Here is a 48812-nt window from a genome sequence, read left to right as displayed (position 1 = left end):
CTTTTTTTCCATTCTTGCTGACATCTTGAAAGAGCCTGCTAAGCACTGAAACAGGATGTTGGAAAGTACAAAAGAGTGCGGTGTGTAATTTTGTGAGATAGATTTGCACCATATAGGCATATTTCAATTCACTTATTTCCTTCCGTTGCTTCTCCCACAAAAGCCTCCGCATCTGGTATGTAGTACTTGCCACCAAACATAAGCGCAAGAGCTGGCCATATAAATGACACTGAAATCGTTCTAACTTCATTGGTTTGATTTCATGAATTTGAAAAATAGATTTCCATGTTTTAAACAGAATTTCCACTTGCCTTATTTGGATGCCCACAGGCATCTTTTTTCATTCTTCAACTCTTCAATTGCTCCAGGATAGGCGGGATTCTTATCAATAGTTATCACACGAGGTTGTGAAACATGAAAAGACCGCAAAGCTTTCTTGAAAAAGCGCTTTGCAGCCTTTGTGTCTCTTGTTTCACTGAGATAAAAATCAATCGTGTTTCCTTTGGAATTCACTGCACGATATAGATACATCCATTGACCTTTTACTTTGATATATGTTTCATCGACTCTCCAGGAGTCATTCGTTTGTTTAAGATAGCGCCGAATTCGTTTATCTAACTCAGGACCATATTGATGTACCCATCGCATAATGGTTGTGTGAGAAATAGATAAGCCTCGTTCTTCCATCATTTCCACTAAATCACGAAAGCTTAGGCTGTATCGTAAGTACCATCTGACTGTTAATATAATCACATCAGGCTGGTAATGTTTCCACTTAAATAAATTTTGCTTTTTCATACTGATCACGTCCTTTTGTAGCTTGATAATATCAGTATGTCCAAGTTTGATAGATTTTTTGCACCAGAACCGTTAAATGAATATTTACGTTATAGAAGAAGTAATGTAAAATATTGTATATATTGAGAATTTTTTATCTATTCTAATATTATTATAGGGGATGTTTGATTGAATAATATGTCATTATTTCTTTATTCTGCACGTATTTTTTGGAAGTCATGTAAAAATCATTTAATATTTTTAGTGTTTATTAGAGTTATAGAAGGTTTCATACCCGTTATTAACATTTTTCTTTTTGAGCGTTTAATAAATGAAGCAGCAAGATTTATAAATCATTCTGGTAACTTAGAACAAGTATTTGTATATTTAGCGTGTCAATTGGCCACCTTTCTACTTCAATATATTTTGGAACATCTCAGCATTATTAATGATAAATATATTAATCAAAAGATTGGTTTGCATATCAAAGAAACCACATTTAATAAAATGGAGAAGCTAGCATACATACATTTTGAAAATCCCGAATTCCAAAATAAACTTCAGATGATTAGTGGTATTGATCAGCGTATCGTAAATAATGTAACAAGTTCTTCTAACCTGTTAAAAGAATGTATAACACTAATCTCTATATTAGTTTATTTAATAAATATTCACTGGGTATTGGTAGTTATATTATTTGTTGGAATCATACCACTATTTATTATCGAAATAAAAAACGGATCATCTAAATATGAATTAATGAGATATTTAACGCCAGTAAATAGAGAAATGTATTACATATCTAATCTGTTATATAGAAGAGAGAGCGTTAAAGAGTTACGTTTATTTCAGATAACAAACTTTCTAATTAAAAAATGGCGTCAAAAATATCAAGAAAATAATCTGGAGGAGATAAATTTATTAAAGAAACAAACTGTTTGGTTATTTGCGTCAGAAATTATACTGGTGTTGGTATATGCGATAACAAGTGTTTTTCTCCTATACTTAATGAAATTAGGAAGAGTGTTAGTAGGATCATTAGTGGCAGTTTTACAAGCTATCCAAAACATCCAAGCCAGTTTAAATAGTCTAATTAGATCTATATCAAATATTTATGAGAATTTATTATATGTTAAGGAGTTCTCATCTTTTATCTCTTTACCTGAAATTGATGAGGCAGAAGATAAAGAAGATATTCATAGTATTCAAGAAATAAGTGTTCAACAACTAAGTTTTACCTATCCTAATCAACATATACAAACATTGAAAGATATTAATTTAAAAATTACGCCTGGTAAAAAGATTGCAATTATTGGAGAAAATGGCTCAGGAAAGACCACTTTAATAAAATGTTTAACAGGTTTATATGAAACAGATTCATCTATGATACATGTGAACGGTACGCCTTTAAATAAGATAGATTTGAACAAATATTTCAAAAAAATTTCCGTTCTATTTCAAGATTTTAATCGTTTTGAATTTACGGTAAGAGAAAATATAGGTTTTGGAAATCTAGAGAGTTTAGCCGATACAGAAAAATTAAAAGAAGTAATAAAAAGGGTTGGGTTAGAAAACTACATTAAAAATCTACCTAATCAATATGATTCAAGATTGGGAAGATTTTTCGATGGAGGAAACGAACTTTCAGGAGGCCAATGGCAAAAGATTGCGATAGCTAGATGTTTATATAGAGAGTGTGATCTTATAGTATTGGATGAACCAACATCTGCCCTTGATCCAAAATCGGAAGTGGAAATTATGGAGGGATTTTTTCAATATTCCAGTGATAAAGCTGTCATATTTATTACTCATCGTCTTGGGGCAGCATGGTTAGCTGATGAAATTATTGTACTGGAACGAGGAAGAATTGCTGAACGAGGGACACATCAGGAACTCTTGCATTTAGAGGGTATATATAAAGAGTTATTTGTTTCTCAATCAAAATGGTATATGGAACATAAAGAATTGGCAAAGAGTAGTCTTTAAATATTTAAAAAGGGGGAGTATGATGTCGATACTTTTAATGTTTATTTGTGTTTGGTTATTACTATTGTGCATTGTATTGGGGCAGATACATTTTTTCAAAAAGGAAATAGATTTACTTCCATTAATAGAGAGTGGGAATTTTAGCTTTAAGGATAATAATCTTATCGGAGTAAATATGAAAAGATATTTCTTAGAAAACCATTTGAATTTTGAAGATATAACTATAGTTGCATTTACGTCAACTACATGTCCTTTTTGTAAACAAGCATTAATAGAAATGATTGAGGAGAATAACGGTATCTATAAAATACCTCTAATAAATATTGAAAAGATATTTGAATTGCCAGATGATAATAAAGGAAACACAGATTATAAAGATATTGTAAAGATACAGGAAAATGAGAGCTTTTTTACTTCCTTAGATATAGACACTTTTCCAACATTCACTCTAATTGATAATAAAGGAACAATAATATATCAAAATTCGTATTATAAGGGAATATTTTCACATTATGAAAAGATAAGAAATATTAAGGAGGATAAAATTATTTAAAAATACGAGGTGAATAAAAATGATTTCTTTGTTTTTTATGATGAAAATTGGACTTGCGACTTTATTTATTAGTACCGGCATTGATAAAATTAAAAAATTTAGTATCCATCAATTGATTATAAAAGAATATCGGATTATTCCTGAGAATCAAATTAGGTTATTTACTATTATAGAAATTTTTGCAGAAATATTTATAAGTATATGTTTGTTTATAGGATTGTTTCATACATTTACTCTAATTTGTGCAGCACTACTACTTCTTGTATACTCTGTTGCTATTTTAGTGAACTTACTTAGAGGAAGAAAGGAAATATCTTGTGGATGTGGTGGTGTATTAGGAAATCATAAATTATCATGGATGTTAGTTGTTAGGAATCTTTGTATTGGTGCTGTTTCAGTAATCTTATTAATGTATCCGTTATCATTAGGGAGCTTAGATCATTTATTAAAAACTAAGCAATTTGTGTTTGATATCTTTAACTTTCAGTACTTTACTTTAGTATTTACTAGTTGGATAGTTATATTAATAGGAATAAATATGATACAACTATATAATATTTCCTTACGAATAGACCGTTTAACAAAAAATTGAGTTAGTTCAAATTATCAGGAGAGGACTTAAAAAATGAGTGAAAAATGGTATGTCGTTTCTAATATCACATTGTGGATTGTTGTTATTTTACAAACTATATTAATACTATATCTGGGTAGGCTAGTTGGAAAATTTTTAAATCGTTTTCGGATTCGCGAGAATAAACAAATAGAAGAAAAATCTTTGGAAGTTGGACAAAAGGTACCGATGTTTCAAAAGAACTCTATGGAAGGCAAAACACTAGTAGTGCCATCAGATGCATATGAATACACTTTGCTTTTATTTGTAAGTAATACATGTTCGAGTTGCAAAGAACTATTTAAGAAGATGCCTGATGTTATAAATAAATATGATATTAATTATATCTTTGTTTCTAGTGAAATATTAGATAGTAACATGATGCAAAGCATTTTAAATGCGCATTTTATAGTTAGTGCAGATATAGTTGAGGATTTCTTTGTGAATACCTCTCCATATATATTATTAATAGACAAGTTAGGGGAAATTAAACATATTGCAGATTTATCAAATTTTAGTGAATTAATAACGAAACTAGATATTGTTTTAGAACAAGAACTGGTTAATGTGTGATATAGAACAAATCTACTAATTTTTTTCTGATTATTCAGAACCATATTGACACTTGCGGAAAATGAATGTATCCTAAAGTTATTATTTGTAATTAAATGTAATAGGAGGGATAAAATGTTAAAGAGATTTCTAGGTATAGCACCATTAAGAGCTATATGCTCTTGTACTGTTGAAAGGTATTCTTGTGAGGGTGGAAGAGAAGTATATCGCTATTATGATTGTTCAGTAAATGAGTTATGTGGGATTACTCGTACAAAATATCCATGCTAATCTGTTAGATAATTGTTTTAATATTTTTTAATGAGAGGATGATTAAAATGTTAAAGAAAATATTAGGAATAAGTAATAAAGCAGCAGGCTGCGCATGTGTAAGGTCTCATTATGAGTGCGATAGTAGAGGACGCGTTTATGATGTATATTTAGATTGCAAAGGTAATGTATGTAAGAGAGTTAGCACTCCGATGATGTGTAATTAATATTTAGAAGTCTAAGTCTATCAACTTAAGGATTTGGACTATTCTTGAAGTTAAAAGCACGTTACCATTCTCTTATATTAATGAGAAAGGATGACGTGCTTTTTACAAGTTATTTAATTCTAAAAAAATCGAATTTAGTTATCTTTCTTATCAAGATCATTAGAAATTTTATTTAAGATTAAAATGTACCCTATAGAATAGACACTTTGAAAAAAAGTCTGTTCTATAGGGTATTTCTGTTTCTGGTAAAGTATTTTTGCACCAGAACCCTTTTTACAAATATTTAACAGTCAATTTTACAAATTACAAAAGGTCATGAACTGAACTTTACTTTTTATAAAGAACATATTGTAACTTTAGAACATAATTTGCGTAGTTTTTAAATGATAAATTGCATATAAATTGGGATTTTGAAGCGAATCTACAAAACTGTTTTACGGAGTTAGATGTATACTGTGATGAATTGGAGCTACAATGGTAAAAGTAACATTTGCTTATACAAAGAATTACATTATAAAATAATAAGAAGAAAAGAAAGACAGGGAGAGGAAACCCATGTCCACAAAATTAGTAAATTTACGAATTGATTTCGCTTTTAAACAGTTATTCGGAACGAAGGGAAATGAAGAAATTTTAACCGGATTTTTGAATGCTATTTTAGAGGAATCTTTAGATGCACCTATTACATCTCTACAATTAGAAGATCCACATCTTCATAAATCTTATGAAGATGATAAGTTATCCATATTAGACTTATTAGCAACATTAGAAAATGGAACGCAAGTGAATATAGAAATCCAACTTCGTAATACTCATGATATGGTGAAACGCTCTTTATATTACTGGAGTAAGCTTTATACATCCCAAATGCAAGAAGGGATGCCGTATCGTTCACTTCGGAAAACAATTACCATTAACTTATTAGATTTTATATTATTTTCCCAAGATGATTCTATTCACACCATAGGACAATTATGGAATAGCAAAAAGCAACAGATACTAAGTGATGATATTGAAATTCATTTTGTGGAAATTCCAAAATTGGTCAAACAATGGCGTGAAGAAAAAGTAAATCCATGGGAAAATGTATTTGTTCGCTGGATGTTATTGCTACCAGCACATGAAGATGAACATTTAACTCAAACATTGGAGGAGATCGCAATGAATCAAGATCCAATTTTGCAAAAGGCAATGAATAAATGGGAAAATATGAGCCATGACTCTTCTTTCCGAACAGCTTATGAAGCTCGTGAAAAGTTACTTCTAGATGAACAAGCTAAGTTAGCTCATGCTCGTGAAGAAGGGAAAATCCAACTAATTCGTGGTATGCACAAAAATGGCATGCCTTTAGAAGACATTGCAAAATTCACAGGTTTCAGTATAGAAGAAATACGAAAATTATTATTATAATTACATGTCATTACAAAAGCTTTGTGGAAAATCTCGCAAAGCTTTTTATATATAATCATCTTGCTTGATATTTTTGTAGAGTTTTTGTAAAAACATAAATTTGTAAGTGGATCCAAAGAGAAGGAATCGTTGCTGTATCTCAATAAAACAAACTATTAGGGGTCACCATACATGCCCATCAACTTAAGAAATTAATTGTTCCCTAAAACGAAATTATCCCTGTATGCAATTTATCATTTAAAAACTACGCAAATTATCTCCTAAAGTTACACTATAAATATCGATTTCTTCTTTTACAGACATCTGTATATTCTGTGTACCTTTACAGATGGAATTGGTGTAATTACCAGTGAGGTGTAGTGTATGAAACATAAAAAATTTGGATATGTACGAGTTTCGAGTAAAGATCAAAATGAAGAACGGCAAATTCAGAATATGAAGGATTTAGGGATAGAAGATCGGGACATTTTCATTGATAAAGAATCTGGGAAAAATATGGAGCGAGAGAATTATCAAATGTTAAAACGCCTTGTTCGTACAGGAGACACGATTGTATTTGACTCCTTAACAAGACTTGGAAGAAATATGAACGATACATTAGAAGAGTTTAGATACTATGAAAAGCACAAAGTGAATTTACAATTTATAAAGGAACCATATATTAACGTCAATTACACCGGAGAAAGTACAAATGACGTCATTCAGAGCGCGATTCAAAAAGCGACACTTACAATATTATCAGCATTTGCAGAAAAAGAGCGCATTGATATTAAACAACGTCAAGCTGAAGGAATTGCTCTTGCCAGGAAGAAAGGTAAACATTTAGGACGTCCACCTGTCGAAATAACAGAAGAATTTATGGATGCTTACAAGGAATGGAAATCTGGTTCAATTACAGCTGTAGGAGCTATGAAAAAGTATGGCATCAAACGTTCTTCTTTTTATAAGCTTGCTAAACAATATGAGGAAAAAATAAAAGGATAGTTTGTCTTATTAACGTTTTCTTAAAAAGAACTTGTAGTGATTGCTACAAGTTCTTTTTGTTAAATTTCATTTTGTTTTCATTCTTAAGTTGATGGGCATGGGGTTTTTATGTCGTTTTTTAAAAATATTTTTGTATATAATTGACAATAAAATGTTAATTTACTATAATTGGCTGTAATTTAACATTTCAAATACGATGAAAAAGCCCAGTAGCAGTTTGTCACTGTTATCGAGAAAGCTAGGGGTTGCTGGAACCTAGCACAAACAAACTTGTGAATTACACTTTGGAGTATCTTAGGTAATGCTAAGCGGAGTGGCAATCGATATTATTGCCAAGAGTGGTATGAATAGTAATGCTATTTATGCAATCTGGGTGGTAACACGGTTAAAGATCGTCCCTATGTCGAGTGTAGACATAGGGACTTTTTTATTGCTAAGAATTTAAAGTAAACAATATTTACAAATTAAAGGAGCTGGAAAGATATGAATATTATTGATGAATTAGAATGGCGCGATGCTATCAATCAGCAAACAGATGCAGAAGGATTGCGTAAACTAGTAGAAGAGAAAAAGATTTCTTTGTACTGTGGTGTAGATCCAACAGGTGATAGCATGCATATTGGACATTTAATTCCGTTTATGATGATGAAGCGCTTCCAATTAGCTGGGCATCATCCAGTTATTTTAATTGGCGGGGCAACGGGGACAATCGGTGATCCAAGTGGACGTCAAACAGAAAGACAGCTTCAAACGTTAGAACAAGTACAGCATAATGTCGAAGCGTTAACAGCGCAAATGCAGAAGCTATTTGATTTTGGTGGGAATAGCGAAGTGAAAATGGTAAATAACTACGATTGGACACATCAAATAAGTATCCTTGAGTTTTTACGCGATTACGGTAAAAACTTCGGCATTAATAGTATGTTGGCAAAAGATATTGTAGCAAGCCGTTTAGATACAGGGATTTCATTTACAGAATTCACATACCAAATTCTCCAAGCGATGGATTTCCATCACTTATACAAAGAGGAAGACGTACAACTGCAAATTGGTGGTAGTGACCAATGGGGAAATATTACTAGTGGTTTAGATTTAATCCGTAAGAAAGAAGGACCGGATGCAAAAGTCTTTGGATTAACCATTCCACTACTCTTAAAATCAGACGGTACGAAATTTGGGAAAACAGCTGGAGGCGCAGTTTGGTTGGATCCTGAAAAGACAACACCATTTGAATTTTACCAGTTCTGGGTGAACACAGATGATCGTGATGTCATTAAATACTTAAAATTCTTCACGTTCTTAACAAAAGATAGAATTGATGAATTAGCAGGTAAAGTTCAAACTGAGCCTCATAAGCGTGAAGCACAAAAAGTATTAGCAGAAGAAATGACGAAATTTGTTCATGGTGAGAACGCATTCTTGCAAGCAGTAAAAATTACAGAAGCATTATTTAGCGGGGATATAAAGTCATTAACTGCGGATGAAATTGAACAAGGCTTTAAAGATATGCCGACTTTCTCCGCTACAAAGGAAACGAAAAATATTGTTGAGTGGTTAGTAGACTTAGGAATTGAACCTTCTAAACGCCAAGCAAGGGAAGATATTAATAACGGGGCTATTTTGATGAATGGAGACAAAGTAACGGATGTAAATACAGATGTTACGGTAGAGAATTCATTCGATGGAAGATTTATTATTATCCGTAAAGGGAAAAAGAAATACAGCTTGGTGAAGTTGGGATAATAGAAAATAAATTCGTTATTGCTAGATTTGGAAAACATAAAAGCCCTTTTCTTTTTCGGTGGGCGAGAGCAAGCCAGTAGTGGTCATGATGTATTCTGTATAGCTGGGATTTATATGATTTTTAAAATAATAATTTAGTACAAGGGGTAGCGCTATATACCTATCAAGCTAATTTCCATATGTGTCCCCTATATGCCTAAAAAACGCTATCCTTTTAGTAGAGTAATTGATAAGGATAGCGTTTTTTTTATGTCTATTTCTGTATCTGATGAATTACAACTATTTGCTCAAGAAATTCAAAGATGCTTATCCCAAAATATCTTACAAGATCTTGCTAGAGATATTGGTTTTGTGCAACGAACCAGTAAGTACCAGGCAAGAGATTTAGTCGCTTTATGTGTATGGATGAGCCAAAATGTTGCTGCTACTTCTTTAACTCAGTTATCTAGCTGTTTAGAAACATCACCAGAAGTGCTCATCAGTCCTGAAGGAATAATGAATAAAGGAGCACGCTCAAATAATTTTTTGGTAAAATATTGATTTTCATATATTTGGATAATACAATTGTAAGAAAAGGAAGTGGAATGGTAAATGAAGTATGAAATGCCTAATATTAACTTAAAAGCATTATTCTTAGGAGATAAAGGAGAAAATGTAGATTTATTTAAAGAGTTATTATTAAAAATGGTAGATGAGCATGTTGGCTGGAGACAAAATTATATGCCTCAAGATTTACCTGTTATTACACCTCAAGATAGAAGTTCGAAAAGTTTCCAGGAAACTGCAGATCATGTTCGCAGTGTGTTTAATGTATTATCTTCTAAATTACGTACAAACTCTTTACCTTGGCATACTGCTGGCCGCTTTTGGGGACACATGAACTCTGAAACATTAATGCCGTCAATCATTGCGTATACAGCTGCAATGTTATGGAATGGGAATAACGTAGCATATGAATCTTCACCAGCTACTTCTCAAATGGAAGAAGAAGTTGGACATGAATTTGCGGCACTGATGAGCTATACACCAGGTGAAAGCTGGGGGCATATTTGTGCAGATGGTTCCATCGCGAACTTAGAAGGCCTATGGTATGCACGTAATATGAAGTCTTTACCACTAGCGATTAAAGAAGTAGCTCCTGAATTCGTTGCAGGTAAGTCTGAATGGGAATTACTGAATATGTCTACAGAAGAAATTTTAGATGTTTTAGATGAAATTCCAGAAAAAATGGATGAAATTAAAGCTCATTCTGCACGTAGCGGTAAACATTTGCAAAAATTAGGTAAATGGTTGATCCCGCAAACGAAGCATTATTCTTGGTTAAAAGCTGCTGATATTATCGGTGTGGGTCTTGATTGTGTAGAGCAGATCGATGTTGATGACAACTATCGTATGGATATTCATAAATTAGAAGAAAAAATTCGTGAACTAGCAGAGAAGCAGATTCCTATTCTTGGTGTTGTTGGGGTTATCGGTACGACAGAAGAAGGACAAATAGATCGTATTGATAAAATGATAGAACTTCGTGAAAAATTAGCAGAAGAAGGTATCTATTTCTATATTCATATAGACGCTGCTTACGGTGGTTATGCTCGCTCTATTTTCTTAGATGAACGTAACGAATTTATCGAATGGGATCAATTAGAAGAGGTGTACGAAAAACACAACATCTTTACTGAAAAGTGTGAATGGTTAACAGAAGAAATCTATCATTCATTTAAAGCAATGAACCAAGCAGAAACGATTACAATTGACCCTCATAAGATGGGATATATTCCTTACTCTGCGGGCGGTATTGTCATTAAAGACACTAGAATGCGTGATGTCATTTCTTACTTTGCAACTTATGTATTTGAAAAAGGTGCAGATATTCCAGCATTACTAGGTGCATATATGTTAGAAGGTTCTAAAGCAGGTGCAACTGCAGCAGCAGTTTGGGCAGCACATAAAGTCTTGCCACTAAATGTAACTGGTTATGGTAAATTAATTGGTGCAAGTATTGAAGGGGCTTATCGTTTCTATGATTACTTAACTGGAAAAGAATTTAAAGTGGGAGATAAAACAATTCGCGTATACCCATTAACAAAACCTGATTTTAATATGGTTGATTACGTATTTAACGAAGAAGGTAACAGAGACTTAGAAAAGATGAACAAATTAAATCACGATTTCTTTGAGCAAGCTTCGTATGTGAAAGGCGGATTATACAATAATGAGTTTATTACATCGCATACCGACTTTGCTGTCCCTGACTATGGGAACAGTCCACTTTCATTTGTGAAGAGTCTCGGATTTAGTGAAGCAGAATGGGATCGTGAAGAGAAAATAACAGTATTACGTGCTTGCGCATTATCTCCATATGCTCATGACAAGGACGTGTTTGAAGAATATGCTTTTAAATTGGAAAAAGCGATTCAAGATAAACTTGAAACAATCTATAAATGTAGTGAAAGAAGTTTAGTAGAAACTCGTTCTTATATATAAATACAAATTGAAAAACTAACATAAAAACCCTTTTCTTTTTCGGTGAGCGAGAACAACTGGCCATGCATAGAGGCGGTCAGTTCCTTTTCCTGCCACGTGCAAAGTTTAAAACAAAGATAGACAGCAAGTAGCGGCCATGTTTTGTTCTGCATAGCAGCGACTTATATGTTAAAAAGTCAACTTGGATTTATATAGTAGGGAGTTGCTGTTTGTATTGATTTTCGTTTCATATCGTGTTTAGATATTTCATGTGCAATTATTCACAAAAAAATATAGTTGTTCTTTAACAATTAACCGAATAAGGAGTTTATTCAAATGAAAAGAGATGTAACACTAAAAGAAAGTGCCTTTCTTTTAGTTGTGTTATTGACGATTATCGGGACTTGTATTATAGGTTTTAATTTACCTCCTCAAGTGCCTATTTTAATCACTATAGGAATTGTTATATTATTTGCCAAAATGAAAGGTTTTTCTTGGGATGCAATTCATAAAGGGATTCAAAATGGAATTTTACCAGGATTAATTCCGATCATTATCTTTATGTTAATCGGAATTTTAATCAGTGTTTGGATAGTGGCAGGAACAATTCCAACCATTATGATTTACGGATTTAAAATTTTATCCGCAAAATTCTTTTTACCCTCTGTTTTTGTTATATGTGCCCTTGTAGGGATCATGGTGGGAAGTTCTTTTACAACGATTTCAACTGTGGGCATTGCATTCTTAGGAATGGGACAAATAATGGGCTTGGATCCAGCGATAGTAGCAGGTGCCATTATATCAGGTGCTTTTTTAGGAAATAACATTTCTCCATTATCTGATACAGCGAATTTAGCGGCTGCGATTGCGGAAGTAGATTTATTTGAACATATTCGTAGTATGATGCGGACAATTATTCCAGCGTCTGTTATAACTCTTATCTTTTTCTTATTTGTCGGACACGGGTCATCGGTATCAGGAGGAAATAAAATTGATGAGTTAGTTCATACTCTCCATTCCTCTTTTACGATTTCAGTTTTTACACTAATCCCAGTATTAGTATTGTTTTTCTGTGCAAGAAAGAAAGTACCAGCGATTCCAACGTTATTACTTAGTATCGCAATTACAATTGTAATTTGTTATATGTACCACCCGCAGACTAGCTTCGGGCAAATTGCTTCTTTTATGCAAGATGGATTTGTTTCTAAAACGGGTGTAAAGAACGTAGATATGCTACTTACTCGCGGCGGAATGCAAAGCATGATGTGGTCTGTTTCTCTTATTCTTCTTGCTTTAGCATTAGGTGGACTATTAGTAGAAGTAAAAATTATTGAAACGCTAATCTCTAAAATTTCAGGCATGGTAAGTACGAAAGGAAATTTAATACTTATGACTGCATTAAGTTCAATTGGTATTAATGTTCTTTTAGGTGAGCAGTATTTATCGGTTATCTTACCAGGTGAAGCATTCAAATCACAATTTGAGGCAATTCATTTAGATCGAAAAAATCTTTCAGGAATTTTAGCGAATGCCGGAGCTGCGGTTAATCCATTGATTCCATGGGGAGTGAGTGGTGTATTTATTACAGGAACACTTGGTGTATCTACGTTGCAATATTTACCGTTTGCTATATTTTGTTTAGTAATTCCAGTCATTCATGTTACTTTAGGATTTATTGGAAATGGGAAACAGCAAGTAAACGAGTATCGAAAAGTTAGTTAGGCGTAAAGGGCATCGCAATTAGTGCGATGTCCTTTATTTCTATTTCGTTGTTTTTCTATTATACTGAAAATTAGAAAGATAAAAGAGAGGGGAAAAACATATGGTACATAACGTAAAAGACACAATGGAGCTTATTAAGCAACTCGTTTCAATCCCAAGTCCATCTGGAAATACGAATACAATTATTCGTTTTATTGAGGACCACGTAAAAGAATGGAATGTAGAAACGAAGCGCAACAATAAAGGCGGCCTCATTATAACGGTGAAAGGGGAAGACGATACGAAACAACGTCTCCTTACTGCTCACGTGGATACGTTAGGCGCAATGGTAAAAGAAATTAAAGCGGACGGACGCCTGCGATTATCGATGATTGGCGGATTTCGTTGGAATGCGGTAGAAGGAGAATATTGCGAAATCGAAACGGCGAGCGGTAAAACGTATACTGGTACAATTTTAATCCATCAAACGTCCGTACACGTATACAAAAATGCTGGAGAAGCAAAGCGTGACGAACAAAACATTGAAATTCGTATTGACGAGCGTGTATCTTCACCAGAAGAAGTACGTGAACTTGGCATCGAAGTAGGGGATTTCGTATCATTTGATCCGCGTGTTCAAATGACAGACAGTGGCTACATCAAATCTCGTCACTTAGATGACAAAGCAAGCGTAGCAATCTTACTGCAATTGATTAAAAGATTACAAGATGAAAATATGAAACTACCATATACAACCCATTTCTTAATCTCTAATAATGAAGAAATCGGTTATGGCGGTAACTCGAATATTCCAGAAGAAACAGTAGAATATCTTGCGGTGGATATGGGGGCACTTGGCGATGGCCAAGCATCAGATGAATACACTGTATCAATCTGTGCGAAAGACGGAAGTGGTCCATACCACTATGCAATGCGCAAACATTTAGTAGAACTTGCGAAAGCAAACAATATTGAATGTAAAGTGGACATCTATCCATTCTACGCCTCTGACGCAACAGCGGCAATCCGCGCCGGAGCAGATGTGAAGCATGGATTAATTGGCCCTGGCATTGATGCGTCTCACGCTTATGAGCGTACACATGAAACATCAATTGCGCATACAGAGGCACTTATTTATGCGTATGTACAATCAGAGTTAGTAGAAGAATAAGGGGTAAAGAAGAGCTGATCCTTTGATGGGGATTGGCTCTTTTTGTTTTAACTTCGCATGGCCAGACGCTCTCGTCCATCTAAAAAGAAAAGGGTTTTTTATGTTAGTTTTTAATTTGTATTTATATATTTAAAAAATTCATTTACTTTTAATAGATTCCTTATATAATAAAGTGAAAGCACTTACATTTATAGGAGGTTTGTGATGAGAAAAGTAAAGAAAGCTAGAAAAGTGCGCTCGATTATGCAAACGATTGCATTATCGACACTTGTTTTAGGAACATCCTTACTGTATACGCCTGGTACATCATCGGCCCATGCTGCTACTACTGATAATAATGTCGAGTGGAATGGTTTATTTCATGATCAAGGTCCTGTTTATGATAGCGCGCCAGAACCGACATCTGTTCAAACTGTGACGCTAAAATTCCGGACGTTTAAAGGGGATACTACTGGTGTTAATATAAAGTACTATGATACTGCTGACGGATCGTTCCGTGTCATTCCGATGTCGTGGGTTTCCGGCGATTCTACAGGAACGTTTGATTATTGGCAAGGAACAATCCCTGCTAGTTCTTCACGAAAATATTATCGTTTTCAAATTACTGATGGTGCTTCTTCTGTTTGGTATAATGCGAACGGTCCTTCTAGATCTGAACCATCATCAGGCGATTTTTATATTATCCCGAATTTTAAAACGCCAGATTGGATGAAGAATGGTGTGATGTATCAGATTTTCCCTGACCGCTTTTATAATGGTGATTCATCGAATGATGTGCAAACGAATGCATACACGTATGACGGCGCATCAACTGAGAAAAAAGCTTGGGGGAGCAGTGTCTATGCTGATCCTGGTCATACGAACAACCTTGTGTTCTTCGGCGGTGATTTGGCGGGAGTCAATCAGAAGCTCGGCTACATTAAGCAAACGCTGGGAGCTAACATTATTTATTTAAATCCGATTTTTAAATCTCCTTCTAACCATAAGTATGATACACAGGATTATAGGACTGTGGACCCTGCATTTGGAACAAACGAAACTTTGCAAACGCTATCATCGAATATTCATAGCACAGCAAACGGGGAAAAAGGATATTTAGTATTAGATGGTGTCTTTAACCATACCGGAGACACTCATCCATGGTTTGATAAGTACAATCAATCTTCCTCTTTAGGAGCTTTTGAGTCTCAATCGAGCCAATGGTCTAATTATTATACATTCCAGTCTTGGCCAAATACATATGCTAGCTTTTTAGGATTCAACAGTTTGCCTAAGCTAGATTATGGAGCGAGTGGGTCACCAGTAAGAAATCAAATCTATAATAATAGTGATTCCATAGCAAAAACGTATTTAAAAGCACCGTATAACATTGATGGTTGGCGATTAGATGCACCTCAATATACAGATGCGGGCGGTGCAGATGCTGGTGGAGGAAATGGTGGTAGTTTGGTGAATCACCAAATTTGGTCTGAGTTCCGAAATGCCGTGAAGTCTGTAAACGAGAATGCAGCAATATTTGGAGAGTACTGGGGAAATGCAAATTCTTGGACAGGTCAAGGGAACCAATGGGATAGTACAACAAACTTTGATGGATTTACACAACCAGTGTCCCAGTGGATCACAGGAAAAGATTTCAGCAACAATGCAGCTTCCATATCTACTTCTCAGTTTGACAGCTGGTTAAAAGGGACGCGCGCGAATTATCCAGCAAACGTGCAGCAAGCGATGAGTAATCACTTATCAAATCACGATATTTCACGCTTTGGCGAACGTGCGGGCGGCGATATTTGGAAGACATATTTAGCACTTATTTTCCAAATGACTTATGTTGGTACGCCAACAATTTATTACGGAGATGAATATGGCATGATGGGCGGTGCTGATCCTGACAACCGCCGTACATTTGACTGGTCACAAGGGACTGCTTCCAATCGTGCTGTAGCTTTAACACAAAAACTCATCAGCATTCGTGATCAATATCCAGCGTTAAGAACAGGTTCGTTCATGACGCTACAAACAGATGATACAAATAAAATCTATTCTTATGGACGTTTTGACACAACAAACAGAATTGCAGTCGCACTTAACAATGATTCTGTCGGTCATAGCGTAACGGTTCCTGTATGGCAGCTCAGCATGCAAAATGGCAGTGTTGTAACAGACAAACTGACTGGTAAAACGTACACAGTACAGAATGGAACTGTTACTCTTACAGTCGATGGACATTACGGTGCGATTTTAGTGCAGTAAATTGTATAACTAACAGGAGCGCTCTGAAATTAGGGCGCTTTTATTTTATTAGCCGATTCTCATCCAACAAACAATCGACCAGTACAGCCAATCAATGAACGATCAATTTCGAAATCTTAAAGTGTTTTTGAAACAAGCAAAGGATTCCTCGGTGAAATCGAGGAACCCTTTGCTATTTTTGTGTAAAATTCATATGGCGAAGAAGTGAATGTATCAATATGCAATTTTGCATATATTCTCGAATCTATCTACATCCTTAAAACTAGATGCTAAGATGATACAGATATGTAGAAAAAAGAAGGAGGAATTCAGATATGTTTGTTAAAAGAAAACTACCTATACTTACGTTCTTATTATTCTTATTTAGTTTGATTGTAACTGTTTTTCCTACAAACTCTGCTTATGCAGCTGAGGACAATCGTATACTTGATATTTATGGAGATCCAGTCACCAAAAATAAAGATTACATCCTAGTAGATAAATATTTGTGGGTGACAGGTATTCCTTTTGAAAAACGAGTGGCACCTGTAGGTCAGAATAGACTTGGAGTAACTTATGAGAAGTTTGCGGGTTGGCATTATGTAATTCAATATAAAAATTCATCTTATTACGGTGATGCTGAAAAGCATAAGGATACAAAAGGTAATGAGTATTACGGTACACCTATCAATTTTGAAGCACCGCCTGGAGTAGAGAGTGATGGATATATAAGAAATAATACGCCAATTACAATGTCAATGTGGATTGGAGGACCAAATGCTGATGCAGGAGGAACAAAAAAATATGTAAATGCGGGCAATCGAAGCTGGATTTATTTTAGTGACCAATCAAAAAGCACGTTAACAGTTAAGAAAAAAAATTCGAAGGAAATAGACTTAGTAACAGGTAAAACGGATTATCTGAGAGATAAACTTGGTAGACCTACCGATTGGTATAATGCAGATCCGCAGCAATCTAGTTATGGAGTTATCACAACTTTCCAGCTAGAAACTTCAGAGCAAGCATTTGCAAATCAAGATAAATTGTGGGGAATATCTGCCCCTGAAGATTACGCTGGCTATGAATTAGTACCTTTACCATAAACGATATGCAACAAACAAAAAAGCGAAGAATAATAAATATTCCTCGCTTTTTTTATAATGAAATTCTAGGTGGAAGCGATGCTATGTATGGAGTAGCATCGCTTTTGCTATTGTAACAAAGTACACTATATATTCTTTGCTACTCAAATTTTAATGAATGCCATATTTATTTCTTTAGTCGATAAAGATATTGTGTATTTCCGTCAATTCTTTATATTATTTGAAGCCTTTGTATTCTTTGTTGGAGCTATTTATTCTATTAGATTATATAGAATAGAATGCAAGTAGTTTACTAGCAAAAAAACAGCAGTACATAAAATCGAGGCCACTGAAAAAGTGGTTACTTTGAAAAAATAACACGTATTTTATCGATATGCTGAAAATAGAAAGGAGCCCATCACCTGTATATAAGTAGGTGACGGGTTCCTTTTTCTTATAAAGTGGAGTTTTTCAGTGCCTTCATAAAATCACTACTGTTTTTTTATTGCCGCCTTAACATTTTTAATCAAACTTTATTTTAAATCTACAACTTCTTCATCTTCTTATATAAATTCGCTGTGATATTCCTATCCTCTCTTTGATCGTTTTGTGTAAAAGAAAGTAGACACCGGCAAACAAATTTGTCGCAAAAAGAATACACTTTTTTGAAAAAGTGTAAAAAAATTTTAACTGAATATGAATTGTATTGTGTGCTTTATGAGTTGGCACGGTATTTGCTAATAAATAAGGAAAGAGAATAAAACATAACGGAGGGCAAGAAATGAATATTAGTAAAACGTACACAACAATTGACGCACATGTAGCGGGGGAACCGCTTCGTATTATTACAGGCGGAGTACCAAGGATTAAAGGGGAAACGCAATTAGAAAGACGAGCATATTGTATGGAGCATTTGGATCATCTTCGCGAAGTTCTGATGTATGAACCGAGAGGACATCACGGTATGTATGGTTGTATCATCACGCCGCCGGCAAGTCCGCATGCTGATTTTGGGGTATTGTTTATGCATAATGAAGGCTGGAGTACAATGTGCGGCCATGGGATTGTTGCGGTAGTTACAGTAGGAATTGAAACGGGTATGTTCGAAGTAACAGGTGAAGCACAAAGATTTATTATTGATAGCCCAGCAGGAGAAGTGATTGCGTATGCAAAATATAATGGGAACCAAGTGGAATCTGTGTCATTTGAAAACGTTCCTTCTTTTGTTTACAAGAAAGATGTTCCTGTACAAATTGATGGCCATGAATTTCAAGTAGACATCGCGTTTGGAGGAGCGTTCTATGCGGTTATCGACAGTAAAGAACTTGGTTTAAAAGTGAACTATAAAGATTTACCTGCTATTCAAACGTGGGGAGGAAAAATTAAACATTACATTGAAAGTCAAATGGAAGTAAAACATCCTCTCGAAGGAGACTTAAAAGGCATATACGGCGTTATCTTTTCCGATGAACCAAATAGGGAAGATGCAACGTTACGCAATGTAACCATTTTTGCTGATGGCCAAGTAGATCGTTCTCCTTGCGGCACAGGTACGTCAGCTAGACTGGCAACTCTTTTTGAAAATGGGGTGCTACAAGAAGGCGGAAGTTTCGTCCATGAATGCATTACTGATGGTCAATTCGGCGGAAGAGTATTGTCATTAACAAAAGTGGGCGAATATAACGCGGTAATCCCAAAAGTAACGGGTCAGGCGTTTATTACAGGGTTCCATCAATTTTTAGTGGACCCAAGAGATCCGTTAAAACAAGGGTTTTTATTAGCATAATGTATGGAGAAGAGTTGTTTTCTTGGTGAAGGGAAAGGACGAGATAACATGTTAGTCATAAATGCAGCTGAACAAAAAAGTTTAGTAGATATGAATGAAGTAATTGAATGTGCAGCAATTGCCCTGCAAGAGTTTTCGGCAGAAAGAACGATTACTCCGATTCGCAACTCACTGCCATTTGCGAATTCACAAAATACAGCATTAATAATGCCTTCCGTAGCGGAAGAACTTGGAGCGCTTGGCTTAAAAGTCGTAACGGTAGCACCGAATAATACGAAAATCGGAAAGAAAACAATTAACGGAGTTGTGATGCTATCTGATTTTCAAACAGGAGAACCGCTCGCTCTTTTAGAAGGATCGTATTTAACAATGATTCGAACAGGTGCCTTATCAGGTGTCGCAACGAAATACTTAGCTCGTGAAAACGCGAAAAACTTATGCATCATCGGGACAGGGGAACAAGCGAAAGGACTTGTCCAGGCTATGCTTACGGTGCGGGACATTGAAAACATTATGCTTTATAACCGGACAGAACAAAAAGCAACCGAATTTGCTGATTATATAAAGGAGAGTTTTAATAAACCTGTCTATGTATACTCTGATGCAAATGAAGCAGTCCGCGAGGCCGATATTGTTGTCACAACAACGAACTCGTTAACACCAGTTTTTTCAGACAAATTAAAACCTGGTGTTCATGTAAATGCTGTCGGTTCATTCAGACCAGCGATGCAAGAACTTCCTACTCATGTCATTTTAGCAGCTGACAAAGTAGTAGTAGAATCAAAAGAAGCAGCGCTAGAAGAAACGGGTGACTTGCGAGTTCCAGTACAAGAAGGAGTTTTCAAAGAAAGCGACATTCACGCAGAACTTGGCCAAATCATAAGCGGAGAAAAAACGGGCCGGGAAAGCGATCAAGAAATTACCGTTTTTAAATCTGTCGGATTTGCTGTTGTGGATATTGTCGTGGCGAAGTATTTTTATGAGAAGGCTATTACAAACGGCATCGGGACGAGGGTTGAGCTGTAAGACCAGTTAGCTTATGGAATATACAAGCTCCATTCGATGCGCTTGAAAATGTTCAAGAGGTTGTTCATAGAATTCGTTTTCTATGAACAACCTCTTTTTGTATGGTGGAATTTGCCGAGTGGTCTTTATTTTATGTCGAAGCGCCGATATCGTTTTATTGATTGATATAAAAGTATATCTATTTGTACTGTAAATTTGTCAGAATATTTGTTATATTTTTGATAAAAACACCTTATATATTCAAAAAAAACCATTTAATTGGTAATATCTAGTTGTATCACAATTACAATCTAAAGGGGCGATATATTATGAAAAAAAGCATGAAAAAAGGTATTGTAGGTGTAATTGCTGCGGGAATGTTAGCTATTCCAATGGCATCAAGTACATTTGCTGCAGAGCAATCTTCAGGGAAATCTGAAATTGTGTATGAAACTGATCAATTAAAGGCTAGTAAAACTTTTGACGAAAGTAGTGTTAAGGGAGTTACATCTGGTGCTAAAGATGGCGGTTATTGGATTAGAGGAAAAAAAGGTAATCAAGTCTATTCATCTTATAAACATTATACGAAGCAAGGATATGCATCAGTAACAAATGGCGAAGGGGATTATAAAGATGGTGGTTGGAAGCCGAAAAATGAATTTAGCACGGCTAGTTTACCTTGGACAAGTGAGGGTACAAATAAAGCAAATTATAATTATAGATAAAAGGAAAACAAGAGAGGTTGTTTAACCTCTCTTGTTTCTAGTTACATATTTTTTTAGATATTATGTAAGCCCCTTATATAGATGCAAATTGAAAAACTAACATAAAAACCCTTTTCTTTTTCGTTGGGCGAGAGCAACTGGCCATGCATAGAATCGGTCAGGGCCTATTTCTGCCACATGCGCAGGTTCTTTTTTTTCATAGTAGCAATCTATATGTAAAAAAATAAATTGGATTTATATATTGACATTTTAGTGAAAAAATTCAGAAATGTATTCCCTATTTAAAATTAAAAATGTAAGATTGATGTATCTATATTACATATTAGTAATTTTTTGGATTATAATTCTTTTTTGGAGGGGGTATTATGAAAAAGATTATTTATGTTTTATTTACTAGTTTACTATTACTTGTCGCAATGTGGGGATCAAATATATTTAAAGACTTAAAAATGAATAAGTTATTATATGAAAACACAACTAGTATTATCGTAAATTTTCAAGAAAGCAAACCTCATTCCAAAGATTATATCGAATATTTTCAAAGATTAGCGAAAGAACAGGATGTAAGCATTTCAAGATATATGTATAGAAGCGGCAATAATCTTGTTGTTTACACAACTGATGTTAGTCTACATAATCAAGTTGATTTGAAAAAAGGAAGATTCCCAAAGGAATATTCTAAAGATTTTATAAGTACTTCTGAGTTTGATGAAAAAAAACAAGTCGGTGTAATGAAACAAATAGATTCTAACAGGGAGATTACCATTCGAAATTTTGATGAATATAAAACGTTTAGTGGAAACGGTGTATATCATATCTCTACTCAAGATCCAAAAATCATCCAATCTATTCTCAATTTAATCAATAAAGATGTAGCAAATGCAGAAGTGCATGCGAAAAATAATTCGTCTGTATTCAATTTCGATATATTTCAAATCATTTGTATGACCTTAGTGGTTTTATGTACGTATATAGCGATTACGCATTATTTGATTGATCGATTAAAAGAATTGAGTATTATGCGTATGCTAGGTTATACGCTTTGGAGTATTGCAAATAACTTTTTCTTGAAACTGACTAAAATCATGTTCATAGCTGGTTGTACATCTTATTTATTATTTAGTCTTTATTATATTTTGAATAATGGTTTAGATTATTATGTAGATTTAACTTTATGGTTCTGGTTAACCACTTTTATACTAATTTTGATTTTAACGATACCTCTTCTTTTTATTTTTATGATTGTATTTATAAAGAATATGAATGTATGCAAAATAAAAGGTGAAAAGCCTTATACACTTGTAATTTGGTTAAATTATAGTTTAAAGTGTATTTTTATCGTTTTTCTTTTATTCTCTATTTTCAATTGGAATCAAATACAGAATGAACTAAACCGAAAATTAGCTAATCTGTCTTTATGGGATAAGACAAAAAATATTTATTCTACGAAAGTAACATATAACGGTGAAAATAATCGGGAAGTCAATTATAAAACGGGTCAAATTATGAAAGAATTCTATCATAATATGGAGAAAGAGTATAAAGGTTTTATGATAGATGCTTCTAACTATGCCATGCTTAGTAGTGAATATGTTTATAATTTAAACACAGAAGGAAAAGATGCTGAATTATCGCCTTCTGGTAAAAGCGTAACAATAAATTTAAATTATCTATATTATAACCCTATTAAACTAAGTAACGGTAAAATCGAAGAGAAGATTATAAGAGATCCAAATGTAATGAATGTATTAGTCCCTAAGAAATTTCAAAAGTATGAAAACAAAATAAAAGATGAGTATAGAAAAAAATTTCATTTCGAAAAAGTAGAAGTAGATAACATTTATAATGAAGAGTTTAATAAACCTATCAATGCGACTAAAGAAGAAGATTTATCGGTTAACATCATATATACAGAAAATAATCAAAACTATTTTACGTATGATTCAATGATTGCAGAAGAGAATAAAAATATGATTAAAGACCCTATAGCAATTGTTGATACGGGGAATTTTCATTCTTCCTCCTATTTATCATATGTTTCTAGATGTTTTTATTTTGAGTCGGCAGATAAAGACCCGTATAGTTCTATTGTACCAGCAATCAATAAGAGTAATGCGCAATCATCTATTCAGCGTATCGGTTCATTATATGATAAGCATGGTCAAGAGATTCAAGATTTGAAAGAGGAAAAAGAAAAATTACTCGTTTTTATTATCATGCTTATTGTAGCAAATGTAGTAATTACTTATAATACGGTATCTAGTTATTATCAAAAAAACAAACTAGAGTTATATGTGAAAAAAATATTTGGTTATAGTTCTGTTGAGAGAAATAAATTAATGATTTGTTTACTCCTAAGTATCAATGTGATTCCGATGATCATTATGTATTTTTATTTCGGTAATATTATCCTTTTATCGGGAATTGGTATTATTGCACTAGAGTTATTAGCAAGTTATATATTTGATAAAAGATTAAGCCGTAAAACTTTCAATTCTATTATTAAAGGAGAGCATTAATAATGATTGAGTTAAAGCATATTAATAAAAAATTTCATGATAAAAAGATACTGGAAGATTTTCATCTAAAAATAGAAGCAGGCGATTTCATTGCAATTGTTGGAGAAAGTGGAAGTGGGAAAACAACACTTTTAAATATCGTTGGTTTATTAGAAAAAGCTGACTCAGGAGATATTGTAATAGATGGTCAAATAAATCCGAATGCAAAACAAACGTTGTTGCTGCAACGCAACCGTTTTGGGTATCTGTTTCAAAACTATGCTCTCATCGAAAATGAAACAGTCGAAACAAATCTAAAAATTTCTTTAAAATATCAAAAACAAGTGAATAAAACAGAACAAATACGACAAGCTCTAAATGAAGTAGGTCTTTCTGGTTACGAGAAAAAGAAAATTTTTGAACTTAGCGGAGGAGAACAACAAAGAATCGCTTTAGCCCGCGTTATTTTAAAGCAGTGTGATTATATTTTTGCAGATGAACCAACTGGTAACTTAGATCAAAAAAATAGAGATCAAGTCTTTGATATTTTAAAAAAAATGAATGGAGAAGGTAAAACAATCTTATTCGTAACACATGACTTAGAATTAGCTGAGAAGGCAAAAAGAATGATCAGGCTGTAATTTATATGTATATAGATGCAAATTGAAAAACTAACATAAAAACCCTTTTCTTTTTCGGTGGGCAAGAGCAACTGGCCATGGATAGAATCGGTCAGTTCCTTTTCCTGCCACGTGCAAAGTTTAAAACAAAGATAGACAGCAAGTAGCGGCCATGTTTTGTTCTGCATAGCAGCGACTTAGATGTTAAAAAGTCAACTTGTATTTATATAGTTAAGAACGATTCAAAGAATCGTTCTTTCTTTTTGCGTCGGAATATTATACACGGTTTTACTATTTCTTTTTAAGAAGTATAATAGAATCAGATGGAAATTATGGTGCCTTCTAGTATTTTGGAGAGGCCGATTTTTTTTGTAATATTTTCTCCTATTTCTTGATTGCGACGAAACTCCATCATAATCGCTCGAAAGCGGTGGGGTGGAACTTCGCATTTTATGTGATATGATTTGCTGATGCCGAAAGAATCTTTTGCATCGTATAAGATGTATGTATACAACAGGGGGTCATCTCCTTTTTTATATGCTGTGTATATTGTTCCATAGTTGAATAAAGTTCATCCATGAGATCACCTTTCTTGTGAAAAAATAATGATGATGCCCAGCATATGATAAATCCTCTATCGCTATACAAATATGCAATTTTGCATATTTGTATAGCGAATCACATTCTACATAATATTAATTTATTATTTTACAAACATTTTTAAAGTAACTAATTTAGAAAAAACAGTTTATTTTATGAAGTGAAAGTTATATTGAAATACTTTTTATTATAACTTTTCAGATTTAGTAATAGATAAACTGTGTTTAACTCAGTATCGCTATGCTATATTGGATGTTTACACTCAAAATACATAAATGTTTTAATATAAGTAACAACCATATATAGATGCAAATTGAAAAACTACCATAAAAACCCTTTTCTTTTTCGGTGGGCGAGAGCAACTGGCCATGGATAGAATCGGTCAGGGCCTATTTCTGCCACATGCGCAGGTTCCTTTTTTCATAGTAGCAATCTATATGTAAAAAAAATTGGATTTATATATATCTATTTTGGATTTTGGGCATACCTACCATGCAAAATACGACATGACATGCATCCGCTTTCTTTTTCTAGGGCAGGAAGGGCTCTGAACGTTTGTATGCGATACTAGATGTTCTCCCGGTACAATGTTTACAGATAGGAATAAGTAAATTTTAAGTGGAATATATATCGCATTAATGAGATTATAAGATGTATAAAGAGTGGTCAGGGATCGGTGCTTTGTATGACCATCAGAATGGATTGAGATGAAAGGACTGATTTAGATGAGTAGAAGAAAGAATCACGGATTACAAAAACCAATGAAAGTATTGATGACATCTGCTGTTTTGACAACGACATTATTTACATCTATCGGTGTAAATAGTTTGAATGTTCATGCTGAAACGGCGCAAACCCAGGCGCAATATGAAGTGAGGACGTTTGATCTTCCAAGTACAGGACATTATATGGGTGAAGCAGCAAGAGAAAGAAGAAGTGAGCAACGAAACTATACGCCAACAGGAATTTATGTAAAACCGAATGAACAAGTCACAATTGAAGTATCGGGACTATCAGGATTAGACAAGCTTGGAGCAACTATTGGGACAAATGAATATGATAAAGAAGGGGGAAAAACATTTCGTCTTTCTTCTGGTTCTAACACTATTTCCTCTCCAAACGGTGGTTTATTAGGGTTTGATAACTGTGAAGGGAAAGGAACAGTTAAGGTGAAAGTAACACAAGGCGGGAGCCCTGTTCCATTCTTTGAATTAGGGAAGCATACGAAAGCAGACTGGATTGCGATGATGGACAAGTATCCAGATGCGCATGCCGTTCAATTAAAGTCAAAGAAAGCAGTACTTACTGTTACTCGTGATAGTGCGAAGAAATATATTGTGGATCAAGACCCTGTTCCTCTATTAAAAAAATATGATGACATGATTCTAGTACAAGATAGATTCTCAGGGCTATCTGAAACAAGTTCTAATCCGTTACATCGTTCGACTCGCCGCCTTTGGGCTTTTGTAGAAAATCCTAACAACCCACCGGGCATGTACATGTATGCAGGTCAGGATGGAGTCGTATTTACTACTGCTTATGACGCAATTAAAAGTGCTTTAAATGTAAATGAATTTGGATGGGGACAAATGCATGAAGCAGGGCATACAAGGCAACAATACCCTTGGACGTGGGGTGGAGTAGTTGAAGTCAATGTTAATATATATTCTTTAGCTGCACAAAAACAATTATTCCCAGGTCAACCAACACGTTTAGAAAAAGAAGGGGATTATGATAGAGCCTTTCAATACTTAAAACAAGCAGATAAAGAGTATGAAAAGATTAATGACCCGTTTGTGAAAGTTGTTATGTTTTGGCAACTTCATTTAGCATATGGGGAAGATTTTTATCCGAACCTTCATAAACTATATCGAGAGTTACCAAAGGATAAACTTCCAGAAACGGATGAAGATGAAATACAAGCATTTATTTACAATACATCGAAAGTAGCGAAACAAAATGTACTTCCATTCTTTGATCAATGGGGACTAAAAGCATCACCAGAAACAAGAAAAAAAGTAGAAGCTTTGAACTATCCAACATTAACTGCTCCTATATGGGAAGCGACAGATGCGAAGCCTGTTAAACCAACTGCCGCGTACGGTCCGAGAAAATAGTAGTCGGCATCATCATTCGGAGGCTATCTTTTATAGATAGCCTCTTTTTTTTGTGTTGGGATTTGTCGAAGAGTCTTTATTTCGTGTCGAAGCGCCGATATATTCTAAAAAGTGGTCGATATCGTGTTATTGGTTTATGTGAACATGTCTCGTGTCGAAATAAAGACAATGCAAAGGAACTGAATTTGAAATAATTGTAACTACTAAGTCATACATTTCATTTAGAAGTTGGGTAAGGAGTATGATTCCAGCGAAAATACGCCCCTTATTACCTATAGAAAGTTATGTTCATTTTTTAGTATATAGATTGCTGTCATGAAGATCTCTTTGTTTTAAAACTCTGCGCGTGGAAGGAAAAGGCCATGACCGCTCTTATACATGGCCAGTCCCTCTCGTCCATCTAAAAAGAAAGGGGTTTTTATGTCGTTTTCCGCATAAATTAACTGAATGTAAAATAAATGTTGAATATTCAGTATATTTGTATTATTATTGGTTTATTATCGGATGACAGTGATTAGCCTCCCTGCGAGCCCGAATATTGCTCTGTTGAATTGAATAGTTAATAATTGGCTTCTTTCCACTTGAACTTCCTTAGCAGGAAGACGAGCCATCGGGATAGAGACAGTAAAATTCAGTGTAATTCTTTACATTGTTTTTCTGGCTCTTTTTATTTTTCTATAAATGGGGTTTTTGGAAAGCGTTATCAATACGTATAGGTTGGTGATCTTTTTGGCTAAAGAAAAAAATGAGTTGCAAAAAGACTTGAAAACCAGACATATAACAATGATTTCAATTGGCGGGGTTATCGGAGCTGGGTTATTTGTAGGGAGCGGAACGATTATTCAATCAACAGGTCCAGCGGCGATTTTGTCTTATATTATCGGGGCTTTAATGGTTGTACTTGTGATGCGGATGTTAGGGGAGATGGCTGCGGTTAATCCTGATAGCGGTTCTTTTGCAACGTATGCTCATAAGGCAATTGGGCCGTGGGCCGGATATACAATCGGTTGGTTATATTGGTTTAACTGGGTTATTATTATCGCAATTGAAGCGGTCTTGTTAGGGGCGATGGTCAGTAATTGGTTCCCTTCTATACCAGCGTGGATCGCTAGTCTTTTCATGATTATTTTGATGACGATTACGAATATTTATTCTGTAAAGCTGTACGGAGAGTTTGAGTATTGGTTAGCGTTTATTAAAGTCGCGGCGATTCTTGTATTTTTAGGGCTAGGAATTGCGATGATCTTTGGACTTGTCCCTGGTGTGGACAGGCCGAACTTTTCGACGATCGCTGAAAATGGCGGCTTTTTTCCGAAAGGGATTGTTCCTGTATTGCTGAGTGTTGTCTTTATTTCTTTCTCATTATCAGGAAGTGAAGTAGCGGCGATTGCGGCGGGGGAGTCGGAAAATCCAGAGAAGAATGTCATTAAAGCCATTAATAGTGTTGTATGGCGTCTTATGCTGTTCTTCGTAGGTTCTGTCACAATTTTGGTTATTTTTATGCCGTGGAATAATGCGGAGTTATTGAAACTTCCTTATGCAAGTTTATTCCGGATGGCAGGCGTTCCTGCTGCTGCGGAAATTATGAACGGAGTTGTGTTCCTGTCGCTCTTATCTGTTTTAAATTCAGGATTATACACAAGTTCTCGCATGTTATTTTCGCTTTCGAAAAAGGGAGATGCTCCTCTTATTTTTTCAAAATTAAACAGTAAAGGTGCACCAATTTGGGCGATTGTGGCAAGTGTTGTGTTCGCATTCATTTGCGCGATGCTGAAGGTTATATCTCCTGATAAACTATTTGCCTTTCTAGCAAACAGCTCGGGCGGCGTTACGATGCTTATGTATATGTTTGTTGCGGTGTCTCATATTCGTTTGAGACGAGAAGCAGAAAGAGAAGATCCAGGGAAATTAAAAGTGAAAATGTGGTTATTCCCTTATCTTACATACGCAACGCTTCTGATGATTGTGACGATATTTGTTTCGCAAGCATTTATCGCGGATATGCGCATGCAATTTTATTTGACGATTTTAGCTGCTGCTGTGGTGATCGCATCCTATTTCCTAAGAGCTAGAAATAGACCAGCAGCCGTCAAAGATGATCAAGCAGGATTTCCAATTTTAAAAGGTTCAGAGATTGGTTTAGAGAAGGATTAAATCAAAAATGAAAAAGGGGTATGTTCGAATGTTAAAAGACAATATTGTAACTACAAAATCTGCAATTTTACACGAGAGAAGAAAAAATGCGATATCTGCGGGTCCATATAATATTACGAATTTATATGTTCAATCAGCAAAAGGAGCCATTATTACGGATATAGATGGTAATGAATTAATCGATTTTGCAGGCGGGATTGGGATGCAAAATGTCGGTCATTGTCACCCAAAGGTCGTAAAAGCAATTCAAGAGCAAGTCGAATCTTCTATTCATACTTGCTTTCATGTAGCGCCGTATGAAAGTTATGTTGCGTTAGCTGAAAGATTGAATGAATTAACGCCAGGCGATTTTCAGAAAAAAACATTGTTTGCCAATAGCGGAGCGGAAGCGGTTGAAAACGCGGTGAAAATCGCTCGAAAAGCGACAGGGCGCAGCGCGATTGTTTCGTTTGAGCGTGCTTATCACGGACGTACATTGATGACAATGTCTCTTACAAGTAAAGTAAGACCTTATAAACACGGGTTTGGTCCGTTTGCACCAGATGTATACAAGCTGCCTTATCCGTATTATTACCGCGCAGAAGACGGGATGACGACAGAAGAAGTGGATGAGCAAATTTTAGCGTATTTCGAACGTTTTATGTTAGAAGAAGTAGCAAGTGATAACATTGCCGCAATTATTTTGGAACCTCTTCAAGGGGAAGGTGGCTTTATTGTCCCGAGTGCGGCGTTTATCCAAGGAGTCAGAAACCTTTGTGATAAATATGGAATTGTTATGATTGCTGATGAAATTCAAACGGGTTTTGCTCGTACAGGAAACTTGTTCGCAATGGATCATTTCGGAGTAGCTCCGGATTTAATGACATTTTCAAAATCCATCGCTGCCGGTATGCCGCTTAGCGCCGTGACAGGAAAAGCGGAATTAATGGATGCACCTGGCCCAGGACAACTTGGTGGTACGTTTTCAGGAAGCCCGGTTGCTTGTGCGGCAGCTCTAGCTGTTTTAGACGTCATTGAAGAAGAAAACTTAGTACAACGTGCCCGGGAAATTGGCGATCGTATGATGGAAGTGTTCAATAGCTGGAAGGATAAATATGAATTAATAGGCGATGTGAGAGGCCTTGGAGCGATGACGGCTATGGAACTTGTTAAGGATCGAAATACGAAAGAGCCGGCAACAGAAGAAGTGAAAGCAATTATGCAGGAAACACACAATAAAGGTTTAATTACAATAAGTGCGGGCATTTACAGTAGTGTACTTCGTTTCTTACCGCCGCTTGTGATTACAGATGAACAGCTTGAAGAAGGACTAGCAATTCTTGAAGCGGCTATTGCTAGGGTATCTAAATAAAATTCCGGTTGGGGGTAGGAGAATGAAGTTTTTCAATTATATAAATGGGCAGTGGAAAGAGCCCTCTACTCAGCAATATTCAAAAAACTATAATCCGCATAATGGAGAAGTGTTAGGGGAATTTCCATTAAGCTCCGCCGAAGATACACAAGCAGCCATCGCTTCTGCGAAAGAAGCCTTTCACAATTGGCAAGGTTTATCGTTTCAAGAAAGGGCTAGTTATTTATGGAAAGCAGCAGCGATTTTAAAAGAGCGAGTGACGGAAATCGGTCATGACTTGACGAGTGAAGAAGGAAAAACACTCGCTGAAGGGATCGGAGAGACGAAGCGAGCCATTAGCATTTTGGAATATTATGCAGGGGAAGCGAATCAGCCGGTGGGAGAAATCATTCCGTCGGCTAATCCGAAAACGATGCTTTACAGTAAACGAGTAGCAGTGGGGCCAGTAGGATTGATTACGCCGTGGAATTTTCCAATTGCCATCCCAGCATGGAAAATGGCCCCTGCACTCATTTACGGCAATACTGTTGTCATCAAGCCGGCAGAAGTGACGCCAAAATCCGTATACCACCTTGTCAATGCGTTTCACGAGGCGGGTATTCCTGCCGGCGTTATCAACTGTGTCTTTGGAACAGGTTCAGTAGTAGGAACAGAATTAACAGAAAACCCGGATATAAAAGCAATATCCTTTACTGGTTCGAATCATGTTGGAAAAACAATTCAGCAAACGGCGGTTGCAAGCGGGAAAAAAGTGCAATTAGAAATGGGCGGGAAAAACCCACTCGTTATCTTAAAGGATGCTGATATTTCAAAAGCAGTCGAGATTGCAATTAAAGGTTCATTTATGTCAACAGGACAAAAATGTACCGCGACAAGTAGAATTATCGTGGAAGAGGAAATATATGAGGCATTTCGCAATCAACTTGTGCTGCGTACAGAATCTCTTAAAGTTGGCAATCCGTTAGAACAGGATACATTTATGGGCCCATGTGCGTCTGAAAACCAGCAGAAATCCGTGTTATCGATGATTGAAGCAGGTAAGAACGAGGCTTCACTGCTTTGCGGAGGCAACGTATCAACAGAAGATGAGTTACAACAAGGATGGTATGTAATGCCAACTATTTTTGAAAACGTACCTCACGATGCACGTATTGCGAAAGAAGAAATTTTCGGTCCTGTTATTTGTTTATTTAAAGTGAACAATTATAAGGAAGCAATTCACCTAGCGAATGATACAGAATATGGGCTAAGTGCATCGATTTGTACAAATAATTTAAGCCTTGCCCAGCAATTTATTGATGATATGGAAGTCGGAATGGTTCACGTAAACTCAGAAACAGCAGGAGCAGAACCGCAAGTTCCATTTGGAGGAATGAAGCATTCTAGTGCTGGACCGCGTGAACAAGGAAAAGCAGCTGCAGAATTTTATACAAGAATCAAGACAGTATATGTAGATCAAGTATGATAACAACATAATAATGGGGGATGAACATGCGGAAAGGAACTTTTTTCATGGCAGGACACGCGAGACTTCCGAAAGGGATGGCTGTGCGCAGTGTCTATGAAACACTAACAATTACAATAGAGGCAGATCACAAATATCACGTAATCATTGAATCGTCATGTACCCTTGCGACAGGACACGGGCGGGACTTTATCTCGCAAATTTTAAGAGGATATAGTTTGCGAGATGGCATCGAAGACATTATCGAAGAAATTTCCTATCATTATCAAGGAAAAGCACAAAATGCGATTATTAGTGCGTTAAAAGATTTGTACCGCCAATATACAAGTTATGTAAACGGCGAAACACCGCCGGAGGAGTATGAGGAGATAGCTCCGGTAAAATAGTTTTAAAAAACCTCTTTCTTTTTAAATGGTCGAGAGGGACTGGCAATGCACTAGAGCGGTCAGGGCCTGTTTCTGTCACGTGCCAGGTTTAAAATAAAAGGAGCAAGCAAGTAGCGGGCATGTTGTAATCTGCATGACATCGAATAGTATGTTAAAAAATGAAAATGAATATGTAAATTATGAAACTGTCGAGTTTATTGCACTTCGATTTTAGAAGAGCGTTCGTAAATGAGAGCCAGTTGTATTCCGGTTTATTTGATATGCGGAATATAACTGGCTCTTTTATTTGAGGTGGATAAAAATGGCGAAACCGAGTGAAGAAAAGCGTGTAGTGAAGCGAAGGGAAATAAGTCTGTAAAGTGACTTTTTAGATTGATTTTTTCCTTGTTATCAAGCTATTTACTTTAAGTTCCTTTGACCAATTTTGAAAATGTTATTGACTATTCAGTTGAACTGTATTATGTTATTATTAAGTTGAACTAACTAGTCAAACTGAATAAAGGATGAGTATATGAAACATAAATTATTACCATTGTCTGAAACCATGCATTATATTTTGTTAGCTCTACGTGAGCCACTCCATGGCTATGCCGTAATGCAGAAGATAGAAAAGATAAGTAATGGTACTGTTATTTTAGCAGCTGGTACATTATACGGTGCGATTGAAAATTTGAATAATCATGGTTGGATTGAACCTGTTGGAGAGTCAGGGCGGAGAAAAGTTTATATGATAACTGCGGAAGGAAGCACCATTTTGAAAATAGAACAAAACAGGTTATTGCATATTTTATCCCTGTACGAAGGAAGTGGATCGAATGAAGAAATTTAAGATGTTTTTTGATATCGAAAAAGAGGAGCAATGGCTGAACGAGCAATTACAAAAAGGTTATCGTTGTACAAATATTAGTGGATTAGGAATATACACTTTCGAAAAAACCGACAAGAGATATGTAATGCGACTGGATTATCAAGATTATTTATCAAAGAAAAAGTTTAAAGATTACAAAGGGATATATGAAGACTTCGGTTGGAGTTACATAAATGACTCCTGGCTTGGTGGAACTCGATATTGGCAAAAAGAAGATGATGGTCAAAATGAAATCTTCTCGGATCGCCAATCAAAGAGTAATTATTATAAAAGATTGATGGGTTGTTCAGCTGGTCTCGGTATACTGTTATTGCCTTGTTTTCATATGTTTTACAAGAATTCAGGTTTATATTTAACTGAAGGTCTTTGGAGTATGAAAGGTGCATTGTTTTGGAAAGCATTTTTATTTGAAACTCCATTTGTTCTTTTGAGATCGCTTCCTATCCTTATGATTGTTTTCTTTGGTATCAGTTTCTATAAAGTTTATCGAAAGTATTCAATATTAAAAGAAAAATAATGCGAGGCTTTAATTGAGTAAGATTCACGAAAATTATTAAACTTTCTTATATGGAAATGTGGATTAATGTAAGGCATATAAGGTGTACCACCACATGTACATCAAGCTAACAAATAGAAATACCCTAAAATGACTTTCTAGTTTGAAATAATTTATAAAATTACCTTAATTTAATGTTTGTTCATGTTACTTTAATATTAAATAGGAGAATTATTGATGAAGAAAAAAACAGATAAAGTATTTTTTTATTTAGATTTTATATGTCTTATAATATCAATTGGTCTTGTATTTGCTAGCTCAATTTATTTTACTTCGTGGGTTTATCCAATAATATTTATTATGTTTACTGTAAGAATGTTTTATAACGTATTAAATTATGTTAAAGCTAAACCTACAAAATAGTCTTAATAATTTATTTCTCCCCAAATTTACGCAGTTTTTTAACGATAATTTGCATAGAGGGATAATTTTATTAAAACTTTATTGTCATTTAAACAAACAAAATACATTGACATTCAGAAAATTTTGAATTAATATTTAATCATAAAGTGATAAGATCCATACGAGAAATAATCCTTCTCTACATCCGATCTTCACTTTCTAATTAGCACATAGTTGAATAAAAAACTGTCTAATATTATTGTACTTTAAGAGATTAAAGACATTCGTAATTTGAAGCCAGTTGTACGTTTCTACAATGTTTATATTGTAGATGCGTATGACTGGCTTTTTAGTTTTTCAAGATTAAGGAGGAAGATATCGATGATTACGGAACAAGAAATGAAAATGAAATTTGCGAAGAAATATGAGGGGTATGAAATTATGCCTCATCCAGATCATAAACGTTTGTATCATATTGCGCTAAATCAGCAATTGCTTGGGCAATTTTTTGAAGAGGTAAAAGAGCATTCTGAGCAATCATTGCAATATATTCCTTATTCTCGCTTTATCCTCGCTGATCAAATGAAAAAAATCTTCGGGGCATCTTTTATGGAAAATGTTCGCGGGATTATTCATGACCGCGAAACGGGCGGATTTACAATTGGTGTACAAGGTGAAACGACAGCGGCAGAAGACTATGTAAAATTTGCAACGGCAATAACGCATTTAATTGGGACGCCTAACTTTGATGCGATGACAGGAACATATTATGCTAGATTTAACGTGAAAGATACAGACAGCAGTGACTCTTATTTGCGCCAAGCGTATCGCTTATTCACTCTTCATACAGACGGAACATTTGTTGACGAACCGACAGATTGGCTGCTTATGATGAAGATTGAAGAAAAGAATGCAATAGGCGGCGAATCACGTTTACTTCATTTAGATGACTGGGAAGAGCTTGATAAGTTTCGAAACCATTCACTAGCATCTGTCAAAATCACGTATAAAGCACCGCCAAGTAAAAATGCACAAGAAATTGTACACCGTGAAACATTTTTTGACGTAAATAATGCGCCGTGTATTTGCTTTATCGATCAATTTGTTTACCCTGATAACATTGAACAAGCAAACTATTTGAAGGAACTATCACACTCTGTTGAAAACTCTCCAGCAACGCATGCATTAAAACTACCAGTCGGTGATTTAGTTCTATTAAATAACCTATTTTGGATGCACGGGCGAGCTCCTTTCGAAAAAAATAAAGATTTATATAGAGAGCTCATGCGCCAACGTGGCTGCTTTTCCAAATAATAATCAGTGCGGCGGGTCTTGAAACAAGACCTGCCTTTCATAATATACATAGATGTTTTTTTAGGAGGGAGCAACATGTACGATTTTATTATTATCGGCGGAGGAATTGTCGGGCTTTCAACAGGGATGGCCTTAACGAAAAAATTCCCTCATGCCAAAATCGCAATCATCGAAAAAGAAACAGAACTGGCCCACCACCAAACGGGACATAATAGCGGAGTCATCCATTCTGGCATTTACTATAAACCAGGCAGCTTCAAAGCAAAATTCGCAAAAGAAGGAAACGCCGAAATGGTCCAATTTTGCAAAGAAAATGGAATTGCCTATGACATGTGCGGAAAGGTCATTGTCGCAACAGAAAAAGAAGAGATTCCGCTTTTGCAAAATCTTTATGAAAGAGGCCTGCAAAACGGCTTAAACATTGCAAAAATTAGCTCAGAAGAATTAGCCGAAATCGAGCCGCATGTTAAAGGGCTAGGCGCAATTCGCGTTCCGTCTTGCGGCATCGCCGATTACAAAGGAGTCAGCCATGCCTTTGCCCGCTTCATTGAGAAAAATGGCGGAGAAGTGCACCTAGGAACAAAAGCAGAACAAATCCATGAAAAAAAGGACGTCGTCACAATCGAAACAAACCAAGGCGTATTCGTAACGAAATTTCTCATTAACTGCGCCGGCTTACACAGCGACCGAATCGCCAAAAAAGCAGGCATACTAACAGATATGAAAATCGTCCCGTTCCGCGGTGAATATTACGAACTCATCCCAGAACGACGCCATCTCGTAAAACACTTAATCTACCCAGTACCCAATCCGGACTTTCCGTTCTTAGGTGTGCACTTTACAAGAATGATAAACGGAGACGTACACGCAGGGCCAAACGCCGTCCTCAGCTTCAAACGAGAAGGCTACACCAAAAAAGACTTTGACCTAAAAGACTTTATGGAAACTATGACCTACACCGGCTTTTGGAAAATGGCCATGCCAAACATGAAAGAGGGCATGAAAGAAATGATCCGCTCATTCAGTAAACAATCATTTCTCAAAAGCTTGCAGCGTTTAATACCAGAGCTCACAGAGAAAGACATTGTCCCAACTCATGCGGGAGTAAGAGCACAAGCGATTCTCTCCAATGGAAACATGGTTGATGACTTTTGCATCATTCCGGGCATTAACTCCATGCATATTTGTAATGCCCCGTCTCCGGCTGCGACGGCTAGTTTGAAAATCGGGGAGGCGATTGCGGAGAAGGTTCCGGACGGAGTGAGTTCGGTAGGATTGTTTCGTGTGAAAGCATAGTTAGATGGAGGCTATTCTTCAGAGATAGTCTCCATTGTATGGTGAAATTTGTTGATATTGTTTTTATTAGTTGATGAGGGCGGAGATTTTTGGGGTAGCTTCTCTTTTTTAAATTCCATAAAGCATCTATGATACAATACAAGCAGCGATAAATTAGGGAAGTGATAATATGAATATGTTGCAATTTATTCAAACACATATCGTTAAAAGTGCAGAAACAATTGACAATTTATATATACGTCAAGAAAATAACGTAACAATTCTCCCAATTATGAAACAAACCCCTCGTAAAATTATAAAAACAGCAGAAATTTTCATCAGTGAAGCAGAAGTGCTAGACGTTCCGAAAGAAGTTGCTAAAGTATTTTATACTCCTAACGTAAAGAAAAAAGAGAGCGAGATCTCTAAATGGTTGGCTCCGCGTGATCTAGTGGATTGTATAGAGCGTGGCCTTCTTATAAAAGAAGTACGGTTTAAAAAAGACGGAAAAACCGTTGATTATACGGTGTATAGAATGGGATACGGGTTATTTCTATACATGGAGGAGCAACGCAAAATAGAGAAGAGGAAAGAGCAAGAGGAACTGCAGGAATGGATTAAGAAAAAATCTTTACTTCCGGCTTATACGCATGTATATACAGAGAAATTATTGCATGTATTAGATGAAATAGAAGGGAAAATAGAACGAGATCTGCCGGTGTTAGAAGAAAAGCGGTGGTCACATGCGAAGGTATTACTATTTTTAGAGTTTCTGCTTGCCTTGTATCAAATTAGTTGTGAGAAGCAGGCATTTGATTGGAAGGAAATCGGGGCAATGTATTATCAAAATATTGGTGGCTCGAAAAAGTTTGATGCATATAAAAAAGAATTTCTCGATCTGCTGGAGCAATTATTAGATGCGCCGCCGCATTGTTTTGGATTAGTAAGCTTAGGTACGGTTACGCCGATTTTCTTTTGCGGAGATTTACGGGAAGGAGATACTCATTATTTATGTGATACGGTGCGAGCGATAACGGATTTGGCTGTGTTTCGTTATGAGTATAGGGCAAATGCGAAGGTGCTGTGGCTTGTTGAGAACCGGGCTGTACTTACAAGAATGGCAGCGGAGGAGAATTTTTTGAACGAGACAGGTAGTCTTGTAATCGGTGTGGATGGACAACTGCGCAGCGGGCATAAAAAATTGATTCAAAGTGTGCTGACACATTCAGAATCGATTACGAAAATTATAATTTGGACAGATTATGACCGTGCTGGGAAAGTGATTCGTGATATGTTGTTTGAAGTAGTAGAGCCGTATGGCCGCTGCATCAAGTGGATTTCTTCAGAAGGTACAGCATTAAGCAAACAGGAGTACGAAGAAACGGTTCACTTACGAGAAAGCGAACAAGAAGAGCAGCTAGGAGGTGCAGCGGTTTGGAAGGCATGGATCAATCATTAATTTCTATTTTAGAAGCGGATGCGTCGCATATTTCTCTTCGTAATGCGATGAAAGATTTGAATAAGCTGGCTGGTGTCATTTCAGAATTAGGGCAGGGAGAATATTTTAATGACCCGGTGAAAACACATCAGTTTTTGCTGCTGTTAAATATTTTAAATGAAGAGGCGCTAGGACTCACTTCATCTATTGAAGATGTGCGTACGTTAAAGTTTCGCTATCGTAATATGTATGGTCACGATCCAGATATCGGTTTAGAACATTTTATGAATGTGTTAGATAAATATGGCTGGGTTTCTAAAGGGAAAAACAAGATTACGATGATGGATGTTGGGAAACGGATGATCGATGTGCTCATTCGACTGGCGAATGATTCGTTAGCCTATTATATGCAGGATGATGTAACGCGCTCATTGTATCAAGCAAATCGTGATGCAGATTTAAGCGAGGCGTATGATGATAAGGGCGTATCTGGCGGGAATAAGCTTGCGAGTATGATTAAGAATGTCGAGGAAGCTGTGGATAAATTAAAGGAACGAGAGCTTGAGTATTTGGCAGATCGTTATGCATTGCCGCAAGTCCAAATTATTCATAGCTTAATAAATGAACTGAATGCACGTTTTGAAGAACGATTCCAAAAGTTTAAAACATTTGAAGAGAGCCTTGTGATTGAGCCGCTTATTAAAAGAGGGACAAGCGTTATTTTTGAAGGTTCACAAGTGAGCCTTAGAACAATTAAGAAAATCTTGCATTTTACACATATTCAAGAATCACCGATTGGGGTGGAGATTCGTCATGATTTGCTTCGCCGCTTTATCGAAAATTGTTTTACAAAGCAAGATATAGAGCAGCCGGATGCTCATGAAGTATTGAGTTTTATGGAACAAGATCGGCGCCTGGGTGAGCGCCTTGATGGTTTGTGGATGCCGGTGAAGTTTGCTGCGCCTGTATCTCCAACAGCGATTTCTGGTGCTATCCAGTATTTAGAGGAGTATCAGCCATACACAGATGATATAGAGGAAGTGCCGGAAGAGGCGTATGAAGATGTGGAAGAGTTGTCAGAAGAGGAAGTGAGTAAGCTTCTAGAAGAGCAGCAATGGAGCATGACGAAGGAACAGATTCATACGGAAAGGCTGGAGGCTTTTTTATTTGAAACGGAAGAAGCGGATATGGAAGAGCTTGTACTAGAAGCAGGATCTGATACATGGGGAGATGCGGTCAATGCGTTAATTGCACTGTCAGCATTAACAGCGAATCATAAAGCTGAGATTCTTGATAATCAACAAGTAAAAGAACGAAATGTACAAAAAGAATGGGAGTGGGTGAGCGAGGATGATAAACGAAAACGAGTTCGAAGCCGAAACGGGAATCAATCCACTGGTAAAATTGAGTGAGCTCCGCGACGTATTGTCACGCGATGAAGAATATACGTTTATGCAATTGTTGTTTTCCTCTTCGGCTCGTATGCGGGCTGATAATTTTGGATTACGACGTAAAGAAGTAGTGCGAATGCTTGGACTGAATCAGGATGATGTAGAGGGATTTCAATCATTTCTAAAACGTATAAACGGTGCGTTAAGCGGTTATTTTCAATGCATATATGATGAACGGCGCGATCAAGTGATTGTGATGATGCGTATACCAGCGAGGCAGGCGCGTGATGTGTTATCTTCAGAAAGCCTCGGCCTTCTCATGTTTATTTTTTACCATCAAGAAGTTTTGCAAAATGAATTTACGCTATTTCATCAGCTGCTCAGTGCACTTGGGCATGAGACGCTACAAGCGCGTAGAAAAGTGCTGACGAACTTAGAGCCACTCTTGAAAATAGGAGCGATTACAAAGTATGAATCGCCTTCTCAAGAAGAAGCGTATGCATTAACGGCAATTGGGAGTAGAATGTTTTCTGATTCGTTTTTACACCGGGCGGCAGAATTTAGTCAGTCGCAGCAGCTCCATATGGACGATGTTTTGAAATTTTTCAAGCGCTATAACGTGGGAGGAGAGGAAACACTATGATTCCATATCGCATTTCTTTTACAGGTATACGAGATTATAAATCTACAAATATTGACTTATCTGGTAAGCAGGATCACATCTTAATAGGTGGTGCAAACGGTGCTGGAAAATCAACGCTCACATTTTGCTGGGGAGCAGTGATGGCCTCTAGTAAGGTAAATATAGAAGGTCTTCGTTCGAAAAACCTTCCAGATAATCAAGTATGGCGTGCGAAAATTGAACTGATATTTGAAAATAATGGATTTGTGGATGCCGCGCAGTTTGTTAGATTTATGCTTGTATTAGAGCAGACACCAGGTCATCCGTTAAAGAAAGAGTATTACATTGCAGAAGGAGATCATGTAGATGAGTGGGAACATGAAACGCGTTTCTCATCTGCGGACAAGCATTTTAACTTTAGAGAGTATAAAAGGGTGCTGCTTCAAAAGTATAAAATTGATCCGGATGCATTTTATTTAATTTGGTACCAGCAGGATGTGAATCAGTTTGCGGTGATGAAGCCGGAGGAACGGTTTCGTATTTTTAGCGAGATGACAGGGATTGAGAACATTCAAAAGTCGTGGGAAGCGATTAAGGACGAAGAGCGTGAAGCTGAAGCAACGATGCAAACGGCTCGCAATAATCAAATACAGTATAAATTTGACCTTGAGATATGGGAAAGGGAAAAGAATCGCTACGAAAGTCAGCAAGTGCGCATAAAGGAAGGACTTGTTCAATATAAAACTGCATTGTGTACGCTAGAAGAATATTATGAAGCAGAGCGTATGAAATATAAGAACGAATTAGAAGAAGTAAGTGAGACGCTTGAAGAAAAATATGAGGAGACTGCGTGGGCAGAAGAATGTATTTCGGCATTAGCAGCAGACTTCGTACAGCAACAGAACCATTTTCAAGGAGCAGAGAAAGAACTTGGGTTGTTAGAGGAAAACATAGCGCAGCATAAGGAAAAAAGTAAAAATGTGCAAAGAGAATTAACGGCCATTAAGGAAGATATAAAAGACGTAACAGAACGTGTAAACGGTATTTCGATTAGTGAAAAACAAGTGTATGAAGAAAAAACAACGAAAGAGCAAAAGCTGCAAGAAGCAGAACGAGAGAAAGCGCAGACAGAACAGGCGATTAAGAATGAGAGCGACAAGTGTAATAAGCTAATAGACCAAATTGCGGAATTAAAAATTCAAGTGAAAGCAGATGAAAAAGCAGTAACGGATGCGAAAAGTTACATCGAACAATATACATCAAGCTTTGCTGTCGAAAAGCAACAACAAGAAACAGAAATGCTTCTTCGGCAAACAAAGGATGATGCTGCATTATTAACACAGGAACTTCAGAAAAAAAGAGAAGAGAAAAAGCAAATCGAGTTGAACCGTTATGTAAGCCCAAGGCAAGAAGAAGGACTGCGATATTTTAAGAGATTAGGCATACAAGCTTATCCATTACGTGATTTGATTGAATTAGAGGAAAATGCTGCCCTTCGAAGTGAAGATCTTTTAAATACGATTAAATATGCCATTTTCGTAGAAGCGAAAGAATTTACGCCGCCAAATGATTTGTATTACGTTCCTCTTCCGCTCATTATTCCGACAGAGAGTGTAATCTCATTACCGCAATATCAGCTGAAAATAAAGGAGAATGACCAGTTCGTTTCTGTTGCGATGAAGGCTTTATGGTGGGTAAAACAATTTTTTACAGGTGAGCAGCCATCTATTTGGCAAAATGTTTTGCGTGATGTAAGAGGATTGCGCGGCGCTCAGGAGAAGGCAGAGTATATTTTAAGCGAGAAAGCAATGCTCCAGCGCCTGAAGGAAACGGAAAACTGGATTAAAATTACTGAGAATAAGCTTTCACAATATAATCTCGGCATTGAAAAACTAACGGACAAGGAAAACGGGCTGCGCGATATCGTCTATAAAGTAAGAGACGCAGAAGCAGTTTTGCAGCAAACAGGTGACCGTGCCTTTCGGATTGAATCATTAGAGCGTAAACGTGAAGAAAAGCAAAAGTTCGAGGAGCAAATACAAGAACTGCGCCGCATAGACCAAGCGCTGCATACACGTATTGAAAGGCTGAAAGAGCGTATTGAAGTATTAAAGGGATATGTAGCAATTTACGAAGAACTGCATAAAGAACAAGAAAAAATTGTGCGTATGCAAGAACTGGAACAACTGTATATTACGTTATCTCGTCAAATGAAAGAATTAGAAAATCAAAAGGATGAGGTAGAAGATACGTGCAACCAGTTGGAAGACCAATGCAGTAAATTAAACCGAGATATAAAAAATAAAAAGCAAGATTTAGAAACATTACACTCATACGTTCAGCAGTTAGAAAAGAAAAAACAGCGTACGTATGATTCGTTTATGATGCATGAAACAAATTTGATTACAGCTCAAAGACAAAGTAAAGATGCTGATGACATGTATCGAAAACTATTAGAACAAATAGGATGGCAAAAGAAAACAGAAAACTGGACCGAGGTAATGGCTGTTTCTAAATGTGGTATAGCAAAGGATTTGCTCGAACAAGCTTTAAAAGAAAAGGTAAATCCACTCGCTCCTGAAAACTATGCCAAAATGAAAGAAGAATACGAAAAAAGTAACGAAGAAGTGCATAACAGCGGACAAATTCTCGCAGACATTCGCGAAAATATGAAAACCATGAAGGAACGTCTTGAAACAACCATTCAGATGAATGTCCATAAAATTCATAAAAAGTTTGAACAATATATGGAACAATTCCACTTCGAAGGCAAAGTAGAATGGGATATGGATACAAATAAACACGGTGAAATGCGCTACTATTTATATATAAAAGCACGTAAAAAAGGACATCGCGGCAAAATGGAGGATATTAGCGCCAAAGGCCGAGGCGGCAAAGTGGGCAGCGGTGTATCTGGAGGAGAAGAATCGTTATCTTCTTTATTATTTGCGCTTGCTTTACTCCAAACAATTGAAGCATCGCCTGGTTATATCATTCTCGACGAATACGATAGTGCGTTAGATGATAACCGTAAGGAAAAAGTATTCACCCTATTTGAAGAAGAATTGGATCGTAAAATGATTATCGTATCGCCGAAAAGTCATGATCCAAAGTACTTACAGCATTTTTCTCAATCATTGACAGTTATGCATGAGGCGAGTGTGCCGGTTAGTAGGATTGTGCAGATTCGAAAATCTATCAATTCGTGATTATTTATGGTGGAAAAGTGTTTATAATGATTCATATAAGCTATGAAAAAAGAAAGAAGGTGCTTCAAAATGCTAATAAACAAAATAGTATTAGACCTCATTGAGGAGATAAAAAAAGCCAAAGTTTGGAAAGTCATGCCACCTGCAGAAAAAGAACGTTTGGCGGAGATTATAAAATTTGTTGGTGGACAAGAGAAAGCGAAAACAAGAGAGCAAAAACCTGTGCAACCTGCCATTTATCAATTTAAAGTTACATTAAAGGGAGTTCGCCCACCAATTTGGAGAAGATTTCTTATTGATAATCAAGTAACCTTTGAAGACTTGCATATTATTATTCAGGTTGTAATGGGATGGGAAAACTATCATTTATACAATTTTGATACGAAAGACGCACGTGTTGAAATATCAGATGATTCATTTGAGTTCTTCCCATCTTCAAAGGAAATATATGATGTTGAAGAGACACAAATAGGAGAACTAATAACAGAAGAAAAGCAAAAATGTCTGTATACATATGACTTTGGTGATGACTGGGAACATGAGCTAGTACTAGAAAAAATACTGCCAATTGATGAGGAAATGGTTGTTCCGACATGCCTAAAAGGAAAACGAGCATGTCCGCCTGAAGATTGCGGTGGTGTTTACATGTATAATGAAATTCAAGCAGCTCTAAAAGGTGAAGGAGAGCTGGATGAAGAGACAAGAGAATGGCTTGGAGAATTTGATTCAGAGGAATTTGACCTGGAGTTTATTAATGGTATTTTGGAGAATTTTGCTGTAAAGAGATAGGAGTAGCGGAGGTATAGCGATATAAGAAGAATATGTTAGAAAGTAGTGAGTATATGGCACAACATTTGTCATTACAAGATTTATGTGAAGAATTAGAGAAAGAAGAATTAATTGAATTAGTCAAGTATTTGTCAGATCAATATAATATAGATATGGCTGTAATGGAATGGTATGCATTACAGAAAGGGACAAATAATAAATCTTCTTTACCAAAGACATTGTTATGGGAGTACTGGGAGAGAGCAGAGGAGATTATTAGCGATTTCAATAAATATGGCGGTGGACCTGAGCATCTCGAGTATGAAGCTTGTGAGTATTTGGATAAGGTAACTGAACTATGTTCTCAACATTCCATGCCTTCTGAAGAGAAAAGGTTCCTTATTAATAGTATGTTTAAACAATATGATATTAATAATTCTGGGTTGGAAGATATGCTGATGGACGCAATCTGTGGGATATGTGATTCGGAATTTGATTGGAAGCATGTTATTAAACTGCTTCAGAAGAATCCGGGTTCTTGGCATCAGAAACTCATCATGAGGATTTATCAAGACGAGTTAAAAGATGATGAGGAATATTTGAAGATACGGTTACAAACGTTGGAATATGGGATGGACTATTGGGATCTGGTGCAATATTATATAACGCAACATAATATATTTAAAGCAGTCGAAACGGCTGAAGTTGGTTTGCGAAACGGAAAAGGTAAACTGACGGAACTATTTCTATTTGTATTCGATCATTATGCAGAACAAGATGAAATGACTCAAATACAAGCTGTAGTAGATATGGCTTTCCAAAAGCAATCAGACATTGGTTTAATATGTGATCGTGCTTTTAGATACTTTAAACGGAAGAATAAGTATGAAGAGTTAAAGAATATTTTAGTAAGGGCATTTCGAACGGATTATTGCAATAAAAACCATTATGATGACTTCAATTCCATGAAAGAGCAACTCTCAGCTAAAGATTGGGCAGAAGTGCAAGAAGAGATGCTAGGAATTGTTCAAAAAGAAAATATGAGGGGTTACTTGGAAATTTGCTATGACATGGAAAGGTATGATGAAATATTAAAAACCATCCTTGAACCGAGTCGATATACATATACATATACAGACTGGGACAGCTTGGCGGACAAGCTTGTAGATCAATATCCAAGAGAAATTATTGAGTATTATTGGAATAAAGGCTGTTCATTTATACCGAATGGGAATCGTAAGAGTTACCGAGAATCTATCACATACTTTAAGAAGGTAAGAAACATTTACGAAAAGATAAACGAATACGATATGTGGGAAAGTCGCTTAGAAGCACTGGAAATACAGAATAGAAATAAGCGAGCGTTTTTAGATGAGATGAGGGTTTTCGGATAAGTGGAGGAGGCTGCCAAAAAGTGAAACTTTTTGGCAGCCTTTCTTGTGTGACTAAACTTGTCGAAGGGTCTTTATTCTGTATCCGATCGCCGATATATTTGAGTGCTTTTTCATCTTAAACACAAAATAATGTATTATATAAATAAACGAATTTTATGTAGAGAGGAAAAAGCAATGAATTTCAATGTAGAATTACCACAATCACTAAAAGACATGCTTTGGTATCTATGGGGAACTTTGGGTGTTGTATTTGTTGCAAGTATTATACTTGCAATCATTAGATCGTATATACCAGATAGCATCATACCTATAATTAAAGGGGGTATTGCCCTAGTTATTTTAGGAATCATATTTTATATAGCCTATTAAACTTAGTTATTTTGGCAAAAGAACGGAGGTGAAAAAATGGCAAAACGAAAGCAAGATGATTCTATATTAGGTTCTCTACTAGTTATGACAGTTGTTGCAATACTGTGGAAACGTGAGTTTTTGATACCGATCGTAATGGTATCAGCAGCTATTATATTGTTATATATTTATGTGCACGTTAAGAAACTAAGAGAACTAAGGCAATCAAAAATCCATGATATTGATAAAATGAACGGTTATCAATTTGAAGAATACTTAGGTGTTTTGTTTCAAAAACTCGGCTATCAAACACAAGTTACGAAGGCATCTGGTGATTTTGGAGCAGATTTAATTTTACGAAAAAATAACAAAAAAATCATTGTCCAAGCAAAACGCTATAAGAATAAGGTAGGAATTAGTTCTGTTCAAGAAATTGTTGGCGCAAAAGCTTTGTATAAAGCAGACGAAACGTGGGTTGTTACGAATAGTCATTTCACACCAGCAGCACGCAAACTTGCTAGCGCAAATCGCGTGGTATTAATAGAGCGCGAGAGATTAATTCAATTAAGCGTAAAGGTCAATAGAAGAAAAGTTAAAGTAACTGTGTAAATATAAGATTATAGTAAAAAGCACTCTCATGAGTGTTTTTTTTGCTTTGGCATGAAATATTATATAGATGCGAATTGCAAAACTAACATAAAAACCCTTTTCTTTTTCGGTGGGCCAGAGCAACTGGCCATGCATAGAGGCGGTCAGTTCCTTTTTCTTCCACGTGCAAAGTTTAAAACAAAGATAGACAGCAAGTAGCGGCCATGTTTTGTTCGGCATAGCAGCGACTTAGATGTTAAAAAGTCAACTTGTATTTATATAGAAGCATGATTGCGATTGACTTTCCCCTTACGATAAGGTGTATAAAAGAATGGAACAAGGTATTTCATCTGAAAAAATAAGGAAAATGGAGGTAATCGCTTGCTATCAATTGGAGAATTCTCAAAGATATGCGGGGTATCGACAAAAACGCTTCGATATTATGATGAAATTGGATTAATTCATCCCGATGAGATTAATCATGAAAATGGTTATCGATATTATTCTATCAAGCAACTAAAACAGATGCTGTTAACTTAAAACGAATCATGACCCTATTAAAAGAAAAAAGTAGCAAAAATATAGATAGAAAGGCGACTTTCCGTTCAATTTTGAAGGAAAAGTCGCCTTTCTTGTTTTACATGTGTTTTATGAGATGGGAAATGGAAGTTTTTCAGTGGCCTCAATGATTCTTTTATATCTCTATTTTTAAATGTTAACCACTAGCACACAGCAGCAAGTAAATTATTAAAGGGTTATAGCTCCTGCTATAAGTATTACTATTATTACCAATGGAAGAATGATAATCACAAAGGATACTATTGTTGTTAATAATGCTTTCCATGCTGAAAATTGGTGTGCTTCTCCTAAACATTTTAAGGAAATAATGATTGTCCAAATTCCAATAACGAAATCAATTACGGCAAAAATAAGGAACAAAATCGTTAAAGTTATGCTACTATCCATTTGCGGTGTCTCACTCGTAAAGTTTTCTATCCCAAACAAGAAAAATGAAGGCACCCAAACTAATATAAGAGAATAAACAAAAGGGATAAAAGAATAGGCAGTAGCGTAACGTGTTTTTTCAAATGTACCTTGTCCACCAAGTTTTTTTGCTACCCAATTTAATAACGCGGGTAGCAAAAAATAATAAATTAAGGCACCAACGAAGGCACTTAATATAATTCCTGAGATTAGTAGAAGTGGACTACTTATTGAATCCGCTATACTTTTAGAAGCTGCTCGATCTAAAGCCTGTACGAATGTGCCTAATAAAATGAGTAAAAACACATTCTTAGGTTTGGATATAAAAATTTCTTTCATTGTATCACGTGGTTTTATCCAAATGGAGAACCAAGGATTAAGTGCACGTTTAAATTGATTTTCTGGAGTTTCCATATAAAAAATATTCCCCTTTCTTACAACATATTGAATATAATTTTCCAATTTCCCCTGTTTATGTACATAGAAATATTAAAACATAAATAGTCACTAGTGTCGCATTAAAATACTTCAACTCAAAACATTAATCTGAATTTTCTTTTATTATAATTATCCATAAAAAAATCCTCTATAATGGTTTGGTGGTAGTAACCGATCCGAATCCAAAACAAAGGCAAGGGAGGGAAACCTCCATTGTACCTAAGATTATAACACATTCATAAATTATTATGAAGAAGACCATGTTACAAAACATTCCTGTTGTACTAGTATTGGTGCTCTTTCTTACAATAATCGATTATAACAACCTGAGTACTTTAGATTACGCGTATTTTATCGTATGTGCATTAGCTTTTATAGCATTTGCTTTCAATGTAACTACAGCCTTTATAAAGGAGAAGCATAAGTAATGTATAAATTTGAAACAAAAGAAGAGTTAATAGGCTTTATTAACGACGAGATTGTGAATACATCTGAAGCTTTGGACATTCTTGAGTGTTCAAGGCAGTATCTCAACAAACTTGTAAAGGAAGAAAAACTGATACCGATTAAAGAAACGGTACGCGATCGATTATTCTTTAAACAAGATATTCTAAACAGAAAAGCATTACTGAGAAAGTGAAAAACAACTGTGTAAAAATAAGATTTTAGCAAAAAACACTCTCATGAGTGTTTTTTGCTCAGAGTGTTGGGAAACCCTTTGGGTTTCCCAACCTCTGATGACCTTTATTGTAACTATGTATAAAAAAATTGTACGAAACAATAAAAAATAAGAAAAACAGCCCTTCAACTGA

36 protein-coding genes, 4 pseudogenes and 1 other annotated feature are annotated in these 48812 nt (G+C 35.9%); of the genes and pseudogenes, 38 read left to right on the top strand and 2 right to left on the bottom strand.

Annotated elements, in window-relative coordinates:
- Positions 1-295: 295 nt before the first annotated feature.
- Positions 296-798, bottom strand: a pseudogene (locus H280_RS23745) (IS6 family transposase); the annotation flags it as partial.
- A 177-nt stretch (positions 799-975) separates the two neighbouring features.
- On the opposite strand from H280_RS23745, the gene H280_RS0116330 reads away from it, so the two are divergent.
- The 37 genes and pseudogenes from H280_RS0116330 to H280_RS25230 form a co-directional block, all read left to right on the top strand.
- Positions 976-2763 carry an ABC transporter ATP-binding protein gene (locus tag H280_RS0116330; protein ID WP_231401791.1) on the top strand — a complete coding sequence of 596 codons (1788 nt, stop codon included), beginning with the start codon at positions 976-978 and terminating at the stop codon, positions 2761-2763.
- A gap of 22 nt (positions 2764-2785) precedes the next feature.
- Entirely contained in the window at positions 2786-3316 is a 531-nt protein-coding gene (locus H280_RS0116325; protein ID WP_020062210.1) for a thioredoxin fold domain-containing protein, read from the top strand.
- Between the two features lie 19 nt (positions 3317-3335).
- A complete protein-coding gene (locus H280_RS0116320; protein WP_020062209.1) occupies positions 3336-3908 on the top strand; it encodes a MauE/DoxX family redox-associated membrane protein in 573 nt (190 codons plus the stop codon).
- 33 nt (positions 3909-3941) lie between these two features.
- On the top strand, positions 3942-4499 hold the full coding sequence (locus H280_RS0116315; protein ID WP_020062208.1) for a TlpA family protein disulfide reductase: 558 nt from the start codon (positions 3942-3944) through the stop codon (positions 4497-4499).
- A gap of 1031 nt (positions 4500-5530) precedes the next feature.
- Positions 5531-6385: an Rpn family recombination-promoting nuclease/putative transposase gene (locus tag H280_RS0116310; RefSeq protein WP_020062207.1), complete on the top strand. Its 855-nt coding sequence runs from the start codon at positions 5531-5533 to the stop codon at positions 6383-6385.
- 363 nt (positions 6386-6748) lie between these two features.
- Positions 6749-7369: a recombinase family protein gene (locus H280_RS0116305; RefSeq protein ID WP_020062206.1), complete on the top strand. Its 621-nt coding sequence runs from the start codon at positions 6749-6751 to the stop codon at positions 7367-7369.
- A 187-nt stretch (positions 7370-7556) separates the two neighbouring features.
- Positions 7557-7772 (top strand) — a binding site (T-box leader).
- 80 nt (positions 7773-7852) lie between these two features.
- Entirely contained in the window at positions 7853-9112 is a 1260-nt protein-coding gene (gene tyrS, locus H280_RS0116295; RefSeq protein WP_020062204.1) for a tyrosine--tRNA ligase, read from the top strand.
- A 249-nt stretch (positions 9113-9361) separates the two neighbouring features.
- Positions 9362-9607, top strand: a pseudogene (locus H280_RS0116290) (IS4 family transposase); the annotation flags it as partial.
- A gap of 96 nt (positions 9608-9703) precedes the next feature.
- Positions 9704-11596 carry a tyrosine decarboxylase gene (tdc, locus tag H280_RS0116285; RefSeq protein WP_020062202.1) on the top strand — a complete coding sequence of 631 codons (1893 nt, stop codon included), beginning with the start codon at positions 9704-9706 and terminating at the stop codon, positions 11594-11596.
- A 315-nt stretch (positions 11597-11911) separates the two neighbouring features.
- Positions 11912-13297 (top strand): Na+/H+ antiporter NhaC, encoded by a 1386-nt coding sequence (nhaC, locus tag H280_RS0116280; RefSeq protein ID WP_020062201.1) that lies wholly within the window; start codon positions 11912-11914, stop codon positions 13295-13297.
- A 100-nt stretch (positions 13298-13397) separates the two neighbouring features.
- Positions 13398-14447, top strand: coding sequence for a M42 family metallopeptidase (locus tag H280_RS0116275; RefSeq protein ID WP_020062200.1), 1050 nt, complete (start codon positions 13398-13400; stop codon positions 14445-14447).
- A gap of 204 nt (positions 14448-14651) precedes the next feature.
- Positions 14652-16697 (top strand): glycoside hydrolase family 13 protein, encoded by a 2046-nt coding sequence (locus H280_RS0116270; RefSeq protein ID WP_020062199.1) that lies wholly within the window; start codon positions 14652-14654, stop codon positions 16695-16697.
- Between the two features lie 314 nt (positions 16698-17011).
- Positions 17012-17779: a hypothetical protein gene (locus tag H280_RS0116265; RefSeq protein ID WP_020062198.1), complete on the top strand. Its 768-nt coding sequence runs from the start codon at positions 17012-17014 to the stop codon at positions 17777-17779.
- 135 nt (positions 17780-17914) lie between these two features.
- Positions 17915-18067 (top strand): annotated as a pseudogene (locus H280_RS25235) (6-aminohexanoate hydrolase); the annotation flags it as partial.
- A gap of 472 nt (positions 18068-18539) precedes the next feature.
- Entirely contained in the window at positions 18540-19544 is a 1005-nt protein-coding gene (locus H280_RS0116260; protein ID WP_020062197.1) for a proline racemase family protein, read from the top strand.
- 48 nt (positions 19545-19592) lie between these two features.
- Entirely contained in the window at positions 19593-20570 is a 978-nt protein-coding gene (locus H280_RS0116255; RefSeq protein WP_028411272.1) for an ornithine cyclodeaminase family protein, read from the top strand.
- Between the two features lie 308 nt (positions 20571-20878).
- Complete coding sequence (locus tag H280_RS0116250) at positions 20879-21274, top strand: lactococcin 972 family bacteriocin (RefSeq protein WP_020062195.1); 396 nt, start codon at positions 20879-20881, stop codon at positions 21272-21274.
- 365 nt (positions 21275-21639) lie between these two features.
- Positions 21640-23793, top strand: a complete 2154-nt coding sequence (locus H280_RS0116245) for a DUF1430 domain-containing protein (protein ID WP_020062194.1) — start codon at positions 21640-21642, stop codon at positions 23791-23793.
- Positions 23794-23795: 2 nt separating this feature from the next.
- Positions 23796-24413: an ABC transporter ATP-binding protein gene (locus H280_RS0116240; RefSeq protein WP_020062193.1), complete on the top strand. Its 618-nt coding sequence runs from the start codon at positions 23796-23798 to the stop codon at positions 24411-24413.
- Between the two features lie 1304 nt (positions 24414-25717).
- Positions 25718-27109, top strand: coding sequence for a M60 family metallopeptidase (locus H280_RS0116235; RefSeq protein ID WP_020062192.1), 1392 nt, complete (start codon positions 25718-25720; stop codon positions 27107-27109).
- 681 nt (positions 27110-27790) lie between these two features.
- Positions 27791-29263 carry an amino acid permease gene (locus H280_RS0116230; protein WP_051094783.1) on the top strand — a complete coding sequence of 491 codons (1473 nt, stop codon included), beginning with the start codon at positions 27791-27793 and terminating at the stop codon, positions 29261-29263.
- A gap of 28 nt (positions 29264-29291) precedes the next feature.
- The gene (gabT, locus tag H280_RS0116225) at positions 29292-30614 is read left to right on the top strand and encodes a 4-aminobutyrate--2-oxoglutarate transaminase (RefSeq protein WP_020062190.1); all 1323 of its coding nucleotides are present in this window, start codon (positions 29292-29294) and stop codon (positions 30612-30614) included.
- 22 nt (positions 30615-30636) lie between these two features.
- Positions 30637-32079: an aldehyde dehydrogenase family protein gene (locus H280_RS0116220; protein ID WP_020062189.1), complete on the top strand. Its 1443-nt coding sequence runs from the start codon at positions 30637-30639 to the stop codon at positions 32077-32079.
- Between the two features lie 26 nt (positions 32080-32105).
- On the top strand, positions 32106-32465 hold the full coding sequence (locus H280_RS0116215; RefSeq protein WP_020062188.1) for a DUF3870 domain-containing protein: 360 nt from the start codon (positions 32106-32108) through the stop codon (positions 32463-32465).
- 511 nt (positions 32466-32976) lie between these two features.
- Entirely contained in the window at positions 32977-33294 is a 318-nt protein-coding gene (locus H280_RS0116210; protein ID WP_020062187.1) for a PadR family transcriptional regulator, read from the top strand.
- Entirely contained in the window at positions 33281-33850 is a 570-nt protein-coding gene (locus H280_RS0116205) for a DUF2812 domain-containing protein (RefSeq protein WP_020062186.1), read from the top strand. Before H280_RS0116210 ends, H280_RS0116205 begins: the two co-directional genes overlap by 14 nt.
- A gap of 756 nt (positions 33851-34606) precedes the next feature.
- Positions 34607-35545, top strand: a complete 939-nt coding sequence (glaH, locus tag H280_RS0116195) for a glutarate dioxygenase GlaH (protein WP_028411270.1) — start codon at positions 34607-34609, stop codon at positions 35543-35545.
- Between the two features lie 75 nt (positions 35546-35620).
- Positions 35621-36841, top strand: a complete 1221-nt coding sequence (gene lhgO / locus H280_RS0116190) for an L-2-hydroxyglutarate oxidase (RefSeq protein ID WP_020062183.1) — start codon at positions 35621-35623, stop codon at positions 36839-36841.
- Positions 36842-37010: 169 nt separating this feature from the next.
- Complete coding sequence (locus H280_RS0116185) at positions 37011-38279, top strand: toprim domain-containing protein (protein WP_020062182.1); 1269 nt, start codon at positions 37011-37013, stop codon at positions 38277-38279.
- On the top strand, positions 38264-39670 hold the full coding sequence (locus H280_RS0116180; RefSeq protein WP_231401790.1) for a hypothetical protein: 1407 nt from the start codon (positions 38264-38266) through the stop codon (positions 39668-39670). The genes H280_RS0116185 and H280_RS0116180 overlap by 16 nt, the downstream gene beginning before the upstream one ends.
- Complete coding sequence (locus tag H280_RS0116175) at positions 39609-40292, top strand: hypothetical protein (protein ID WP_020062180.1); 684 nt, start codon at positions 39609-39611, stop codon at positions 40290-40292. The genes H280_RS0116180 and H280_RS0116175 overlap by 62 nt, the downstream gene beginning before the upstream one ends.
- A complete protein-coding gene (locus tag H280_RS0116170; RefSeq protein WP_020062179.1) occupies positions 40289-43480 on the top strand; it encodes a hypothetical protein in 3192 nt (1063 codons plus the stop codon). The genes H280_RS0116175 and H280_RS0116170 overlap by 4 nt, the downstream gene beginning before the upstream one ends.
- 69 nt (positions 43481-43549) lie before the next feature.
- Positions 43550-44269: a plasmid pRiA4b ORF-3 family protein gene (locus H280_RS23740; RefSeq protein WP_020062178.1), complete on the top strand. Its 720-nt coding sequence runs from the start codon at positions 43550-43552 to the stop codon at positions 44267-44269.
- A 53-nt stretch (positions 44270-44322) separates the two neighbouring features.
- Entirely contained in the window at positions 44323-45642 is a 1320-nt protein-coding gene (locus H280_RS0116160; protein ID WP_028411269.1) for a hypothetical protein, read from the top strand.
- A gap of 174 nt (positions 45643-45816) precedes the next feature.
- Positions 45817-46011 carry a hypothetical protein gene (locus tag H280_RS26545; protein WP_020062176.1) on the top strand — a complete coding sequence of 65 codons (195 nt, stop codon included), beginning with the start codon at positions 45817-45819 and terminating at the stop codon, positions 46009-46011.
- 36 nt (positions 46012-46047) lie between these two features.
- The gene (locus tag H280_RS0116150) at positions 46048-46599 is read left to right on the top strand and encodes a restriction endonuclease (RefSeq protein ID WP_020062175.1); all 552 of its coding nucleotides are present in this window, start codon (positions 46048-46050) and stop codon (positions 46597-46599) included.
- 360 nt (positions 46600-46959) lie between these two features.
- A pseudogene (locus tag H280_RS25230) lies at positions 46960-47112 on the top strand (MerR family DNA-binding transcriptional regulator); the annotation flags it as partial.
- Between the two features lie 213 nt (positions 47113-47325).
- Here H280_RS25230 and H280_RS0116140 read toward each other — a convergent pair.
- Entirely contained in the window at positions 47326-47976 is a 651-nt protein-coding gene (locus tag H280_RS0116140; RefSeq protein WP_020062173.1) for a Yip1 family protein, read from the bottom strand.
- A gap of 451 nt (positions 47977-48427) precedes the next feature.
- Between H280_RS0116140 and H280_RS0116135 the strand changes: the two genes are divergently transcribed.
- Entirely contained in the window at positions 48428-48640 is a 213-nt protein-coding gene (locus H280_RS0116135) for a hypothetical protein (protein ID WP_020062172.1), read from the top strand.
- Positions 48641-48812: the final 172 nt, after the last annotated feature.

Origin of the sequence: Bacillus sp. 123MFChir2, from assembly GCF_000383235.1 — a bacterium.
GTDB lineage: Bacteria > Bacillota > Bacilli > Bacillales > Bacillaceae_G > Bacillus_A.
The sequence above is the reverse complement of the archived record's forward strand: the minus strand, read 5'-3'. Positions and strand labels throughout refer to the sequence as shown.

What these genes read in the sequence shown, in the direction of transcription:
- H280_RS0116330 (WP_231401791.1), top strand. Translation starts at nt 976, where the DNA reads ATGTCATTATTTCTTTATTCTGCACGTATTTTTTGGAAGTCATGTAAA.
- H280_RS0116325 (WP_020062210.1), top strand. Translation starts at nt 2,786, where the DNA reads ATGTCGATACTTTTAATGTTTATTTGTGTTTGGTTATTACTATTGTGC.
- H280_RS0116320 (WP_020062209.1), top strand. Translation starts at nt 3,336, where the DNA reads ATGATTTCTTTGTTTTTTATGATGAAAATTGGACTTGCGACTTTATTT.
- H280_RS0116315 (WP_020062208.1), top strand. Translation starts at nt 3,942, where the DNA reads ATGAGTGAAAAATGGTATGTCGTTTCTAATATCACATTGTGGATTGTT.
- H280_RS0116310 (WP_020062207.1), top strand. Translation starts at nt 5,531, where the DNA reads ATGTCCACAAAATTAGTAAATTTACGAATTGATTTCGCTTTTAAACAG.
- H280_RS0116305 (WP_020062206.1), top strand. Translation starts at nt 6,749, where the DNA reads ATGAAACATAAAAAATTTGGATATGTACGAGTTTCGAGTAAAGATCAA.
- tyrS (WP_020062204.1), top strand. Translation starts at nt 7,853, where the DNA reads ATGAATATTATTGATGAATTAGAATGGCGCGATGCTATCAATCAGCAA.
- tdc (WP_020062202.1), top strand. Translation starts at nt 9,704, where the DNA reads ATGAAGTATGAAATGCCTAATATTAACTTAAAAGCATTATTCTTAGGA.
- nhaC (WP_020062201.1), top strand. Translation starts at nt 11,912, where the DNA reads ATGAAAAGAGATGTAACACTAAAAGAAAGTGCCTTTCTTTTAGTTGTG.
- H280_RS0116275 (WP_020062200.1), top strand. Translation starts at nt 13,398, where the DNA reads ATGGTACATAACGTAAAAGACACAATGGAGCTTATTAAGCAACTCGTT.
- H280_RS0116270 (WP_020062199.1), top strand. Translation starts at nt 14,652, where the DNA reads ATGAGAAAAGTAAAGAAAGCTAGAAAAGTGCGCTCGATTATGCAAACG.
- H280_RS0116265 (WP_020062198.1), top strand. Translation starts at nt 17,012, where the DNA reads ATGTTTGTTAAAAGAAAACTACCTATACTTACGTTCTTATTATTCTTA.
- H280_RS0116260 (WP_020062197.1), top strand. Translation starts at nt 18,540, where the DNA reads ATGAATATTAGTAAAACGTACACAACAATTGACGCACATGTAGCGGGG.
- H280_RS0116255 (WP_028411272.1), top strand. Translation starts at nt 19,593, where the DNA reads ATGTTAGTCATAAATGCAGCTGAACAAAAAAGTTTAGTAGATATGAAT.
- H280_RS0116250 (WP_020062195.1), top strand. Translation starts at nt 20,879, where the DNA reads ATGAAAAAAAGCATGAAAAAAGGTATTGTAGGTGTAATTGCTGCGGGA.
- H280_RS0116245 (WP_020062194.1), top strand. Translation starts at nt 21,640, where the DNA reads ATGAAAAAGATTATTTATGTTTTATTTACTAGTTTACTATTACTTGTC.
- H280_RS0116240 (WP_020062193.1), top strand. Translation starts at nt 23,796, where the DNA reads ATGATTGAGTTAAAGCATATTAATAAAAAATTTCATGATAAAAAGATA.
- H280_RS0116235 (WP_020062192.1), top strand. Translation starts at nt 25,718, where the DNA reads ATGAGTAGAAGAAAGAATCACGGATTACAAAAACCAATGAAAGTATTG.
- H280_RS0116230 (WP_051094783.1), top strand. Translation starts at nt 27,791, where the DNA reads ATGGGGTTTTTGGAAAGCGTTATCAATACGTATAGGTTGGTGATCTTT.
- gabT (WP_020062190.1), top strand. Translation starts at nt 29,292, where the DNA reads ATGTTAAAAGACAATATTGTAACTACAAAATCTGCAATTTTACACGAG.
- H280_RS0116220 (WP_020062189.1), top strand. Translation starts at nt 30,637, where the DNA reads ATGAAGTTTTTCAATTATATAAATGGGCAGTGGAAAGAGCCCTCTACT.
- H280_RS0116215 (WP_020062188.1), top strand. Translation starts at nt 32,106, where the DNA reads ATGCGGAAAGGAACTTTTTTCATGGCAGGACACGCGAGACTTCCGAAA.
- H280_RS0116210 (WP_020062187.1), top strand. Translation starts at nt 32,977, where the DNA reads ATGAAACATAAATTATTACCATTGTCTGAAACCATGCATTATATTTTG.
- H280_RS0116205 (WP_020062186.1), top strand. Translation starts at nt 33,281, where the DNA reads ATGAAGAAATTTAAGATGTTTTTTGATATCGAAAAAGAGGAGCAATGG.
- lhgO (WP_020062183.1), top strand. Translation starts at nt 35,621, where the DNA reads ATGTACGATTTTATTATTATCGGCGGAGGAATTGTCGGGCTTTCAACA.
- H280_RS0116185 (WP_020062182.1), top strand. Translation starts at nt 37,011, where the DNA reads ATGAATATGTTGCAATTTATTCAAACACATATCGTTAAAAGTGCAGAA.
- H280_RS0116180 (WP_231401790.1), top strand. Translation starts at nt 38,264, where the DNA reads ATGGATCAATCATTAATTTCTATTTTAGAAGCGGATGCGTCGCATATT.
- H280_RS0116175 (WP_020062180.1), top strand. Translation starts at nt 39,609, where the DNA reads ATGATAAACGAAAACGAGTTCGAAGCCGAAACGGGAATCAATCCACTG.
- H280_RS0116170 (WP_020062179.1), top strand. Translation starts at nt 40,289, where the DNA reads ATGATTCCATATCGCATTTCTTTTACAGGTATACGAGATTATAAATCT.
- H280_RS23740 (WP_020062178.1), top strand. Translation starts at nt 43,550, where the DNA reads ATGCTAATAAACAAAATAGTATTAGACCTCATTGAGGAGATAAAAAAA.
- H280_RS0116160 (WP_028411269.1), top strand. Translation starts at nt 44,323, where the DNA reads ATGGCACAACATTTGTCATTACAAGATTTATGTGAAGAATTAGAGAAA.
- H280_RS26545 (WP_020062176.1), top strand. Translation starts at nt 45,817, where the DNA reads ATGAATTTCAATGTAGAATTACCACAATCACTAAAAGACATGCTTTGG.
- H280_RS0116150 (WP_020062175.1), top strand. Translation starts at nt 46,048, where the DNA reads ATGGCAAAACGAAAGCAAGATGATTCTATATTAGGTTCTCTACTAGTT.
- H280_RS0116140 (WP_020062173.1), bottom strand. Translation starts at nt 47,976, where the DNA reads ATGGAAACTCCAGAAAATCAATTTAAACGTGCACTTAATCCTTGGTTC.
- H280_RS0116135 (WP_020062172.1), top strand. Translation starts at nt 48,428, where the DNA reads ATGTATAAATTTGAAACAAAAGAAGAGTTAATAGGCTTTATTAACGAC.